Raw genomic sequence first — 57,671 nt, 5'->3', positions numbered from 1 at the left:
CCCGCAAACGTCGCAGCGGGCTGCTCCTGCTCTGTGCGGCGATCGTGCTCCTCGTCGTTCTCGGTTACCTGACGCTGCGCGGAGGACTCATCCAAGCGGCCGCCCGCCTGCTGACCAATAACGGTCTGATCCTGCTGCTGGTCATCGTCATCGTCGGTGGTCTGCTGTGGCTGGTGAGCATCATCCTCACGGCCCGCGAGACGTCCGGTCGGGGCTGGCCGCTGCAGACTCGCTGGCTGCACCGCGGGTTCGCTGCCCTGATGTGCCTGTGCGTCGCGGTCCCCGCCGCGAACGCCGCGCACTACGTGCTCATTACCAAGGATACGTTCAGCAAGGTCTTCCAAAGCCGGTATGCCGGTCGCGGCGACGCGGTGCGTGCCCCGGGTAGCGGGTCCAATCCGTGGGCGAACATACCCCGCCTCAACATCCTGCTGCTCGGCTCTGACGCCGGCGCGGACCGCACCGGAGTGCGCACCGACTCGATGATGGTCGTCAGCGTCGACACGAAAACCGGTGATGCAACCCTGGTCAGCATCCCGCGGAACCTGCAGCACGTCCCGTTCCCGGCAAACAACCCCCTGCACAAGGTCTATCCGAGCGGGTTCTACTGCCCCCAGCAGGGCGCCGCCAACGCCTGCATGATGGACGCCGTGTGGACCGAGGCCGGCGTCAACCACCGCAACCTCTTCCCGAAGAACGAGGCCAACCCGGGCCTCGACACCACCCGTGAGGTCATCTCGCAGGTCACCGGCCTGCCGATCGACTACACCACGGTCATCGACCTCAGCGGGTTCGAGCAGCTGGTCGATGCGATGGGCGGCGTCTACATCAACATCCCCAAGCCGCCACCCGGGTCCCAGTTCGACGGCATACCCATCGGCGGCGCCATCGAGAACGGTGTCATCAAGCCCGGGAGCGTGACCGGCATCCTCAAGCCCGGCTACCGGAAGCTCGACGGATACGATGCCCTGTGGTACTCACGCAGCCGCGTCGGCGCAGCCAACGGTGACGACGACCGGATGCGACGGCAGCGATGCATGGTCGACGCGCTCATCTCGCAGGCCAACCCCGTCGAGATGATCACGAAGTTCACTGACGTGATGAATGTCGCCAAGCACAACATTTCGATAGACATCCCGCAGGACAAGCTGCCCGCCTTCGCGACGCTGGTCGAGCGGATGAAGCACGGCAACCTGCGCACCGTCAACATCTCGACCGCGGTCAACCACGTTGATCCGGACTTTGCCAAGATCCGGGCGCTGATCAAGCAGGCCACCGCGAAGCCGCATGACGCCAAGGCACCGACACCTGCCAAGACGTCATCTACGGCGACGCCGACGCCGACGGCGACCGACAACCCGATCTCCGAGACCGCCAGCTCCTGCTGAGGTCTCGCGGGCACATCCGACCAGCTCAACTACTCAGTGGGGATGACAGATGAGTCGACGCAGCGTGCTTGCCGGGACCACGGCGGGCATCGTCATTGCGGCCGGTGTCGGCGGCGGAGTGCTGTGGAAGGGGCATCTGGACGACCAGAAGGCGACGAACGCCGCGACGGCCGCGGCGACGACCTTCGCCAAGGCCTGGAGCAGCGGGCATCTCGACCGGGCGAAGTATGCGGGGACCACCCCCGCGGCGGCGGCCGCCAACTTCAAGACCACGACGGCGGCCCTCGGTGCGGGTCCGGTCACGGCGAAGGCCACCGATGTGGTACGCCGTGGGAGCATGGCCACCGCGGACATCAAGGTCGCCTGGACGATGAGCGGTGGCCAGAAGTTCTCCTGGACCGACCCGATCAACCTGGTCAAGCACACCTCCGGGTGGAGCATCCAGGTGCCCGACCGCTCACTGTGGCATCCCAAGCTCGCCAAGAACGACGCCTTCGTCGTCACCACCGACAGCGGCAACCGAGGTGCGATCACCGGTAGCGGCGGCGCAGACATCATGGCCAATCAGACCGTCTACGACGTCGTGATCAACCCGGTCACCGCAACAACGGCGTCGGTCCAACAGCTGCAGCAGATCACCAGCGTGACCGGGCTCGTCGGCGAGCTCACGGCGGCCCAGCGGTCCCACTCGCAGGCGACCATCCCGGTGATCACCTACCGAGCCGCCGACTACGACGCGCGCAAGTCGGCCCTCGACGCCCTGGCGGGTGTGCTCACCCAAAAGAGGCAGCAGCCACTGGCACAGACACGGACCTTCGGGCAGCCGATCCTCGGCAGCGTCGGGCCGGTGACCGCGCAGATGATCAAGCAGGACCCGAAGTACTACCACGCGGGCATGTACGTCGGCATCTCCGGACTGCAGGCACAGTACGAGAAGACGCTGGCGCCCAAGCCCGGCTTCACCATCGCCGGCAAGTCCCACCCGTCCGACCCGCTCTTCACGAAGGCGGCGCAGAACGGCACGACCGTGCAGACCACCCTCGACCCCACTATCCAGGCGGCCGCCGAGAAGGCCGTAGGCACGCTCAAGGGGCAGGCGTCGGCCCTGGTCGCCATCAACATCAAGACCGGCGGCGTGCTCGCTGTGGCGAACGGGCCGAGCTACGGGATGGAACGCGCCATCACCGGCCAGTTCGCCCCGGGGTCGACGCTCAAGATGGCCACGGCCTACACCTGGCTGTCCAAGGGGCACAGCCCCAGCGAGAAGGTGAACTGTCCGGTGGAGGTCAGCGGTGGTGGGCAGCTGATCCGCAACTTCGAGGGTGAGAGCTTCCCGAACCCGCCGTTCAGCAAGGACTTCGCCGTCTCGTGCAACACGGCCTTCGTCAATGCCTCGAAGGACCTGGACGACTCGGACCTCACCAATGGGGCGAAAGCACTTGGTATCGGTGCGAACTGGGCCAAGCAGCTGGGATACACGGGCGCCTACGACGGCAGCATTCCGGTCGCCAAGGACGCGACTGAGAAGGCCGTGAGCGCCTTCGGGCAGGGCAGGACGCAGGTGTCCCCGCTCGCGCTGGCCGTGGCGGCCAGCTCGCTCGCTCGCGGGTCCTACATTCCTCCGGCTCTCGTGACCTCCCCCAAGCAGCCTGGCAGCCGCACCCCGAAACCGTTGAATGCCGAGGTCGACGCGCAGATGAAGCAGCTCATGCGCCTGCCGGTCACCGACCCCAACGGCACCGCCACCATCATGCAGAACACCCCGGGCGGCCCGATCTTCGCCAAGACCGGCACGGCCGAGTTCATCGACAACGGTCAGGATGCCTCGCACGCCTGGCTCGCCGGCTGGCAGGGCAACATCGCCTTCTGTGCGCTGGTCGTCAAGGTGCCGTCCGGCCAGGGCGGCGGCACCGTCGCGGCACCGGTCGTGAAGGACTTCTTCACGACGCTCGCCAACGAGTCGTAGCCCGCGGGTAGCAGCCCGGGCAGCACGGTCTCGGCAGACAAGAAGCCCCGGCGCCTCTCGGCGTCGGGGCCCGATGCCGGTCATCGCTCAGGCGATCACCATCAAGGGTTGATCAGACCGGCATGACGTTCGTCGCCTGCGGGCCCTTGTCTCCCTGGGTGATCTCGAACTCGACGCGCTGCGCCTCGTCCAGGCTGCGGTAGCCCTGCGACTGGATGGCGGAGTAGTGGACGAACACGTCCGGGCCGCCGCCGTCCTGCGCAATGAAGCCGAAGCCCTTCTCGCCGTTGAACCACTTCACGGTTCCCTGTGCCATGGGGGTAACTCTCAATCTCTTTGCGGCGTTGAGCCTCACGTCTTGCGAGGCCAAGGCTGCGGAGGCCTCCCCCAAACAGGTGAACCAGGTTCATACCCGAAGCGCCCGCACCTGTGCGGGCAACTTCGCCATCCAGCGAGGAACTGCAACTGCAACCAGGGCCGACGGTAGCACGGACACCACCGACGGTGGCCTGCTCAGATCACCATGCCGACCGAGGTGACCGCGACGCCGACGGCGTAGCCCACAACGCCCCCAACGATGACCTGGAGCGCCGTGTGATCGCGCAGCGTGACCCGGGACCACCCGACGAGCACAACCAGCGGATTCAGGAAGATCGACCACGCGCTCACCAGCACAGTAAGGGCCGCAACCACGCCGCCGGCGCAGGCCGTGTGGATCGAGATCTTCCACCAGAGCGTCACCCCGAGGCAGACCGCGACTGCGACGCAGATTCCCGCTACCAACGCGAAGAGGCTCCGTGGAGCACCGAGAGCCAGCAATACCAGCAGCCCCAACAGGTTCGAGGCCAGTCCGATCGCCAGCACGGCCGGTCGCTGATCCCGTCGGGACATGTGCCGGTCGCTCCAGATTCCTCGGCGTATCCCGATCTGTAGGAGCCCGTACGGCAGCACGGCGGCGCACAGTGTCATCACGAACCCCATCAGCAGGCCCCGCTGTATCCCTGCGGCGTGGATTGCAACCACGAAAGTCACGACGCTGATCAGCACAACCGGCGCCATCGATTCCGTGACGAACCGAGCCCACCGCCCTCTGAGGTTGCCTACCCGCACGGACCCAGTCATACCTCACGAGCGGATAGACCGCGGCAGGGCGGTCGGTCGGGTGGCAGCTCTGCCGCAAGGGTCCGACCGGAGGCGATCTCCGCCTGTGCCGTCAGCCGGTCTGCAGGCTACGGACCTCAAGGCCGTCCGGTTCGATCGAGATCGCGAGGTCGATGCCGTCGACGATGACGTCCAGCTGGTAGCGGCCGGGCATCCGGGCGGTGATCCTCGCTTGCTGCAGTGTCTTGCCGGCGAGCGCGGCCAGCACCCGGTTGACGTCGGCAGCCTCGGTGGTGAGCGCTTGTCCCCCTGGAGTGCGACGGTAGACGGCGTTCACCAGACGCTCCGTCTCGGCCTTGCCGAGCTGCCGGGCCCGCCCGGTCTCGAGGGCGAGCGCGCAGACCCGCTCCAGCTCGGGCAGCAGTGCGGGATCGACGCCACCATCGGCCGCCGCGCTGACCAGCTCGTCATACGGCCCCCGACGCTCGGCGGGCAGCACGGCGGCAAAGGCGGTCGCCACCTCGGCGATGGCGACCGCCTCGTCCTCGGACAGCCGGAAGGGCTCCGCGGTCATCAGTGGCCGGACTTGCGCTCGGCCTCGGCAAAGATCGCCTCGGCCTCGTGCTCGAAGCTCCCGGTCTCGATCGGGCAGTGAATGCCGCACTCCTTGGGCGCACCGGTCTCCCACCACCAGCGGCCGGCGCGCTCGTTCTCCCCGGGCTCTATCGCGCGCGTGCAGGGGGCGCAGCCGAAGCTGGTGTAGCCCTTCGCGTAGAGCGGGTGGACGGGGACCCCGTTCTCCTCGATGTAGGCCTTGACCTCGTCACCCTCCCAGTCCGCAAGGGCGTTGACCTTCACGATGCCCTCGTGGTCGTGGTCCAGCTCCACCTTCTTGATGGCGGCACGGGATGCCCACTGGTCGCGGCGCAGGCCGGTGAACCAGCCGTCGAGGCCCTGAAGTGACTTGACGAGCGGACGCACCTTGCGGATCTGGCAGCAGAGCATCCGCTCCTCGACCGAGTTCTGGAAGAGGTTCACGCCGCGGCGGGCAACCATCGACTCCACCTCCGCCGCCTCGGGGAACAGCACGTCCCACTGGGTCTTCGGGTAGTGGGCGCGCACCTCCTCGATGAACTGGTAGGTCTCCTGCGGGAGCCGGCCGGTGTCGACCGTGATGACGCGGACGTCGGGCTTGATCCGGACCGCCATGTCGAGCACGGCCATCCCGTCCTCCTGCAGGGCCGTCACGATGGCAATGCGGTCGCCGAACGTCTCGAGCGCCCACTCGATGACGTCCTCGGGCTCCTGGTCGTCCAGGTCCACGGCGATCTCGCCGATCTCGAGATCATCGAAGACGACTCGGCCGTCCGCCGTCTGCGGGGCGAGGTCCAACTGTGTCATGTGCACTCCTCTAGGTCTTTTCGGAAGGTCAGGCTGAAGTTTTGCCTCGGGGTACCCGCGAAGTATCGGAGCGAGCTTGGGGGTATCTCCCCCTGGCACGCTGGCTTCAGCCAGCGGGTGACGAGCGGAGAACTTCGTGGGGTGGTCATCCTCCGGACAGGGCTGCGATGATGAGGATGTCCGTGCCGGGCTGGACGGGGGTCGCCATGCCCTCGAGTCCTCGGACGTCCTCGTCGCCGATGGCGACCAGGAACGCGCGATCGACTGTGCCGCCCGGCAGCACGGTGGCGCGGAACTCGGGGAACCGGTCGGCAACCGCCTCCACCGCCTCGCCGACGGTGGCCGCCTGCACCTCTACCCGGTCCTCGCCGCCGACGAGCGACAACAACGGGCCGGGAACTCGCACTGCCACACTGGTGTCGGGCCGAGCTGCCGTGACCTCGGCGTTGTTCGCAATGGCGATCAGGTGCTCGTCGGTGCGCGCATTGCAGAAGTCTCCGAGGGTGAAGTCGATGTCGCCGCGCCGGTTTCGCTCGTCCAGCCAGGAACCGACCAACCGGTCCATCACGCCGTTGATCTCGGTGGTCGGCACGCGCCGCAGCAGCCGCCTGCCGATCGCGCTCCGGGTGCCGAGGCCTCCTCCTACGGTCAGGTCGTAGGCCTCGACCCGCTCGTCGGAGCCCTCGACGCGGGTCGTCGTGCCCTGCAGCCCGATCTCGCCGACCCAGTGCTGGGCACACGCGTGCGGGCATCCGTCGACGTGGACGGCCAGGTCCCCGATCTCCTCGGCCCCGTAGTGTGCCGTCAGCTCATCGAGCATCTCCTCGAGCTTGCCCTTGGTCTCCGCCACCGAGTAGTTGCAAAAGCGGTGGCTCGTGCAGGCCAGCGAGCGTCCGAACGCGCGACCACGGTCCAGGTCGAAACCGATGTCCCGCAGCACCGCCTTGACTTCGTCGACCCTCGAGGCCGGTACGTTTCCGAGGATGAAGTTCTGCTGGCGGGTAAGGCGCACATCGCCGCCGTAGCTCTCCGCCAGATCGGCGAGCACTTCCAACTTTGTCCCGGTGACGCGTCCGGAGGGAACGGGGACACCGACATACACCAGACCCGGCTGTCCTTGCTCGTGCACACCGAGATGGTCGGCATCGACCTTGGGCTCGGGAGCCGCACCGTCCTCGAGCGGCCTGCCCAGCGTCTCCTCGATCTTGGCCCGCATCCCTTCTGGCCCGTAGTCGTCCATCATGAACTTGATCCGCGCCTTGGCCCGTGAGATGCGGTAGCGCAGGTCCCGCTGCCAGGCGTTGGTCACTGCCTCGAGGACCTCGATGACGTCGGCGCGCGGGATGAACACTCCGATGTCCCGCGAGATGCGCGGCGTATTGGTCATCCCACCGCCGATCCGCAGCGTGAAGCCCTCCCGGCCGCCCTGCTCGACCGCGATCAGCGCGACGTCGGAGATCTCCGGCGCATTGCACTGCGCCGTGCAGGCCGAGATCGTGTACTTGTGCTTGCGCGGCAGGTTGGAGAACTCCGCGTTGCCGTAGAAGTGCTCGGCGACCTCACGGATCACCGGCGTCACGTCGAACGCCTCGTCGTGGGTCAGACCTGTCACCGGGCAACCGGTGATGTTGCGGACGGTATCGCCCTCGCCACCGTTGGTGGTCAGCCCGGCCGCCTCGATGTCGGCCATCACCGCGGGCAGCTGCGCGAGCTCCACCCAGTGCAGCTGAATGCCCTGGCGGGTGGTGAGCTCCGCCTCGTCCCGGCCATACGTCCGAGCGATCCTGGCCAGCGCCCGGACCTGGTCGGCGGTCACCAACCCACCGGCGACCTTGACCCGCACCATGAAGGTGCCCATTTTGGGCTTGTCATGGGCGAGGGCCCACCAGTAGAGGCGGACGATGTCCTCCTCGGGGATGTCCTCGTAGCCACGCGCGATCAGCTCGGGCAGCTCATCCCGCACGTCCAGCGGCGGCCGGTCCCGCTTCATCCGCTCGATGTAGTTGCGCTTGTAGACCAGCTCCCAGTCCGGCGCCGGCCGATCGGCGCGCGAGCGCCGGGTCCGAGTGGTCGTTGCGGTCATGGTTCCTCCGTGCGGTGGGTTCGCGGATGCGGGTGGCGAGGGCGCCTCGAACGGGTCGTCGCCTGACGCGGTCCCGCCATTGCGGGAGGCACGCCGAGTGCCGTGGCCGAGCACGGACTCGTTTCGCGGTCTAGGCGAGCGTCCGACAGTCACACAGCATCGGGATCATCGCCGCTACCCGGCCGACACTGCGCGAACAAATCATGATCGATAACATAGCAGGGCGTTATGGATGACGACAGACCGTCTCACCTGCAGAGAGCGGCCCCGGGTTCATGGGCGGCCAGGCGCCACCCTCGAGTGGAGTACTCACGGCTCGAGTGGAGCACAAACGTGCCCTCCACTCGGCGGTTATCTGCTCCACCCGGCGGGCGCCCGGGCGCGGCCCGGCGGGCGCGGGGCGACGGATGTGGCGAATCGTGGCGGAGGGCGTGGGATTCGAACCCACGAAGCCGGGGTTACCGACTTAGCGGTTTTCAAGACCGCCGCACTAGGCCACTATGCGAGCCCTCCTCGCACGCCGGGACCTGGCCCAGCCGTGCAGCGCCATCCTACGGCCGAAGCCTTCTGGGCGCACAAAGGGCACCGTGCCCCACCGCCCACACCCCGGGCAGGCAGGTAGGGTCGGCACAACGCAACACAGAGGAGATCCTCCATGGGCAAGTTGTCATTTCTCATCGGGTTCGGCGCCGGATACGTCGTCGGCGCCCGCGCCGGCAAAGAGCGGTACGAGCAGATCAAGCTGCAGGCCGGCAAGGTCTGGCAGCACCCTGCGGTGCAGCAGCACGTCGCGAACGCGACCGAACAGGTCAAGCAGCGGGGCCCCGAAGTCGCCGCCGCCGCCGGCCAGGCCGCGCTCCGCGGAGCGGGTGAGGCCGCAAAGAACGCCGCAGTTGCAGGCTTTTCCGCGGCCACGGGCAAGAACCGCGGCCCGGTTGTCCAGAGCTCCATCAGCGACCCGGCTGATGCCGACGGGCAGCGGCCCGACGGGGTCAATCCCGACCTCGGCACCGGAGGCGCCGGGGCCTGATCGCATCGCTCCAAGACGCGCCGAGCAGCCCCGTCTTGGACCTCTGGGCCTGCTGCGTCTACCGTAAGGTCGAGCAGAACGCCGCGGGATCCCGCCAAAATGCGGGTGAATGTGGTCAACTTGGCTCAGTTGGGCCACGCCCAGCATCAACTCAAAACCGGTGACCGAGGCAGCACTCGGCCACACCGATGAACACGAGACAGGACATTCATGAACCGCACTGACCTCGCCAGCACGATCGCACAGCGCACCGGCGTCAGCGCCAAGGACGCGACCTCCGTCATCACCGGCCTCAACGACGTCATCCTTGAGGCCATTGGTCGTGGTGAGAAGGTCCAGCTTCCGGGCCTGCTGACCATCGAGCGCGTCGAGCGCGCAGCCCGCACCGGCCGCAACCCACAGACCGGTGAGGAACTGCAGATCCCGGCCGCCCACGCAGCCAAGGTCACCGCCGGCAGCAAACTGAAGGCCGCCGCCAAGGGCAAGTGATCCAAGCACCGCACAAAACAAAAGGGGCGTTCACCATGACGGTGAACGCCCCTTTACCGTACGTCGGAGGTATGCCGTGTGCCTGGTCGGGGACCCCGCAAAGTATCGAAGCGACGAAGGAGCGGAGAACTTTGTGGGGTGACTAGATCCACAGCGCCGGGTCGGCGAAGAAGTCCCCTTGCGAGCGCGGTTCGTGCGGGAACCGGATCGTCGCGGGGACCCCGGTGGCAACGGCCTGTGCGGGCACATCCTTGACGACCACGGCGTTCGCCCCGATCTGCGCCTGGTCACCAACTTCCACCGGGCCGAGCACACGTGCACCGGCACCAATGGTGACGCCGTTGCCCACGGTCGGATGCCGCTTGACGCGCTGTAGCGCTCGGCCTCCGAGGGTCACGCCGTGATAGAGCATCACGTCGTCGCCGACCTCGGCCGTCTCACCGATCACGACGCCCATGCCGTGGTCGATGAAGAATCGCCGGCCGATCGTGGCGCCGGGATGGATCTCGACCCCCGTCACGGACCTCGCCGACTGGGACAGCAGCCGAGCCGGCAGCCGCCAGCGACCGCCGCGCCGCCACATCCGGTGCGCCACCCGGTAGGCCCAGATCGCCTGGAGACCGGGCGAGGCGAGCATCATCTCCAGGCGAGAGTCGACGGCCGGATCCCGTGCGATCGCGGCGTCCAGGTCGTCACGCACCGCGGCCACGACGCGCCGCACCGGCTGGCGCACCCGCTTGTCAGGCACCCCGCCGATCAGCGAGAGATGCTGGTGGCTCATGTCTCAGTCCTTAGATTGTCCCGGGATCCCGCGAAGTATCGAAGCGAGCCTGCGAGCGCAGAACTCCCGGGGTCCCCGCGAAGTATCGGAGCGAGCCTGCGAGCGCAGAACTTCGTGGGGTGGCTTGGTGGGGTTGCTTGGTGGGGTGGCTCTGGTGGGGTGGCTTGGTTCGGTCTAGTCGACCAGGCCCTCGAAGAGCGGCGTGGAAAGGTAGCGCTCCCCGAACGACGGGATGATGACGACGATGGTCTTGCCGGCGTTCTCCGGGCGGCCCGCGACGTCGTTGGCGGCAGCGAGCGCGGCACCGGACGAGATGCCTACGAGCAGTCCCTCCTGGGTGGCGGCCTTGCGGGCCCACTCGAACGCCTGCTCGGCGTAGATGTCGATGACCTCGTCATAGACGTCGGTGTCCAGGATCTCCGGCACGAAGTTGGCGCCGAGCCCCTGGATCTTGTGCGGGCCGGCCTTGCCACCGTTCAGCAGCGGCGCCTCGGCCGGCTCCACGGCATACACCTTGACGTCCGGGTTGCGCTTCTTGAGCACCTGGCCGACACCGGTGATGGTGCCGCCGGTGCCGATGCCGGCGACCAGGATGTCCACCTTGCCGTCGGTGTCACGCCAGATCTCCTCGGCAGTGGTCTTGCGATGGATCTCGACATTGGCCTCGTTGGCGAACTGGCGCGCGAGGACCCCGCCGCGCTCCTTGGCGATCTTCTCGGCCATCGCGACCGCGCCCTTCATACCGTCGGCTGCCTTGGTCAACACCAGCTCGGCACCGAAGGCGCGCAGCAGGGCGCGGCGCTCCTTGCTGGCGCTCTCCGGCATGGCCAGGACGACTTTGTAGCTCTTGGCGGCACCGACCATCGCGAGTGCGATGCCGGTGTTGCCGGAGGTGGCCTCGATGATCGTGCCGCCGGGCTTCAACTCGCCCGCGTCCTCCGCGGCCTGGATGATCGCGGCGCCGATGCGGTCCTTCACCGATGCCCCGGGGTTTCCGTACTCCAGCTTGGCGGCGACGATCGTGCCACTGTCGCCGGTGTCGATGATCCGATTGATGCGGACCAGCGGTGTGTTGCCGATCGCCTCGGTCACGTCATTGAGTATGGGCACGGATACCACCTTGCACGTCGGAGCCGGTCGGCTCATAGAGGTCGGTTGTCGATCGCGACAACCACTTGCCTGTTATACCTATTCCAACACTTCGTTATTTTCTTCCGGTCGGCGCCCCACCCGGTGGCGAGATCGTCGGCCCACGCGGTCGGTCCAAAAGTTACCGAACAGTAGTAGATAGGTAGACTCGCCCCCATGTCTGCACTCCAGATCGTCGCCGCAGTGATCACGGTCGGCATCACCATCGTCGGCGTCGTGCTGTTCGCCCGGGCGGTCGCCCACTTGGTCGGCATCTTCCGCGTGGGAGCCCCCGATCACCGCACCGACCACAAGGGCGCGCGCACCACGACGCTGCTGCGCGAGTTCCTCGGTCACACCCGAATGTCACGGCTGCCCGTGGTTGCCGCCGCGCACTGGGTGACGATGATCTCCTTCGGGCTGCTGTTCTTCACCCTCCTGGCGGCCTACGGGCAGATCTGGGACCCGTACTTCTCGCTGCCCGTCCTCGGCCACTTCATCCCCCTGGAGTGGCTGACCGACCTGTTCTCCTGGGCCGGCTTCATCGGCATCAGCCTGCTGATCCTCAACCGCCGCGGCCGGCACCCGGCGCGTTCCGAGGGCGTCGACGGTCGCCGGTCGCGCTTCTTCGGTTCTACGTTCTGGCAGGCCTACTTCGTCGAGCTGGTCATCCTCGGCGTCACCATCTGCGTGCTGTCCCTGCGCGGCCTGGAGTACGCCCTGGGCAGTGCCACCCACGACCACCATGCCAGCGCGCTGCACTACCCGCTGACCTTCTTCCTCGGCGACGCGTTCGGTGGGATGTCGATCGGCTCGATGAAGCAGCTGATCGTGGTCATCGCGACGCTGAAGATCCTCATCTCCATCGTCTGGATGATCACCATTGCCGTGAATATCACGATGGGCGTCGCCTGGCACCGGTTCCTCGCGTTCTTCAACATCTTCTTCAAGCGACACGCCACGGGCCGCACCTCGCTCGGTGCGCTGGCGCCGATGAAGGTCGGCGGCGAGCCAGTGACGATGGAGACGCTGGAGGACCTGGACGAGGATGCGACCCTCGGGGTCGGTTCGGTCGAGGACTTCACCTGGAAGGGCCTGCTGGACTTCTCCACGTGCACCGAGTGCGGACGCTGTCAGAGTCAGTGCCCGGCCTGGAACACCGAGAAGCCGCTGTCGCCCAAGCTGCTGATGATGACGCTGCGCGACCACGCGAACGCCAAGTCGCCGTTCCTGACCGCTGCGCAGGACGCCCGGGAGGGACTGACCGATGAGCAGCGGGCCGTGGCGCAGGTGCCGCTGATCGGTGACACCGGCTACGACATCACCTCGCCCCTCACCGCATACAACCCCCACGGCCCGGACGCCGTGATCGATCAGGACGTGCTGTGGTCGTGCACGACCTGCGGCGCCTGCGTCGAGCAGTGCCCGGTCGACATCGAGCACGTGGACCACATCGTCGACATGCGCCGCTACCAGACCCTGATCGAGTCGGCCTTCCCGAGCGAGCTCGGCGGGCTCTTCAAGAACCTGGAGAACAAGTCCAACCCCTGGGGTATGTCGGCGCGAGCCCGCCTGGACTGGGCCAAGGACCTGCCCTTCGACGTTCCGGTGTTCGGCACGGACGTCGAGAACCTGTCCGATGTCGACTACCTCTTCTGGGTCGGCTGCGCCGGCGCCTACGAGGATCGCGCCAAGAAGACCACTCGGGCGGTGGCCGAGCTGCTGAACACGGCCGGCGTGAGCTTCGCGGTGCTCGGCGATGGCGAGTCCTGCACCGGCGACCCGGCCAGGCGCGCGGGCAACGAGATGCTCTTCCAGGCGCTGGCGTCGCAGAACGTCGAGACCCTCAACGAGGCCGGTGCGACCAAGATCGTGGCGACCTGCGCGCACTGCTTCAACACCTTGAAGAATGAATACCCGCAGCTCGGCGGCAACTACGAGGTCGTGCACCACACCCAGCTGCTGAACAAGCTGGTACGCGACAAGCGGCTCACCCCGGTCAGTCGCCCGGACGAGGCCGACACCAGCGGCGCCGCGTCGACCGGCGGCTCGGTGACATTCCACGACCCCTGTTACCTGGGCCGGCACAACGGGGTTTACGCACCGCCGCGTGAGCTGCTCGGCGCGCTGCCCGGTGTGGAGTACAAGGAGATGGAGCGGTCCGGCGAGAAGTCCTTCTGCTGCGGCGCCGGCGGCGCCCGCATGTGGATGGAGGAGAAGCTCGGCAACCGCATCAACATCAACCGCACCCAGGAGGCCGTGGCGACCGGCGCCGACCGCATCGCGGTCGGCTGCCCCTTCTGCCGGGTCATGCTCACCGACGGGCTGACCGCGGAGCAGTCCGAGGGGAAGGCGCGCGAGGAGGTCGAGGTCGTGGACGTCGCCAACATGCTGCTGGCTGCCGTCCGACGCGGCCAGGACCCGAAGGACGAACCGGCTCCGGTAGCAGCGGAGTAGCCCCGCTTCCACAACCCTCGCCGGACCGCGCCAGTTGCCCCACCCCAGTGACAGCGGCCCCCGAGAGGCGTTGCGCTGGAGTGGACTAGGGGTCATGACCGACGATCCCGAGGAGATCCGAGCCGCGGCACGCAAGGTGTCCGCCCTGGCAATCCGCGCTCGCCAGGAGGCCCAGCACGTCACGACGCAGAGCGCCGTGCACTGGTCGAGCGTGGCAGCCGATCGCTACCGAGATCGGCTTGCCGATCGGGCCGCCGACTTCATGAGCCGCGCGGCGGATCTGGATGCGCTCGCGCACGCGCTGCTCGCGCACGCCAGGCACGTCGAGGACCACGAGCAGGCCATCGCGCGCGCCGCCAAGATCCTCGGTGGCGATGTCACAGCGATCATCCACGACGCCGAAGGCCTGGTCTCCGACGCCGTGAGGCTGGCGTCATGACGTCGGTAGAACATGGCATCGTGACTGACCCCCATGAGGTCACGGCGGTCCTGTGCGCAATGACGCTCGAGCGCAATCGGCTGCTGCTCGGCGCAACGCGGCACGCGCGCGCGCTCGGCGCGGTCGTGGTCGTCAAGCGGGATCGCTTCGTGCTCACCAGCACGCTGCTCGAGCCCACACCCCCCGCGCCGGTGCTCGCCACCGCACGTGGTGACGTTGCCGATCTCGGCCTCGAGGCGTGCACCATCGTCGACGACATCGCGGACTACCTCGCCGTTCCGCCGCAGCCACTGGCACCAGGCCGCGCGGAGTCCCTTACTGCGGAAGATGCCCTGATGCTCGCCGAGCAGCTCAGGCGTGGAGACCCCACGCACATCGACGAGGCACTGGGCCTCATCGGTCTGTCCCACCCGCCGACCTGGCTCGTGCACCTCGCGCCCGGCTGCCAGGCCCGGCTGTCGGCGACCCTCCTCGACCGGGTGGGATTCGAAGTGTTCGCCGATATCACGGTCACTCCGGACGGTTGGGGTGAGTTGGTGAGCAGCGAGGACGAGACGCTCACGTTCGACCCGATGACGCTCGAGGACGTCCAAGCCCGCATCTGCCAGGCCTGCGATGTGCTGGCCACGCGGTCCGGGGCATCCCGGCGGGTGGCCTGATGGGAGGCGGCTGCACCTCCAGCGGCGGACCGCTGTCCACCGATGCCAATCTCATCGACATGCGCTACACGGCTGGCGCCCTGGACGGTTCGGGCGACGAAGCCACCATGCTGTGCGGTGAGGTGCTGAGGATCGCCGCGCACCTGCCGGTCAAGAGCGCGCTGCTCTCGCCCGGCTCGGCGGCGCAGGTGGCCGAGCACGTCGCCGGCCTCAGCATCGGTCCGGCCAGCTTCGGCGCTCTCGCCGTCCGTATGGAGGTCGTGTCCCGCGGCATGCGTGCCGGCGCCACGGCCTACGAGACCGCCGACCTGGTGAACCGCAATGCGCTGGCGGCGATCGCGATCATCGCGGCGCCGACCCGGTTGACGATCAGAACGCTCAACGTTGCGACACTGGCCACGGTCCAGACGGCCGGTTCAAGTCCGGGACTGTTCACCAATCCCGCCACCTACGGCTCCGGGCTGCTCTTGGCGGCGCGGCGGTGGGGGTCGTTCTTCGTCAGCGATCTGGGCGCCGCCGCGACGAGGGACCCGAGCATCGTCGACGACGGTCTCGCCGTCTTTCGCGAGATGTTCTGGATGATCCGACCCGGCGATCCCCGATTCGAGAGCCAGGTCGGCCAGCTCCTGGCCATCGGCCGGCATGCGGGCGTCTTCACCGACGGCACCCCACTGACCGTTACGCCGGTCGCCGATCACCCGGTCCCGCATACTCCGGTCGACGGGCCGAGGGATCTCGGCGACCTGGCCGCGCAGGAGGCCATGGTCGAAAGTGGCGCGCTCGGCGGCGACGCGCAGGCCCGCGTGCGAGTGCACCATGTGACCCATTCGGACGGCAGCGCCGCCTGGATCGTCAACATCCCCGGCACCCAGAACTGGCAGGTGAACGGCCCACACAACCCGACCGACGCAACGGCCAATGTCGCATCGATGGCCGGTGCACCCCTCGCCCTCTATCCGGCCATCACCACCGCCATGCGCATGGCCATGAAGCAGGCGGGAGTCCCCCCGGGCAGTCAACCGGTGATGCTGGTCGGGCACAGCCAAGCCGGCATCGTCGCCACCCGGATGGTGCAGAACCCGAGATTTCAGAAGGAGTTCAACGTGACCCAGGTGGTCACGATGGCGGCGCCGGTGACACGCATGAAGGTGCCAGACGGCGTGCACGCGCTGGAGATCGAGCACGTCGGCGACCTCGTGCCGAGCCTGGACGAGGCGCGCCTTCCGACGCAGGCGAACGCCGGTCAGCTGACCTGCGACACGGACCTCCCCACCGACAATCCGCTGGATCTGCATTCCGCCGATCTCTACGCCGAGACCGCGCGCGAGCACCTGGGTCGCGACTCTCCGGATCCGCTGGCGCGCCGGTTCTATGACCGCAGTGAGCCGTTCCTCGGCGGGACGGACACGGTCTACGACTACTACGTGCGCCGACCCTGACCTCGGCCCTCCTGTTGCACCTGCCGGCCGGCATGCGAGTGCCACTGGTGCCGAAATGCATCGCGTCACGCTATCCGGTGATGGTCAGGACGGCGATCCCTACGTAGGCCGCGCTGCTTATCCGCGCCAGTCGTCGCGACAGCGCCGGGGGACCATCCCGATGCCGGGCACGGAGCGTTCTGGTTGCCGCGGTGAGCAGGACCCACAACGAGTCGCACACGCAGGCGATGACGACAGTGCAGGTCCCAAGGAACAGGAATTGGGCGATCGGGTTCCCGTGGCCGGCGCGCACGAACTGCGGCAGGAAGGCCAGGAAGAACAGGACGGTCTTTGGATTGAGGACGTCGACGACGAATGCCGCGCGCAACAACTCCCACCGAGTGTGGCTTCTGGGCGGGCTGTGACTTTCGGGTGCCACAGCCGCCGCATCCCGCAGACCGCGCACGGCGAGCAGCACCAGATACCCGGCACCGGCGAAGCGAATGAGCTGCAGGACAACGGGCGACGAGCTGACGAGCGCGGACAGCCCGAACGCCGCGCCGAGGACGTGGATGCACAGGCCCACCTCGAGACCAATCACCGTCAGCAACCCGGCGCCGAGCCCCCACTTGAGCGTCCGCGTGACCGCGAACAGCACCGACGGCCCAGGGGCCGCGAGGACCAGGAATGCTCCCCCCAGAAATGGACCAAGCTCCGCACCGCGCATTCGCCGGTCACCCCCACAGGTCGACCAGGGCGATCAAGCCCGACACCAGGGTCACGAAAATGACGCGGACACGACGAACGGTACTCACCCTGACGGCTCTTTCTGATCACATCGCATGGAGAGCGGTGCCCTGATTGAAAGTCCATCGTCGATCGTTAGAACTGGTGGAACATCCCCCGGATGGGTGAGATGGCGGCCGGCGGCCGGCAACCTCGACGCGTGGATCAGACCCGCGTCATGGTGTTCGGGTCATCGTCGTCCTCATCGACGATCGCACCCTCGAACTGCGACATGTAGAGCCGGAAGTAGGCGCCCCTCGCCTCGAGCAGGTCGAGGTGGTTGCCCTGCTCGACGATGCGACCGTCCTCCATCACCAGGATGGTGTCGGCATCACGAATCGTCGAAAGTCGGTGCGCAATCACAAAGCTCGTGCGATCCGAGCGCAGCGCCGCCATTGCGTGCTGCAGCATCACCTCGGTGCGCGTGTCGACCGACGAGGTGGCCTCGTCGAGGATCAGCATCGCCGGGTCCGCCAGGAAGGCGCGAGCGATCGTGATCAGCTGACGCTCACCCGTGGAGACGTTGGACGCCTCTTCGTCGATCACCGTGTCATAGCCATCCGGAAGCGAGTGCACGAACCGATCGACGAAGGTCGCCTCCGCGGCTTGTTGGATCTGCTCTTCGGTGGCGCCGATCCGCCCGTAGGCGATGTTGTCGCGGATCGTTCCGTGGAAGAGCCAGGCGTCCTGCAACACCATCCCCACGCGCGAGCGCAGATCGGCGCGTGGAATCTGGGTGATGTCCGTCCCGTCCAGCAGGATGCGGCCCGAGGTGAGCTCGTAGAAGCGCATGATCAGATTGACCAGCGTCGTCTTGCCGGCGCCGGTCGGCCCGACGACGGCCACTGTCTGGCCCGGGTTCACGGACAGCGCGAGGTGCTCGATCAGCGGCTTGTCCGGCGTATAGCTGAAGCACACGTCCTGGAAGTCCACTCGACCGCGGGTATGCGGCAAGGTGCCGTGCGCCTCCTCGCTCTGCTCCGGTGCGTCCAACACCTCGAAGACACGCTCGGCACTGGCAACACCGGACTGCAGCAGGTTCACCATCGACGCCATCTGGGTCAGCGGCTGGGTGAACTGCCGGGAGTACTGCACGAATGCGGTGATCTCACCGATGGACATGCCACCGGAGGCCACCCGCAACCCGCCGATCACACAGACCGCGACGTACTGCAGGTTGCCGACGAACATCATCACCGGCATCACCAGTCCACTGATGAACTGGGCGCGCCAGCTGACCGTCATCAGCTCGTCGTTCTTCTCGCTGAAGGTCGCGTCCACCTCACGCCGGCGGCCGAACACCTTGACCAGCTCGTGAGCACTGAAGGTCTCCTCGATCTGTCCGTTCAGCTCGCCGGTGTGCTTCCACTGGGCGGCGAACAGCTTCTGCGAACGCTTCATGACCTGCCCGGTCACGAGCATCACGATGGGGATCGCCACCAGCGCCAGCAGGGTGAGCAGGAGCGAGACCGTCAGCATCATCACGATGACACCGATCACCGTGAGGCCGGAGAAGAGCAGCTGGCTCATGGTCTGCTGCAACGACTGACCGATGTTGTCGATGTCGTTGGTGACGCGGGAGAGCAGCTCGCCGCGCGGCTGACCGTCCAGATAGCTCAGCGGCAGCCGGTGCACCTTCGCCTCGACGTCCTCGCGCAGCCCGCGCATCGTCGTCTGCACCGCATAATTGAGCATGCGGGCCTGGATGAGCTGGCAGATCGAGGCAACGAGATAGAGCACGAGCACGATCGACAGGATCTTGCCCACTGCGCCGAAGTCGACGCCTACCCCGGGCACGAAGTCCATCCGCGAGAGCATGTCTGCGCGGGTGCCCTCGCCCCTTGCCCGAAGGGCGGCCACCACCGCGCTCTTCGTCGTGCCCGCCGGCACGTGCATCGCGCCACCGACCGCACCGCTGAAGATCTTGTCGACCGCGGCGCCAAGGATCCGTGGGCTGATGACGTTCATCACCACGGCCGAGACCGTCAGCACGCTGATGATGATCACCCGCGTCTTCTGCGGTGCGAGCAGACCGATGAGCCGCTTGGCCGACCCCTTGAAGTTCATCGGCTTGTCGGCGGCGCCGATGCCCATCATCGGTCCGCGCTGCCGCACCGGCCGGCGGGTCGTACTGATGCTCATGCGATCCCCCTCTCAGCGCCCATCCGAGTGATTATCGGGGTCCCCGCGAAGTACCGAGCGACGAAGGAGCGAGTACTGCCGGGGTCCCCGCGAAGTACCGAGCGGAGCTGGGGGCACCTCCCGCTTGCGGGGGAGGACTTCGTGGGGTGGCTCTGTGGGGAAATCATGCTGCGTCCTCTCCGCCGAGCTGGGAGGCGACGATCTCTTGATACGCCTCGCAGTTCAGCAGCAGCTCGTCGTGGGTGCCGATACCCATGACTGCGCCGTCGTCGAGGACGACGATCTGGTCGGCGGTGATGATCGTCGAGATGCGCTGAGCGACCACGAAGACCGTCGCCTGGGTGACATGCGGCGCAAGTGCCGCGCGCAGTCGACGATCGGTTGCGAGGTCCAACGCCGAGAACGAGTCGTCGAAGAGATAGATGGTCGGCCTGGCCACCAGGGCGCGCGCGATGCAGAGCCGCTGCCGCTGGCCACCGGACACGTTGGTGCCTCCCTGCGAGATGTCGGCGTCCAGGCCGCCGTCCATGTGCTCCACGAAGTCGCGAGCCTGCGCAACGTCGAGAGCGGCCCACAGCTGGTCATCCGTGGCGTTGGGATTGCCGTAGCGCAGGTTGCTGGCAACGGTGCCGGAGAAGAGGTAGGCCTTCTGCGGCACGATCCCGATGTGCCCCCAGAGCTGGTCCGGATCGAGGTCGTGAATGTCGATGCCATCGACCTTGAGCGTGCCTGCGGTGGTGTCGAACAGCCGCGCGATCAACGAGATCAGCGTCGTCTTGCCGGAACCGGTGGAGCCGACAATCGCCACGGTCTGCCCTGGCTCGGCACGCAGCGACACGCCTTTGAGCACCGGTGCGTCCGCGCCGGGGTACTCCATCGACACATCCTGCAGCTCGACGACACCACGCAGCCGGCTGGGCCGCAGCGGAGTCTTCGGTGGCGCGACCGACGGCTCGGTGTCGAGGACCTCGGTGATGCGCTCGGAGGCGACGGCCGCACGCGGGATCATCATGAACATGAAGGTCGCCATCATCACCGACATCAGGATCTGGATCAGATAGGTCATGTAGGCGGTGAGCGAACCGATCTGCACGCTGCCCTGGTCGATCTGGTGCGAACCGAACCACCAGATGGCGACCGTTGACGCGTTCATCACCAGGAAGACCGACGGGAACATCGTCATCATCAGCGCGCCCACCCGGATCGCAACGTCCGTCAGGCTGTTGTTGACCCGGGTGAAACGCTCCCGCTCATACGGCTCGCGGACGAATGCCCGGATCACCCGGACGCCCGAAAGGTGCTCTCGCATCACCCGGTTGACCAGGTCGATCCGCTTCTGCATCAACCGGAATCCCGGCACCATCTTGCGCACGATCAAGGAGATGACGGTGCCGAGGACGACCACGGCCAGCACCATCAGCCAGGACAGGCCGACGTCCTCCTTGAGCGCCATGACGACCCCGCCGCACATCATGATCGGTGCGGAGATCATCAGGGTGCAGCCCATCAGCACCACCATCTGCACCTGCTGGACGTCATTGGTGCTGCGGGTGATCAGCGATGGGGCACCGAAGTGGTTGACCTCACGGGCGGAGAAGCTGCCGACCTTCGCAAAGATCGCGCCGCGCAGATCCCGCCCGACGCCCATCGCGATCCGCGCGCCCATGTATGCCGCACCGACGGCCGCGCAGATCTGGAATGCGGTGATCAGCAACATCCAGCCACCGGTATGCCAGATGTAACCGGTGTTGCCGGTGATGACACCGACATCGAGGATGTCTGCGTTGAGGTTGGGCAGGTAGAGCTGGGCGATCACACTCACCAGCTGAAACGCGGTGAGCGCCAGCACGTATGGCAGGTACGGCCGGAGGCGCTGTTTGACGAGGCGGGCTAGCACGGGGTCTCCTCGGTCTTCATGGTGGATCTCATTTCGGCAGCCTCATGACGTTACGCTCTTGCGACAGGTCGCCGTCAACGTGGTTTTCGTCGGCCCACGGTGCACGCCGCACACCGGTGAGCACGACATCGACGATCTCCTCCGGCGTCATGACCTGCCCGGCGCACACACCCTCGTGGCTGCCGGAGAAGGTGAGCAGTCGCAGGTAGCGCAGCAGCTCTCGTGCGCTGACCCGCAACTGGTCGTGGTCGCCTCCGACGATGCGGTCCATGGCGTCCAGGACCGGCTGCGTCCGGTCGCCCTCGGCGTCCGGGTGGTCCTTCACCACCGGCGGTGCGGTCAGCCCCAGGGCCTGCATCAGCCCGAAGACGTTCTGCAACCGGATCTGCACGATCCGCACGAAGTCCACCAGCCGGTCGCGCAACGGCTGGTCCAGGCGGATGCCGTCCATCTCCAGGTCGGATGTCCGCGTGGAGAAGGCTTTGGCGATCACGGCATCGATCAGCTCGTCCTTGCTGGCAAAAATCCGAAAGATCGTGCCTTCGGCAACCCCCGCGGCCTGGGCAATCTCGCGGGTGCTGAGCGGTCTTCGTTCCTGGCGCAGCGCATGCATCGTGGCGTCGATCAACGCCTCGCGGCGCTCCTGCACCGGCAGGGGCCGGGCCCGACGCGGCGCGGCTCTGGACGTTGGCACCGACCCAGCATACCCGACTGAGTGAGTGCTCACTCAGTCGTGCATGCCGGGTCGGTCGGGGTCAGGACAGGCCCTGGTCCTTCAGGAACTGGTTCGCGACCGCCTGGGGGTCCTTGTGGTCGACCTGCACCTGCTTGTCCATGGCGCCGAGGTTGGCGGTGGTCAGCTTGGCCTGCACCGCGTTGAGGATCTTGGTGACCTGCGGCGTCGCCTTCGCCTTGTTCATCAGCGGCACGACGTTGTCCGACCCGAAGATGTGCTTCGGGTCCTGCAGCAGGACGAAGTGGTCCGTGATAATCGACGGGTCGGTGGTGAAGATGTTGGCGGCCTGCGCCTGCCCGTTCTTCAGCGCCTGCACGACCGCGTTGCCCTGCAGCGGGATGAACTTCGGCGTGAAGTGATAGTCGGACTGCAGACCCAGCAGTCCCTGCTGCCGGCCCTTGAACTCGGGCGGCGCTGCAAGAGTCACCTGACTGGAGTGCTTGGCGAGATCGGCGATCGTCTTGAGATGCCACTTGTCGGCGGTCGCCTTGGTGACCGCTATCGAGTTGGCGTCCTGTGCCTGCGACTTGTTCAGCAGGACCTGGGTGGCCGGGATCTTGGTCTTCAGGGCGTTGTAGATCGCCTGCGGGTCCTTCTGGTTCGCCGTCTTGTCATAGAAGGTCAGCAGGGAATACATGTACTCCGGCACCAGGTCGATCGACCCGTCCTTCAGAGCCTTGAGATAGACCTCCCGCGCCCCGATGGGGTCACCCGTGGTCGCCTTCACGCCCTTTGCGTTGAGCGCGCCCGCATAGAGGTCGGCCAGCACCTGCGACTCCGGGAAGTTGGCCGCGCCGACGGAGATCGTGGTCGACGGCGCCTTGCTTGCCGGGGCGGCACCGGTGGAACTGTTACTGGAGCTGTTGCTCAGTGGACTGCTGCCGCCGCCGCAGGCAGTCAGGGTCAGGGCAGTCGCTGCTGCGGCCGCCGCGATGCCGATCGTGCGCTTCATGTTGAATCCTGTCGTTGTCACGTCTTACTCACTGTCAGTCGGTCGTCGAACATTGCAGAACCCAGCTGGTGGACACCACCACGAGGCGGAAGGAGCCCGTAACCCGCGGACTCGGTCGGTAATGACTAGCCCTTGGCCACAACACCGACCACCCCCGGTTCATTCTCCGACGCGGTCGGTTGGCCCCGATCCGTCCTCGTTCGCCGACCACGAAAACGAGAGGTACCGCCACTCAGCCCGGGCGACACCACTGCCGCCTGCAGCGCGGCCAGCACTGTGTCGACCCCGAGAGCAAGGAGCGCGACGACGATCGCACCGCCTGCCATCACGTTGTACTCCCCGAGCGCGAGCCCGTCGATCAGGAACCGGCCGAGGCCGCCCAGGCTCACGGCGGAGGCGATGGTGGCAGTCGCGATCACCTGCAGGGTCGCGCTGCGCACCCCGGAGAGCATCAGCGGCAGCGCGCACGGCACCTCGACCTGCAGCAGCACCTGACCCTCGGTCATCCCCATGCCGTGCGCGGCATCACGAGCGGCCGGATCCACGCCCGCCACACCGGCATAGGCCCCGGCCAGCAGCGGCGGGATCGCCAGCACGACCAGCACAACGATGCTCGGCACGACGTAGGCCGAGTTGCCGTGCAGCTTGGGCCCCAGCCACAGGGCCACGGCGAAGAGCAGGCCCAGGCTGGGCACGGCGCGCAGCGAGTTCGCTGCCGTCACCATCCACCGGCCGCGTCCCGTGTGGCCGATCCAGAGCCCAAGCGGGATGGCGAGCGCCGAGGCGATCAGCACGGTGATGGCGCTGTACTCGAGGTGCTGCAGCAGCCGATGGCCGATGCCGGCGCTGCCCTCCCAGCTGGATGCGCTGGTCAGCCACTGCCAGACCTGGGTGATCATGCGGCGTTCACCCGCTGCCAGGGCGTCAGCACTCGCGCGAGCAGGACGATCGTCAGGTCGAAGATCAGCGCGAGCACGACGCACGCGACGATCCCGACGCCGATCTCCGTGCCATAGGTGCGTTCATATCCGTCGGTCAGGTAGAAACCCAGCTGCGAAATCCCGACCAGCGACGCCACGCTGACGATGCTGACGTTGCTGACCGCGGCCACCCGTAAGCCGGCCGCCAGGACGGGCACCGCGAGTGGCAGGTCGACCGCCAGGAACCGCCGCGCCGGGGTGTACCCCATGGCCGTTGCGGCCTGGCGCACGTCCGCCGGCACCGCGGCGAGCGCATCGGACACGGATCGCACCAGCAGGGCGATGGTGTAGATGGTCATCGCGATGATCACGTTGAGCGGGTCGAGGATCTTGGTGCCGATGATCAGCGGCATCAGGATGAACAGTGCCAGCGACGGGATGGTGTAGAGCAGCCCGGAGCCGACCACCAGGAACGGCCGCAGCACCCGCGACCGCTGCGCAAGCCAGCCGACCGGCAGCGAGATCAGCAGGCCGAGGAACAGCGGCAGGCCCGCCAGCCAGGCGTGCAGCAGTGCGCGGTGCACGATGTCGCCCCAGTTGGCGCTGACGAAGCTCACGGGGACTCTGCCGGCGCGATGTCCGCCGGGTCGATCGCGGGTCGTTCGGCGGCATCGATGGCGCGCAGCACCTCGTCGGCCCGCACGGTGCCGAGCAGCCGCCCGTCGTCGTCGACGACCACGCCTCGGCGGCTCGGCGCAGACAGCGCAGCATCCAGGGCGGCCCGCAGCGGACCGTGATTGCGGGCGACCGTGCCGCCGCGATGCAGCATCGCCGACTCGATGGGCACCGTGATCCGCTGCGGCTCGATCCAGCCCTGCGGACGACCGTCGGTCACGACCAGCAGCCAGCCGTCGCTGGTGGCAAGGCGGGCCTGCGCCGGCGTCGTGCCGAGCTCGACGGTCGGCTCGGGCCGCAGCGGGAAGTCCGGTGCATCCTGAAATGCCAGCGCCCGATATCCCCGGTCGCGGCCGATGAAGTCGGAGACGAAGTCGTTGATCGGATGTGCCAGCAGGTAGGCCGGCTCGGCCAGCTGAGCGAGCCGGCCGCCCACCTCCAGCACCGCGACCTTGTCACCGAGCTTGATGGCCTCGTCGATGTCGTGCGTCACGAACACGATGGTCTTGCCGAGCTCGCGCTGCAGGCGGAGGAACTCATCCTGCAGCTGCTCACGCACGATCGGGTCGACCGCGCTGAACGGCTCGTCCATCAGCATGACCGACGGATCGGCCGCGAGAGCCCGAGCCACGCCCACTCGCTGCTGCTGCCCGCCGGACAGCTGGGAAGGGTACCGGACCGCGTAGTCACCCGGAAGCCCAACCAGCTCCAGCACCTCGTGAGCGCGGGTGCGCGCCTTCGCCTTGCTCCACCCGGCCAGCCGGGGCACGGTGGCGACGTTGTCCAGCACCGTGCGATGCGGGAAGAGCCCCGCGTGCTGGATGACGTAGCCGATGCCACGACGCAGCTGGGCGGGCGCGATCTGGCCGACCGGTTGCTCATCCAGCAGGATCTGCCCGGATGTCGGGTCGATCATCCGGTTGATCATGCGCAGCGACGTCGTCTTGCCGCAGCCGGACGGCCCGACCAGCACGGTGATCTCACCACGCTGGGCCTCGAAGGACAGGTTGTCCACCGCCACGGAGCCACCGTCGAACTTCTTGACCACCCGATCGAAGCGGATCATGCGCTCGAACCTAACGCAGCCCGCCGACAGTCCCAACACTTAGGGCGGATGAATCTCGCATACTTCGCGTGTTGACCCCGAGCGTGTCTCCGGAAACCACCGCGGTGCGTGGATACCTGGCGCTAATCCCCCGTGAGCAACGTGTCCATGAGGAACAGTGACGCCGTCCGATGCCAGGTGCGCGCCCGCAGCATCATTGCGTGCTTGTCCGGCAGCGAGAGGTAGGTCGCCCGCCCGCCGGCCGTGCGCACACGCCGCACCAGGTCGGCGGAGGCGCGCGGGTCGGTGACGGTGTCATAGCGGCCGTGCACCACCAGCAGCGGGGTTTCGGCGAACACGTCTTCCCCGTAGCTGTCGGCGCGCCAGGGCGCGAGGGCGACCACGCCGGCTACGTCGTCCCGGCCCGCGAGCTCGAGACAGACCCGGCCGCCCATCGAGTGGCCGACGATCCCGAGGGGTTTGCCGGGGAAGCGCCCGCGCAGCCGCTCCAGGGCCCAGACGGCGTCACGGACGGGAGACTTGTGCGGATCGTTCCAGCCGCGCACGGCATACCGCAGCACCGCCGCACCGACCCGGCCCTTGCTGCGGCGCTCGATGTCTCGGGCGATCGGCAGCATCCGGATCAGCGGCAGGTCCCGGCGCGAGGTGCGCTCCATGCTGTCGGGATGGCCACCGTGCAGCACCAGGGCAATGGCGTCGGGAGTCTGCGCACGAGGGCCGACAAGGAACGGCCGGGCACCGTCGACTACCGGGCCGGCCTCCCACCCGGGCACGACGTCAGACCGTCCCGCGTCTGAAGTTCTGGAACGAGCGGCTCGCCGTCGGGCCGCGCTGACCCTGGTAGTGCGACCCGTAGCGTGCGCTGCCGTAGGGGTTCTCGGCGGGGCTGGACAGCTGAAAGAAGCACAGCTGGCCGATCTTCATCCCCGGCCACAGCTTGATCGGCAGGGTCGCCACATTGGACAGCTCCAGGGTTACGTGACCGCTGAAACCGGGGTCGACGAACCCGGCCGTCGCGTGGGTCAGCAGGCCCAGCCGGCCGAGGCTGGACTTGCCTTCCACCCGTGCCGCCACGTCGTCGGGCAGCGTCACCGCCTCATAGGTGGACCCGAGCACGAACTCCCCCGGGTGCAGCACGAACGGTTCGTCGTCGGCGACCTCGACCAGCCGAGTGAGCTCGTCCTGCTCCTCCGCGGGGTCGATGAAGGGGTACTTGTGGTTGTCGAAGAGCCGGAAGTAGCGATCCATCCGGAAGTCGATGCTGGAGGGCTGGATCATGGCCGGGTCGTAGGGGTCGAGGGAGACCCGCCCGGCGTCGATCTGGGCGCGAATGTCGCGGTCGGAGAGCAGCACGCCCCAAAACTACCTGGCCGACGCTTCGGCGTGTGCGCGTCTGGCGACCAGATGCACCAGCCCGGCCATCTGACGGTAGGGGTCGGTGCGTCCCAGCAGCTCCTCCAGGGCGAAGACTGCCGCCAGTTCGTCACCGTCGTCGGGGACCGAAGCGGCCGGTGACACGCCGTCGGTCGCGACCCGCACGCCGTACCAGGCCTCGACCGACAACCCAGCTGCCTCGCACGTCGACATCAGGTGGTCCAGTCGATCCGCACGAGCCGCCGCACCGATCTCATTGGTATACCGCGCGTCTCGACCCGCTGCCGCAGCCGCCTCGGCCTCGTTCATCGCTGTGAGCGCCTCGGACCACTGCTTGCGGATCGCCGGGCGCCAGGCCATGGCGCTCGCATTGCGCGTCAGCAGCGACAGGATCCCGCCCGGCGCGACCCGTGCGGCCAGCTCGGCCACCGCTTCGGCGCTGTCCGGCAGATACATCAGCACCCCATGGCAGAGGACCACGTCGTATGCGGTGTCGGCCACCGCGTCGGGCAGCGCACCGAGGCGCCCGGCCACGACCCGGACCCGGCCGGCGGAGCGGAAGGGGCCGGAGTCGACCGCAGCAGCCAAGCGGTCCCGCATGACCGGGTCCGGTTCGAGCGCCGTCACCTCATGTCCGAGCCGCGCGAGGTGCAGGGCCTGGGTGCCCTGACCCGCACCGATGTCGAGGACACGGGCGTGGGGCGTCGGCAGGTGGTGCGCCAGTTGACGCGAGACCATTTCCTGACGGACGACATTGCGCAGGTTGCCCAGTCGTCCGAGCCACTGGTCCCGTCCCACTGTGAACGGGTCGGGCTGCGTCATGACTGTCTCCGTCGGGCCCGGCGCATCCTGGTGAGCACCACTTATCGACCATCGTAGGAAAGTACCGAGGGCGCCGTTCGGCTTCCACGCGCTAACGCGTTAGAATCCTGCGGCACGTGCCGGTCGGCTTCTCGGAGTCGCCGGACGCGCGTTGCGGGCGTAGTTCAATGGTAGAACATCAGCTTCCCAAGCTGAATACGCGAGTTCGATTCTCGTCGCCCGCTCTCCACGCCAATGCGCCGGCCGGTGAAGGCCTGGCCCAACCCGCATATCGGCACCAGCGAGCGCCATGTGCGCCTCTCAGCCGCCGGACCGCCCGCATATCGGCACCAGCGAGCGTCATAGTGGGATCGCCCGACCGCCTCGTCGTCCCGTGGCACCTTCACCCACATTGCATGATCATGCAACATCATGCATACTTATGCACATGTCTAAGGTGCTCACTTCCCTGCCCGTCGGCGAACGCGTCGGCATCGCCTTCTCCGGTGGCCTCGACACCTCGGTCGCCGTCGCGTGGATGCGTGACAAGGGCGCCGTCCCGTGCACGTACACCGCCCACCTCGGGCAGTACGACGAGCCCGAGATCGAGACCGTCCCCGAGCGGGCAAAGTCCTACGGCGCCGAGATCTCCCGCGTCGTCGACTGCCGCGCCGCGCTCGTCGAGGAGGGCCTTGCTGCGCTGACCTGCGGTGCGTTCCACATCCGCAGCGGCGGTCGCAGCTACTTCAACACCACTCCGCTCGGCCGCGCCGTCACCGGCACCCTGCTCGTGCGCGCGATGCTCGAGGACGACGTGCAGATCTGGGGCGACGGCTCCACCTTCAAGGGCAACGACATCGAGCGGTTCTACCGCTACGGCCTGCTGGCCAACCCCGCGCTGCGGATCTACAAGCCGTGGCTGGACGCCGGTTTCGTCACCGAGCTCGGTGGCCGCAAGGAGATGTCCGAGTGGCTGGTCGCACACGACCTGCCCTACCGGGACAGCACCGAGAAGGCCTACTCGACCGACGCGAACATCTGGGGCGCGACGCACGAGGCGAAGTCCCTCGAGCACCTCGACACCAGCCTCGAGATCGTCGACCCGATCATGGGCGTCCAGTTCTGGGACCCAGCGGTCGAGATCGCCACCGAGGATGTCACGATCGGCTTCAAGCAGGGCCGCCCGGTGACGATCAACGGCAAGGAGTTCGACTCCGCAGTCGACCTGGTGCTGGAGGCCAACGCCGTCGGCGGCCGGCACGGCCTGGGCATGTCCGACCAGATCGAGAACCGCATCATCGAGGCCAAGAGCCGCGGCATCTACGAGGCGCCGGGCATGGCCCTGCTGCACGCGGCCTACGACCGACTGGTCAACGCGATCCACAACGAGGACACCATCGCCGCCTACCACAATGAGGGTCGGCGCCTGGGTCGGCTGATGTATGAGGGTCGCTGGCTGGACCCGCAGGCGCTCATGGTGCGCGAGTCGCTGCAGCGGTGGGTCGGCATGGCGGTCACCGGCGAGGTGACGCTGCGGCTGCGCCGCGGCGAGGACTACTCGATCGTGGGCACCGCGGGCCCGGCGTTCAGCTATCACCCGGACAAGCTGTCGATGGAGCGCACGCTCGACTCCGCGTTCGGCCCGGTGGACCGGATCGGCCAGCTGACCATGCGCAACCTGGACATCGCCGACTCGCGCGCCAAGCTCGAGCAGTATGCGGGGATGGGCATGGTCGGCAACACCGGCCCCGCCTCGATCGGCGCCGCGCAGGCGGCCTCGACCGGTCTGATCAGCTCGGTGTCCGATTCGCAGGACTCGACGGATGCCATCGCCTCACGCGGCACCTCGTCGGGAGACGACGAGTGGCTGGACCGTGCGGCGATGGAGTTCGGCACCGACTGACCGAGCGCACCCACCCTACCTACATGCAGCACCCCGCCGAAGCCTGCTGACGATGGCCGCGAGACGTTCCTGCTCGTGAGTGTCCAGGTCCACGCCGACGTCGCACACGGCAGTGACCACCTCATCGACCGACAGCTCGGTATGCACGGCCTCCAAGCCGCGCGCCCGCACCGTCCGGGCGCGCTCGGTGATCGTGACGTGCGCCTCGGGCAGATGGCGCATGACGGTCAGACGCTGCAGGAACGTCGAGCCCGGCTCGCGCGACGTGATGAAGTGCCCGGTGCGCACATCGCCCGGATGCACGGTCAGCTCGTCGATGTAGTGCTGGACCTGACCATCGCGGAGCAGCACCCACAGTGTGCTGCCGTGGTCATCGACCCGCTGCATGCTGAACTTGCGTCCATGGTCGGTGCGGGTCGCCCCCTCCCGCAATGCGATTGGCCCTGTCACGCTGAAGCCAAAGCCCGGGTCGCACAGCCACTGCGAGCCGTCCAGCGCGGCGATGACGGTCGTGTGGGTGCGCGTGTTCGTCACGGCATGCACCCGACCCATCGCGCGACGCACCGCGAAGCCGAGCCACTCGAGGGCCGCAGCAAACAGTTGCGCATGCTCGAAGCAGTAGCCGCCGCGCCGCCGCCGGACCAGCTGCTCCTGCACGACGCCCGGCGTGACACCGGGGTGGGTGCCGAACAGCACGTCGACGTTGCCGAAGCACAAGGTGTGCACGTGCGCGTAGTGCAGCGCCTCGAGCAGATCGAGCGTCGGCTCGGCAGGGCGCACTCCGAGCGCCTCGAGGTATGCCGGGATGTCGAACAGGTCCGTGCGCCAAGACTCCCCGGTCAGCGGCGCATCCGTCATCTCTGGGCCCCTTTGCGTAGGCAGGCACCCAGCATAATGACGGCACCGCAACGCGCTGAGTGACAGGGACCCATGCCCTGCCACTCAGCGTGCTTTCGTCGTATGCCGGGTGCCTACTTCTTCGGCACGACCAGCCCGGCCGTTGCGGTGCGCGCATTGGCGAAGCGCGCCTGCACGTCCGCCCAGTTGACGACGTTCCACCACGCCTTGACGTAGTCCGCCTTGACGTTCTTGTACTGCAGGTAGAACGCGTGCTCCCACATGTCGAGCATGAGCAGCGGGGCGATCCCCACCGGCAGGTTGCCCTGGTGGTCGTAGAGCTGGCAGATGAGCAGCTTGCTGCCCACGCTGTCCCACGCGAGGATCGACCAGCCGGAACCCTGGATGCCCAGCGCGCTGGCCGCAAAGTGCGCGCGGAACGCGTCGAACGAGCCGAACTGGTCATCGATGGCCGAGCCCAGGTCGCCGTCCGGCTTGTCGCCGCCGTCCGGAGACATGTTCGGCCAGAAGACCGAGTGGTTCACGTGGCCGGCCAGGTTGAACGCAAGGTTCTTCTCCAGCATATTGACGCTGCCGAAGTCGTTCTTGTCGCGCGCGTCGGCCATCTTCTCCAGAGCAGTATTCGCACCACCGACGTACGCCTGGTGATGCTTGCTGTGGTGCAGTTCCATGATCTCGCCCGAGATATGTGGTGCAAGTGCGCCGTAGTCATACGGCAGCTCGGGCAGTGTGTAGTCCGCCACTGGTTGAACTCCTCACGGTTCGATTCGGTGTTCACGCGTGCGAATGACTCGCACGCTCTCAGGTTATCCCGCGCCGACGCTGCGAAAACAGGGGATCCGGGCAACACACCATGTAGGGGCTTGGCAATCGGCTTCCTACTAGATAGTGTGCTCTCAGCAGCTGGTTCGGAAAGATCGTCCGCGATCTTCCCGAGGCAAGAGGGAACCCGGTGCAAGTCCGGGACTGCCCCGCAGCGGTGAGTGAGGACGAACGCCGTCATCAGCACTGGGCTCATGATTCGAGCCTGGGAAGCGACGGCCAGTAGGTGAGCCGAGCGCTCAGATTCACAAGTCCGAAGACCTGCCAGCGCACCGCCCGGGCCCCGGGCGGTGGTCCGCGGCCCCGAGGGAGGGCCCCACGACGACTCATGCCATGGCGTATGCCGTGTGCGTGCCTCTTCGCCTCCCCCGTTCGTGGACCTGCACCGCGAGGGAGGAAGACCACCGCATGACCATTCATGTCACCAAGCGGGACGGCACGCGTGAGCCGTACGACGCCGACCGGATCAACCGCGCCATCGAACGTGCCGCGGAGGGCCTGCCCGACGCCATCGCCATGACGATGCAGATCGCGTCCGAGCTGGAGATCACCCTCTTCGACGGCATCACCACCGAGCAGATGGACCAGGCGGCGATCCAGGTAGCCGTGCAGAACGTGAAGGACGACCCGGCCTTCGACACCGTCGCCTCCCGCCTGCTGCTCAAGACGATCTACAAGCAGGTGCTCGGGGACTTCGAGACCCAGACCGAGCTGGCCCTGCTGCACCAGGCCCGCTTCCCCGGATACATTCGGGAGGCCGTCGAGGACGGCCTCTTCGAGCCGCGCCTGGCCAGTGCCTACAACCTCGAGCGACTGGCCGCGGCGCTCGACCACCACAAGGATGAGGCCCTGCGCTACATCGGCATCGTGACGCTGCGCAACCGCTACATCGCCACCGACGCGCACAAGAACGCGATCGAGGTGCCGGCCTACTTCTGGATGCGCGTCGCGATGGGCCTGTCGGTGAATGAAAAGGACCCCACACAGGCCGCGATCGGCTTCTACCGCAAGATGGCCGACCTGGACTACCTCGCCGCGGGCTCCACGCTGGTCAACGCGGGCACGATCACCCCACAGCTGTCCAACTGCTTCGTGATGCAGATGGACGACGACATCGAGCACATCGCCAAGTCGATGCGCGATGTCATGTGGCTCACGAAGGGCACTGGTGGCATTGGGCTCTCGGTCACAAAGATGCGCGCGGAGGGCAGCCCGATCCGCAGCAACAACACCACCTCGACCGGCCCGATCCCCTTCATGCACACCATCGACTCAATCCTCCGCGCGGTCTCGCGCGGAGGCAAGAAGTTCGGTGCACTGTGCTTCTACATGGAGAACTGGCACCTGGACTTCCCGCAGTTCCTCGACCTGCGACAGAACGCCGGCGACCCCTACCGGCGCACTCGCACCGCCAACATCGCGGTCTGGATCAGCGACGAGTTCATGAAGCGCGTCGCAGCCGATCAGCCCTGGTTTCTCTTCGACCCGCAGGAGACCCCTGACCTGGTCGAGCTCACCGGTGACGACTTTTCCCGACGGTATGCCGAGTACGTCGCCCTGGCCGAGGCAGGAAAGATGCGCGACTACAAGAAGATTCGCGCGCGCGAGCAGTACAAGGCGATCCTGGTCTCCCTGCAGACGATGTCGCACCCGTGGTTGACCTGGAAGGACACGATCAACCTGCGTGCGCTGAACGACAACACCGGCACCATTCACCTGTCGAACCTCTGCACCGAGATCACCCTCCCGCAGGACCGCGACAACGTCTCGGTCTGCAACCTCGCATCCATCAACCTCTCGCGGCATCTAGTCGACGGCCACTGGGACTGGGACCGCCTCGCCGAGAGCGCCCGGCTCGCAGTCCGCCAGCTCGACGCGCTGATCGACATCACCCGGTCCTCGGTCCCGGAGTCTGAGCACTCCAATGACCAGAACCGCGCAATCGGCCTGGGGGTCATGGGATTCACCGATGTCGTCGAGCGGCTCGGGCTGTCCTACGAGTCCGAGGAGGCCTACGACCTGATCGACCAGCTGGTCGAGTTCATCAGCTGGCATGCCATCGATGCGTCTGCCGATCTGGCCCAGGAGCGGGGCTCATATCCGAACTTCGCCGGATCCGGCTGGTCGAAGGGCATGGTGCCGATCGACACCCTGGATGTCTTGGAGCAGCGGCGCGGCACGCCGGTCGAGGTCGACCGGACGACACGTCTGGACTGGGATGCACTGCGCACCAAGGTTTCCGGCGGCATGCGGAACGCCACCCTGATGGCGATTGCCCCGACCGCGTCGATCGGCCTGGTTGCCGGGACCACACCGGGTCTGGACCCACAGTTCTCCCAGCTGTTCAGCCGCACCACCTCCTCCGGCAAGTTCCTGGAGGTCAACCGCAACCTGGTCGCGGCCCTGCAGGAGCACGGCCTGTGGGAGGACGTGCGGGAGGACCTACTGCGCTCCCAGGGCGACCTGACCAACGTTGCGGATGTTCCCGATGAGCTGCGCGAGATCTACCAGACGTCGTTCCAGCTGTCCCCGTACGCCTACCTCCATGTTGCCGCTCGCGCGCAGAAGTGGATCGACCAGGCGATCAGCCGAAACGTCTATCTGGAGACCCGCGACCTGGGCGAGATGGCCGACATCTACTCGGCGGCCTGGCGGATGGGCGTCAAGACCACCTACTACCTGCACGTCAAGCCTCGCCACCAGGCGGAGCAGTCGACCGTCAAGGTCAACAAGGCCAAGGCCAGCGGACGCACCGCAGGCGGCTTCGGCTTTGCCAGGCGCGCGACTCTTGCTCCCGCGCCCCAGCCCGAGCCCGAGCCCGTAACAGTCACCACGACGATCCCCGATCTCGACGTCGCGGACGCACCCTTGGTCTGCCCGACCGATCCGCAGGCCCTTCTCGAATGTGAGGCATGCCAGTGAGCAAAGCAACGAACCAGAGCCATCAAATGCTTGGCACCGGAATCCAGGAAGGGCTGCTGCTCAAGCCGATTCGCTACCAGTGGGCATACGACCTGTACAACCAGGCCGTGGCCAACACCTGGTTCCCGCACGAAATTCAGCTTGGCGAGGATCTCGGCGACTTCAATCGGATGACCGACGAGGAGCGCCACGCGGTCACCTTCTTGATGAGCTACTTCAACCCCAACGAGCTGCTCGTCAACAAGGCCCTCGCGTTGGGCGTGTACCCCTACCTCAACTCGCCCGAGGCGCACCTCTACCTCGCGAAACAGATGTGGGAGGAGGCGAACCACTGTGTCGCCTTCGAGTACGTCTTGGAGACCTTCCCGATCGACCGCGACGAGGCGTATGCCGCGCACCGCGACGTACCGTCGATGGCCGCCAAGGAGGAGTTCGAGGTCAAGTACATCAGTCGGATGACCGAGCAGTCGCTCGACATCACGACCACCGAGGGGAAGCGCGAGTTCGTGCGAAACCTCGTTGCCTACAACGTGATCCTCGAGGGCATCTGGTTCTACAGCGGGTTCATGGTCGCGCTGAGCTTCCGGCAGCGGAACCTGCTGCGCAACTTCGGGTCGCTGATCGACTGGATTGTGCGCGACGAGAGTCTGCACCTGAAGTTCGGAATCAACCTGATCCTGACCGTGCTGGAGGAGAACCCCGATCTGCAGACCGCGGAGTTTGCCGAGGAGATCCGCCAGATGATCCTCGACGGTGTGGAGATGGAGGAGCGTTACAACCACGACCTGCTCCCCAGCGGGATCCTCGGTCTGAACGCGTCCTACATCAACAGCTACGTGCGCTACCTGGCCGATCGGCGCCTGGAAGAGCTCGGCTTCGAGTCGCACTGGGGCGTCAGCAACCCCGCCAAGTGGATGGCCACCGCCAACGACACACTCGAGCTGGTGAACTTCTTCGAGTCGGTCAACACGTCCTACGAGGTCGACGCGAAGGCATCGTCCTGAGCACGGCGGAGCTGAACGGCGACCCGGGAGGCGCTTTCGTCGCCCGGGTCACCGTCGTGTCCTGGAGCAGGATCAGGCCAGCGGGATGACGTGGTCCGGCGTGAGTTCGGCCAGAGCAGCGACGCCGAGGAGCTTCATCGTGCGGACAATCTGCTCGGCCAGGATTTCGATCGCCCGGTCCACACCCTCGCGACCGCCGGCCATCAGCCCGTAGAGGTAGGCACGTCCGACGAGCGTGAAGCTGGCGCCGAGAGCGATGGCCGCGACGATGTCGGCGCCCGAGGTTATCCCGGTGTCAATGGCAACCTCGGTGTCCGCACCGAGCTCACGGACGACTTCCGGCAAGAGCCGGAACGGCACCGGCGCTCGATCAAGCTGGCGCCCACCGTGATTGGACAGCACCAGGCCGTCGACGCCCAGGTCGACGAGAGTTCTGGCATCCGCCAGGGTCTGCACACCCTTGACCACGAGCTTGCCGGGGAAGAGCTCGCGCACCACCTTCAGGTCCTCGAAGCTGATCGTCGGATCCATCGCCGCGTCGACCAGGTCACCGACCGTGCCTCCGGTGGAGGTGAGCGACCCGAACTCCAGCGGGGGTGTCGTCAGGAAGTCCCACCACCACCACGGTCGTGGAGCCGCATTGAGCACCGTCCGCGCGGTGATCTGCGGAGGTATGGAGAATCCGTTGCGTTTGTCTCGCAGCCGTGCTCCGGCGACCGGGGTGTCCACGGTGAATAGCAGGGTGTCGAAACCGGCCGCCGCCGCACGTCGGGTCAGGTCATAGGAGATCTCCCGGTCGCGCATGACATACAGCTGAAACCAGTGTCGCCCTGCCGGACCTGCCGCCCGCACGTCCTCGATGGAGGTAGTGCCCAAGGTGGACAGGGAGAAGGGGATGCCGGCCGCAGCGGCCGCAGCGGCACCGGCGACCTCGCCTTCGGTCTGCATCAGGCGGGTGAATCCGGTCGGCGCAATGCCGAAGGGCAGCGCCGACGGTCCGCCGAAGATCTGACAGGACGTGTCGACCCGATCTGTACCTCGCAGGATGCCGGGCCGGAACTCGATGTCCCTAAACGCCTGGCGTGCCCGTGCAATGGACACCTCCGCCTCCGCTGCGCCATCGGTGTAGTCGAATGCCGCCCTCGGCGTGCGCCGCTTGGCGATGCGCCGCAGATCTTCAATGGTCTGAGCGTCTTGCAGTCGCCGAGTCTTCCTGTGCACGGTCGGCTTTTTGAAGCTCACCAGCTCGAAGATCTCGGACCTCTTCGGCATCTGCCTGACCACCATGGCAACCTCACATCTCATCCAGCGGCACGAGCACGCAGCCGACACCCGAGCAGCCCCGACGATGACTTCAGGGGGCGCACCCTTCACGTTAGCGGCGCATCAAGGTCCGACACTCGACGGGACCGGAATCACGCCCCGACAGCCGAGGTCCTCACGCCCCGACAGCGGAGGGAAACGCGTCCCGATAGCTGCGCAGCGGATAGGGATGCGCGGCGGTCGTGGTGGCATCCAGCACGGCGTGCCCGATCGCCCGAGTCACACAGTCTCCGGCCGCGTCGAGCAGCTGATGAAACCCCAGCGCGTCCAAGGAACCTCGCTCGCAGGTCGCCAGCGTGAAGACGGTGTCGCCGTCAAACATGGTGTGAACGGGGCGGATCGCGCGAGCCATCCCGTCGTGACCAATACCGGCAACCTTCTGACACTGCGCCTTGGTCAGGCTCACGTTGGTCCCGACCACTGCAAGGGTCGTGGCCATGCCGTAGGCGATGCCGGTCAGCTTGGCACGCTCGGCCGCCAACCGTCGTGCCTCCTCGAGGTCCCGACGATCGGGGTCCCGCAGGCCGGCGAACTCGTCCGAGAGCCCGCATCCCACGGCATACGGCAGCCCCGTCCGCGGATCCACGGTCGAGCCCAGCGAGTTGACGACCACCAGTGCACCGACCACCGTGCCGTCCGGTAGCACCGCACTCGCCGTGCCGACGCCGCCCTTCAGCCCACCGGCCAACGCCCCGGTGCCGGCTCCGACGCACCCCGTCGCCGGCCGGCCACCGACCCCAGACCGGCGCGCCGCGGCATACGCCTGCTGCCCGAAGGAGGCATCCGGGCGGTTCGCGAAGGCGCCGCCACGACCGAGGTCGAAGATCACTGCGGCCGGCACCAACGGCACCACCTCGCCGGGACCGCCCATCGGCAGCCCGATGCCGTCCTCCCCCAGGGCGTCGGCGACCCCGGAGGCTGCCGCCAGTCCGTAGGCGCTGCCACCGGTCAACGTGATTGCGTGCACGCGTTCGACCATGTTGCGCGGATCGAGCAGGTCGGTCTCGCGGGTCCCGGGGCCGCCCCCGCGGACGTCCACACCGCCTACCGCCCCGCCGTCGGGGGTGAGCACACAGGTCGTGCCGGTCAGCCAGCCGTCGTCCGCGCGCTCGTAGTGGCCCACCCGCAGCCCGGCGACATCCGTCAGCGAGTTGGTCGGTCCGATCAAGGTCGTCACAAGACCACCTTCTCACTGATGTGGCCGGCGCGGTGAGTAGCGTGCACGGGTGAGCTCATCTTCCACGCACCGCCGGCCGGCCGTTGGACGACCGGACGACGCCGCACCCGTCGAGAAGGGCCGCCTCTTCGGTCTGACCTGGGCGCATCTGCTCAACGACGGTGCCTCGAACTACCTGCCGGGTGTGCTTCCCGCCGTCCTGACATCGCTGGATCAGCCCGTGCGGATGGCCGGCGCCTTCGTTGCCGCAATGACCATCGGGCAGGCGCTGCAACCGGTGACCGGATGGCTGGCCGACCGCCTCGGCGGGCGCAGCCTCGTGGTGCTCGGACTGCTGCTCAGCTCGGTCGCCGGTGGTCTGCTCGGCGTTGCGCAGTCGACCTGGATGCTGGTGATCCTGCTGCTGCTGATCGGCATCGGCAGCGGGTTCTTCCACCCGCAGGCGCTCGCCGGCGTGCGAAGTCTGTTGCGAGGCAGGCAGGGTCTGCTGACGTCGGTGTTTCTGGTAGGCGGTGAGGCCGGCCGCGGGATCTGGCCCACGGCGGCCAGTCTGGTGGTCAGCCACTTCGGCCTGCACGCGCTCTGGGTTGTCGGAGTCCCAGGAGTACTGACCGCGCCGTTCCTGTTGCGGGCAGCACCACGTCTTCCGGCGATCTCCAGACAGACCAGTCGAATTCTGTGGCGCAAGCATGCTCGACCGCTGACGGTGCTGGTGAGCTATCGCTCCATTCAGGCGCTCGCCACCTACGCCCTGGTGACGTTCATTCCGATCACGTGGCACCTGCGCGGCGGGCACCTGGACAGTGGCGCGTCGATCATCACGACCATGCTGCTGGTCGGCATTCTCGGCAACGTCGGCGGCGGCCACCTGGCCGATCGCTTGGGTCGCACCCCGGTGCTGCTCGGTTCGGCCCTGGCGACGGCCGCGCTGATCATCCTGATCGCGTATGCCTCGGGAGCCTGGCTCTGGGTCGTGGCGGGCCTGGCCGGCATCGCCATCTTCGGGTCGGCATCCACCTGCGTCCTGATCGGGCAGGACATCTTCCCGGAGAACCGTTCGATGGGCTCGGGGATAGCGCTCGGCCTGGGCAACGGCATCGGTGCCCTGCTGGTGCTGGTCATCGGCCTGCTGGTCAGCGACACCGACATCGTGCGCGTCTACTGGGTGCTCGGCGCGCTCAGCGCTGCCTCCGCGGTGCTGGTCCTCGCCTTGCCCGGCGACCTGATGCATCGCCCCGCTCTTCAGTGAGGGCAGGGGCCGGGTCAGTCGTAGATCACGGCCATCCCTCGTCGTTTGAGGCCGGCCAGGCCATCCTTCATGACCCGCAGCTGCTCGGGGGAGTGGCCTGCCCAGCCCACGAGCTCACCGACGACACGGACGGGCTCGAGCGTGCGACAGGAGCGAGTGGGATTGCCGGGAAACTTCTTGTCGGTCACATTGGCGTCGTCCTCAAACGCGCCGGTAGGCTCCACAACATCGATGCGCCCGGACCTCTTGCCGATCGCAAGCTCAGCCCCCATGCCTCAGCGTCAAGCGTTTCGGTCACGTAGACGTGGTTCATGACTCGCCAGGCCTCGAAGTTCGAGATGTGGCCGGGTACAGCAAGTCACCGACCGCCAGGTCCGCTTGGGTCCCGTGCAGCAAGCTGCCCGACTCATGCACCTCAGACCGCGTGGGTCCGTTCATGCTGCTTCATCCTCTCGCCAGGAACACCTCTGCCATTCTCGCCGCAGGGTCCTTCGAACAAAAGTTACCTCCCAGTTGCGTAGAACTACCCCCTAGTAGGACAATGGTGTTACTGGTGAGTAACAAGCGGGTGGAGGAACCTATGAGTCACTACAAGAGCAACGTCCGCGACATCGAGTTCAACCTCTTCGAGGTGTTCGGCCGGCAGGACGTGCTGGGCCACGGTGCATACGACGAGGTCGATGCAGACACTGCACGCGAGATGCTGAAGCAGGTCAGCGTGCTGGCGGAGAACGATCTGGCTGCGTCCTTCGAAGAGGGCGACCTCAACCCCCCGGTCTACGACCCCGCTACCACCTCGGTGCAGATCCCCGAAGCCTTCAAGAAGTCCTACGCCGCCTACCAGGAGTCCGGCTTCTGGGCCGTCGACGTCCCCGGCGAGCTGGACGGCACTGTTGTGCCGCCATCGCTGAAGTGGGCACTCAACGAGATGGTGCTGGGCGCGAATCCGGCCATCGCGATGTATGCCGCGAGCTACTCCTTTGCCAAGCTGCTCTACCTGCTGGGCAACGACGACCAGAAGAAGCTCGCCCGCTGGATCACCGAGAAGGGCTGGCACTGCACAATGGTGCTCACTGAGCCGGATGCCGGCTCGGACGTCGGGGCCGGCCGCACCAATGCCACTCAGAATGACGACGGCACCTGGAACGTCAAGGGCGTCAAGCGCTTCATCACCTCTGCCGAGTCCGACATGGTCGACAACATCGTTCACTTCGTGCTCGCCCGGCCCGAGGGCGGCGGCCCAGGCACCAAGGGGCTGTCTCTCTTCGTTGTGCCGAAGTACCAGGTGGACCTGGAGACCGGTGAACTCGGCGCGCGCAACGGCGCCTACGTCACCAATGTCGAGCACAAGATGGGCCTGAAGGTCTCCACGACCTGCGAGCTGACGTTCGGCGACAAGGAGCCCGCGGTCGGCACCCTCATGGGCGACGTGCACAACGGCATCGCGCAGATGTTCCGGGTCATCGAGCACGCTCGGATGTTGGTGGGCACCAAGGCGATTGCCACTCTGTCCACCGGCTATCTCAACGCGTTGGACTACGCCAAGCAGCGGGTCCAGGGCTCCGACATGACCCAGACCGCCAAGGATGCTCCGCGAGTCACCATCACCCACCATCCCGACGTGCGCCGCTCGCTGATGCTGCAGAAGGCCTACGCCGAGGGTCTGCGCGCACTCGTGCTCTTCACGGCAACCCAGCAGGACATCGTCGACCAGGAGTTCCTGGCGACCGGCAACGAGAAGGCTGCGGAGGGCAGCGCTGCGATCATGGCCAGCAAGCTGAACGACCTGCTGCTGCCCATCGTCAAGGGTGTGGGTTCCGAGCGCGCGTGGGTGCTGCTGGGCACCGAGTCGCTGCAGACGTTCGGCGGTTCGGGCTTCCTGCAGGACTACCCGATCGAGCAGTACGTCCGCGATGCCAAGATCGACACGCTCTACGAGGGCACGACAGCGATCCAGGCGCAGGACTTCTTCTTCCGCAAGATCGTCAAGGACCAGTTCGCGGCGATCGGTGCACTCGCCGAGCAGATGCTGCAGACCGTCAAGGGCGGCGCGGGCGACGACAAGCTGCAGGCCGAGCGGGCACTGCTCGGCCAGGGCGTCGAGGACGTTCAGGGCATGCTCGAGAAGCTCGGCATGACGGCCATGGCCGCCTTCCAGGGTGAGCCCGAGGCGATCTACCAGGTCGGGCTGGGCGCCACGCGCTTCCTGCTCGCCGCCGGTGACCTGGTCATCGGCTGGCTGCTGGTCCGCCAGGCCGAGGTCGCCCAGGCGCGCCTCGACGCCGGTGACACCGGCAAGGACGAGGCGTTCTACCAGGGCAAGGTCGCCGCGGCGAAGTTCTTCACCTCCACCGTGCTGCCGCGCCTGACGGCCGATCGCGCGATCATCGAGAACACCGACGGCTCACTGATGGACCTGCCCGAAGAAGCCTTCTGACCCATTCCGCCGAGTGGAGCACTTATCGCTCGAGTGGAGCACTTGTATGTGCTCCACTGGGCGTGTTATGTCGCAGGACATCGGTGACAGTTCTGTATCGGGACATCGGTGACACTTCGGGGTGGTTTGGTGGTGACACTTCTCCGGGTGAGATTGGCCGGTGAAGAAAAATGAGCCTGTCGATCCTGCCGTCCGTCTCGCGATCTCGTCATGGCCTGACGATGCCCCACGTGGTGCGGTGACCACGTTCTGTCTCGAGCATGGCATCTCGCGGAAGACGTTGTACTCGCTGCTCGCTCGGGCGCGGGAGGAGGGTCCGGCTGCGGTGCTCGAACCTCGGTCCCGCCGCCCGAATACCAGCCCGACCCGGATCCCCGAGGAGGTCAAGGCGCAGGCGATCGGGGTGCGTGCCGCGCTGGAGTCCTCCGGGCTGGACCAGGGCCCGATCAGCGTGTTCGAGAAGATGAAGGCGATGGGGTTGCAGCCGCCGTCGGTTCCGTCGTTGGCGCGGATCTTCCGGGAGGCCGGCGTCGCCCGCCTCGAGCCGCGTAAGAGGCCTCGTGCGGCGTGGCGCCGGTTCGTGTACCCGGCGCCGAACGCGTGCTGGCAGCTGGACGCGACCGAGTACGTACTGACCAGGGGCCGCAAGTGCGTGATCTTCCAGCTGCAAGACGATCACTCCCGGTACGCGGTCGCCTCGCACGTCGCCGACGGTGAGACGTCCGAGGGCGCGCTGGCGGTGGTCACCCAGGGCATCGCCGCGCACGGCGTTCCGCAACGCCTGTTGACCGACAACGGGCTCGCGCTGAACCCGACCCGTCGCGGGTTTACCGGGCAGCTGGTCACCTACGTGACCAGCCTGGGTGTCGAGGCGATCACCGGCAAGCCGTACAAGCCGACCACGCAGGGCAAGAACGAGCGGTTCCACCAGACCCTGTTCCGGTGGCTGGACAAGCAGCCGCTCGCCGCGTCGATCACCGAATTGCAAGAACTGGTCGACCAGTTCGACGTCATCTACAACACCCAGCGTCCCCACCAAGGACTCCCCGGCCGGATCACCCCGCGGCAGTCGTGGGACGCCACACCCAAGGCCGAGCCCCCACGGCCTCCGCTGCCCGTCGACGAGTCCGCTCTACCGGCCCGCCGCTCCCGGCGCACACCCACCGGTGAGGCGACCCGCACCGTGTACCGCAACGGTCAGGTCCAGATCGAGGGTGTCCGCTACCAGCTCGGCCAGCAGTACGTCGACCAACCCGCGCACATCATCTGGGACGACCACAGGATCTGGTTCTTCGACCAGCACGGCACCGAGATCATCACCCACGAACGGCCCGGACTCCGGACTGGATTCGTCGGCAACGGCAAACCCCGAGGCTTCCTCGCCGACCAGGACACCACCCCCGAGAGCACCACCGGAGAAGCGTCACCCATGTCCTGAGACATCAAGTGTTACCGAAGTCCCGATACAGAACTGTCACCCATCTCCTGAGACAAGACACTCGAGTGAAGCACTTGTATGTGCTCCACTGGGCGGCTACCTACTCCACTCGGCGGGTTGGGTCTGGGTCAGAGGCCGCGCAGGTCGAGAGTGAGCTCGGCCGGCGCGCCGTCCGCGAGGACGACCGGGATCCCCCAGTCCTGCTGGTATAGGTGGCAGGCCGCGTGCTCCGGCACCTCACCGCTGACCGGATCACCGTCACAGGCTGCGGCTCGCACGGACACGTGCAGGATGCCCGATCCCACAGCGGGGTCCAGCTGCAGCTGCCGTTGCAGGCCGGTCGCAGTGCCACCGCCATCCCGCAAGAACGCGTCCGGCGTGGACGAGACCATCAGCTGAGTCGGGTCGCCATACCGCAGATCCAGCTTCTGGCCGGTCGGAGGCTCGAACGCCACACTCAACGTGACCTGCCCGGCCGCGAGCTCCGTCGGGCGCCGGTGCGTCTGGTGAGCAGGGCCATCCACCTTCTGCGCGTCGGCCGGTATGCCGACACGAGTGACACGGTGCGCCGCGGACTCGACGACGACCAGGCGCGCCTCTTCGCCGTCATGCTCGACGCACGCACCACTGGGTTCCGCGAGGTCGGTCACCAGGGTGCTGACCTCATCCTTGGCTGGGTCATAGCGTCGGATCGCGCCGTTATAGGTGTCGGTCAGGGCGACGGAGCCATCCGGCAGCGGGACCACGCCGAGGGGATGCTGCATCAACGCCTCGGGCCCGCTGCCATCCCGGTGCCCGAACTCGAAGAGTCCTTGCCCGATGTGCGTCTTCACCTCGAAACCGCTGTTTGTCAACATGATCGACCGCAGTGCGCTTGCTTCCGAGTCGGCGACCCAGAGCCGCACACCATCCGGGGACACGGCGAGGCCGGAGGGCTGGGCGAACCAGGCCTCGTGGGCGACGCCATCACGGATCCCCTCGCTCGAGGTGCCGGCCAGGACCGCGACGGTGTTCTCCGCCGGATCCAGCCCAAGGTGCAGGGCCCAGATCTGATGGGTTCCGGCCATGGCGATCACTACCCGGTCGATCCACCAGGCCACATCCCAGGGCGTCGACAGGTCCTGAGCGAGTGCCGCACCACTGCCGGACCGTTCGCGCAGCTGCTGGCCGGTGCCCGCAAGCGTGCGAATGCTCCCGTCGCCCAGCCGGATTCCCTTGACCTGGTGGTGCACGCTGTCCGCCACCACCACGTCATACCCGACCCGTTGCGCCACCGGATCCGGCAGCACCAGCACACCCTGCGGTTCGTTGAACTCACCCGCACCACCGAAGCGCTCGCGCTCGGTGGTCAGGTCGGCCTCCAAGCGCACCACCTGGTGATGGGCGGTGTCCGAGACGATGAACGAGCCGTCCGACAGAGCAGCGACCTTGCCGGGGAAGCGCAGCGCGGTCTCCGCCGGCTGCGGCGGCACATAGGGGGCGTCACCCGTGCGCAGTGTCCCCTTCGTCCGGTGCTCCTCGAGCATCTCACGCACCAGCACGGTGAGGCCGTGCGCATGACCCTCGCCGGCCAGCTGGGCGACGATGTAGCCTTCCGGGTCGATCACGACCAGCGTCGGCCAGGCCCGTGCGGTGTAGGCCTGCCACGTCACCAGTTCGGGGTCGTCGAGGACGGCGTGGTGCACGGCATACCGCTCCACCGCGGCCTCGAGGGCCACCGGGTCGGCCTCGTGCTCGAACTTGGGCGAGTGCACCCCGACCAGGACCAGGCTGTCGGTGAACTCGGCCTCCAGCTCACGCAGCTCGTCGAGCACATGTAGACAGTTCACGCAGCAGAAGGTCCAGAAGTCGAGGACGACGACCTTGCCGCGCAGGTCCTTCAGCGCGATGTCCTGGCCACCGGTGTTTAGCCAGCCACGGCCGGAGAGTTCAGGAGCACGCACACGAGGGCGTCTGTCACTAGCCATAACCCCAGATTAGGAGTCCTCACCATGACCGACACCACAGCCACCCTCACCACCGCAGACGCCGCGCTCATTGCGACCGCACGCTCGCATGCACGGCGGGCCGCCGATATCGTCGCGGCCGTCGTCGACCAGGTCGAGGAGCCCGCACGCTCAGCGCTCGTCGAGGCCGTCGAGCACATCGCCGTCGTGCTCTGCCTGCCGAGGGAGCCGCAGACAGCCGCACACGGGTGTGAGTCATGGTCGTGTCGTTGACGAGGTTTGTGCAGGTCAACCCATAGTCTGATTGTGGTATACATAATCAGAGTGTGGGAGGACGCGATGGGCAGGGACTATTCGGCAATGACCGTCCGCGAGCTGGAGGCCGCGCGGTCGCTGGCGCTGGACCGGATCGGCGCGGTACCGGCGTTTCGGCGCGGGTCGTTGCAGGTCGGCTATCGCAAGTGCGGGAAGGCGAGCTGCCGGTGCGCCCGGCCGGGCGAGCAAGGGCACGGCCCGCGCGGGTTGTGGACGCGCACGGTCAAGGGACCGGGTGGCTCACGGGGGCAGTACATCCCGGTCGAGCAGCTCGACCAGGTCCGGGCCGAGCTGGACAACTACGCCCAGTTCGAGGACCTGGTCGCCGATTACGTGGAGATCAACGAGGCGTTGTGCAAGGCGAAGACCGGGCCGCCGGCAGGCCGCCGCAAACGCGCTGCTCCCGCTGAGCCGAGCGGGAATAAAGGGGGTCCTGCGACGATCGGGAGGCACTGACCGTCCTGGCCGACCGGGTCGCGCAGCTGGCCGCGGCCGAGGCCCGCGCCCTGGTGCATACCGCGGCAGGGCTGCTGCAGCGCGACGCCGAAAGCGGTGAAGCGGGCGTGCTGGAGGCGATCGAGCGGGCGGCGCAAACCTGCGCGGCCCGAATCGGGTTGGCCGCGGTGGCCGGGGTCATCGACTTCGCCGGCTCGGATACTCCGGCCCGCGCCGACTGCCCCGACGCCGGTCATGCCGGGCGGCTGGTGGCCCGGCGCACCAAGACGGTCCGCACCCTGCTCGGCAGCGTGGACGTGACGCGCGGCTACTACCACTGCGGCACGTGTCGGGCCGGGTTCGCGCCGCTGGATACCCGCCTCGGCATCACCGGCACGAGCTTGTCGCCGGGCCTGGCGCGGGCGGCCGCCCTCGCCGGGGCAGAGATGCCGTACGCCAAGAGCGTCGAATTCATCGGCACCGTCACCGGCCTTCACCTGGCCTCGACCTCCACCCTCGCCCGGACGACCCGAGCCCAGGGCGCCCGGGCCCGCGCGCTGATCAACGCCGAACAGGCCGCGGCCACGGCTACGTCGCGCCCGGTCCCCGCCGCCGACGACTCCGGCGGGATGGGCTTGTGCTACCTGGTGATGGACGGCACGGGCGCCCCGATGCTGCCCCGCGAATGTGCGGGCAGGGCCGGCAAAGACGGTGGACGGCCCGGAACCCGCGAGGTCAAGATCGGCTGCCTGTTCACCCAGTCCGGTCGTGACCCGGCCACCGGCGACCCCGTGCAAGACCCCGGATCGGTGTCCTACATCTCCACGTTCGCGCCCGCACCCGAGTTCGCCGGTCAGGTCAGGGCCGAGTACCTACGCCGCGGGTTCGACCAGATCCGCCAACCGGTCGTCCTGGGCGATGGAGCGCACTGGATATGGAACATCGCTAACCAGCAGTTCCCGCACGCCACTCAGGTCGTGGACTACTTCCACGCCCGTGAGCACCTCGCCGACCTGACCAAGCTGCTGACCCCGGTGTTGCGCGACCCGGCCAGCTTCGAGCAACACCTGGTCGACGCCCTCGACCTCGGCCACACCGAGCAGTTCGCCACTGCCGTCGACCGGCTCGACCTGCCCGCCCGGGCGCCCGATCTGGCCCGGCCCGCGACCAGAGAGGTGCGGTACTTCACCGGCAATCACCACCGGATGCAGTACGCCGACTTCACGGCCAACGGCTACTACATCGGCTCCGGGCCCGTGGAATCGGCCTGCAACACCATCGTCAAGCAACGCGCCAAACGCGCCGGCACGCACTGGACCATGACCGGCCTCGACCCCGTCCTCGCGCTACGCACCCTGCACCAATCTCATCGAGAGGACATTCTCTGGCACACACCACACACCTGACGCACACCCGCCGCACACCACAGTCGCAGCCGGGCCCGTCGGTAGGCGACCCTACAATCAGCATCGGTCAATCGGGAGGGACGAACTAATGGGATACGCCGTGTCATGGCTAATTCTCGGCAGCATCTTGGCGCTCGGCTTCGTTTGGGCCGTTCGCGACCAGGCGAAGAAGGCCCGACAGCAGCCGCAGCAGCGACCGAGGTCGCCGTGGGCGCCTGCATCGCCGGTGGCATGCGGCGACCGGGCGTTATACCTCATGCAATCGGGCTCGGCGGGCCCCGTGAAGGTCGGCATCGCCGCCGATGTCGAGCAGCGCCGTAGGCAACTACAGACGGGCTCGGCAGAGCGCATACATGTACGCCGCGTGATCCCTTCCGCCTCGGACTATGAGCGCCCCCTTCACGCGCAATTCGCGCGGCATCGGATGAGTGGCGAGTGGTTCGCCGTCGAGGCGCTGCCGACGATCCTCGGCGCGTTCGATCGCGTCGAGCGCGAACTCGGCCGGAACCCGCGCTAACAGCCCCGCCGGGCGCGGGCGGCGAGGATATGCTCGGCGACTTGTATGCGTTGCTCAGGGTCCATGCCGCCATGATGCCGGAGCGCGGGCGAGGTATGCCGTCGGCAGCCCGCACGCAGAGAGGCGCCCCGGTCGATCGCGGCAGGGGCGCCTCCGTGTCAGGGTGCCCTACCTGCCGTCGGGCTTTGCCCCGGCGAGAATCAATCCACCGATGCCGAGCGACAACTGCACATCATGGCTAATCGACCAGCAGAGAAGCGTGGTCACTAGGGCAGCCGCCACGAGGGCGACATGCGGGGCCTTCTTACTGCCTGGTTCCTGCGCCTTCTCCCGCTGATGATCTAGGCTCATATTTGTACCTCCGGTCGTTGCACGCGATCTATTAGGTGCTACATCTGGCCTTGCCCGTGGCGCGGGCAGGGCCAGATTCCTGCCTCTGCATAGTCAAGTAGACAGTCGACTTGCCCTTTAGTCGCCCCGACGCGCCGAGTGAGTGCAATTGCGTGGGTATAGCGGCACGGTGCGTGTAGCGTCCGGCTAGAAGGCCTTGGACTTCCGAAGCGCCCTGCCTCCTCAATGGGGGGCCCGGCGCTTCTGCGTTTACGCCATACATAGGTGCGCTAGCACCTCGGGACGCTCTAGCGTCGCCCACGGATCGAAGCCGAGAGCGTGCCGTCGACAGCCAACGCAAGTCCTAACGGCGCGAGGTCGGCGCCTGAGCGGCGTGTCGCGCGCAGTGGTCGGTGAGGTCCGCGAGGATCGAACTATGCACGCGATGTGGGACGGCCTCTCAGCGGAGCCTCTCGTTTCTATCGTGCACGCGTGCTCGGGGTAGTCGTCGGCCTTCTCGGCGCGCTTGTCACAGCGCCGGGCGCGGCGCGGGAAGTAGTGCGGACGGTTCGCCGGTTCGTGAAGGCGCTATGCCGCTTGGTGTTCGCGATGATGCGCGGCTCACGCGCGGGCGATGAGGCGAAGTGGGAGACACGGCAGCGCCGAAATGGGCTCAACGGTGTCTGTGGCCGCGGAGGGTTCGATCTGGTCTGACGATGTCGCAGAACAGATCAAGATTCTGCGGAAGCGAGGCGAGTGCCTAGCCGAGTCCGTCGAGGCACTACGGGCCGAGCATGGGCAGCGCCTAGATGGGCTGGAAGCCGCGCTCGTGGGAGATAGAGCGGCGAATGAGGAGGCGCTCGCGGACATGCGGGAGCAGCAGGCCGAGCGAGACCGCCAGAGCCGCGCGATTGACGCTCGCGGCCTCCCCTTGATCGGCGTGTCCTTTCTGCTCGCGGGGTTGCCCGACCCGATCGTCGCCGAGCGGTGGCTAGGCGGCCTGCTCATCGCCTTCGCGGTTGTTGTGTCGGTGGCCGTCGGAGTGCCGTGGGGTCGACAGCGTCGGCGGGGCGGAGTGAGTTCTCCGTCGTGAGCAGCCGTGGGGCGGCAGGGCAGTGATGGGCTGGTCTAAGCCGCGTCTGATGGGTCGATCTCGACTTGCGTGATCTCTGGGAGTTGCGGGATTGCATCGACTGCGCGCTCGCGGACGTCCGGCAGCACAGAGGCAACGAGAGCTGCTGCTGACTGTTCAGATCCCTCTGTGATCGGGCTGACAAGCCGGAGCAGGAGTTGTGCAGTCGCCATCTCTTGCACTGAGTCGGTGTAGTCGACTGGGCGTTGATGTTCGCGCTTGACGAGGTCTTCGAGCAGATTATTCGTCAATTTCGCGCGGCGCACATCCTGGCCGCTCTTCTGCCACTCGCGAATCGCCTGCATGATCTTTGTCAACGGCCAGACCGCGGCACCGAGGAAAGCCAGATGCAAGGGATTGCTGTACTCGATGGCGGTGACGTGGATGTTGTCTCGCGGCGATGGTGCGTCGCGCAATTGCTGGAGAATGAGTGCTGGAAGATCTTCTCGAGCTTGTTGTAGACGTTCGGGGCCTGCCGGGTTGTTGGCAGCAATTGCATCATCGAGGATCGAGAGAAATGCGAGATACTGATCTCCGACGGAGTGTATGAACGTTTCGGTCCAGTCCCCCTGATGCGTGTCCAGAAAGCCTGTCGGCCGCCGGTGGTCGTGCTGGACTGCGATCTTCCTCTGCGCGTGCGTAATGTGAGCGGCAAAGTTCGCGATCTCCGCGACGGCGTCGGTGTAGTTCCGGAGGGCGTCGACGGATCGACCGGGGCCGACCTCAAACGCGACGTGAAGTGTCCTGCCCTGCGTGTTGACGCCAATGGTCGTAGTCATGATGTCAGTCCTACCGGAGGCAAGTCCTGTGTGCAGAGACTTGACGGAATCCTCACGAGAGGAGGGTGCCGCCTAGTACAGGGCGGAGGGCTCCGAGATCAGCGCGCGGCGCGTTGATCGTCCAATTTGTACCCACGAGATAGGTCGACGGCGCGAGTGACTGTTTCGCACCTTCAGAGTTCAGGGCCTTAGCTGTGTTCACTGCCTCCTCTAGTTGGCCTGCGGTCGCGTAGGTTGCGAATACGTCGGCGTCGGAGCAGTGTCCGGATTCGGCCGCGAACTTAACGACGTCGTCTTCCACCCACGACGGACAGGTATATCCCGCCGTCACGGCCGCGTCTCGTAGGTCCGTCACAGCGCCGTACGAGACAGGACTCGCGCTCGTCGCGGTGGTCGCGGTCGAGGAGGTGGTTGTGCTAGTGGCGCCGGGAGTTGACGGCGACGCAGTCCCGCAGCCCGCGACTAGGACAGCGACGGACGTGACGAGCGCCCACTTGAGTATTGGATGCATTGCCGAACGTTATAAAGCGTGTGCAGGTTGGCCACAGGTTGGAATCGCGAGTTACTGCTGAGGGGGTACGGGCGGGAGACCTGCCCGGGTTCGGCCGCGGTGGTCCAGCGCGTCGCGCCGAGTGTCCGCGTCGCAACACGCGGACGCCGGACGGTGCTGAGAGAGCGCCAGGGAGGGCGAGGGTGTAGTTGTGTATCTTCGCGGGCTACTTCTGGTTGTTTCTTGTGTTGTCTGGTTTTGGGACTTATACAAAAGACTGAGAGAGAAATTAGGAACTGCATCCCAGACGGCTCAGATCCACGTTTCCGCAGGTCAGAGGCTTGTGAGGCGATGTAGATGCACCAGTGAAACTACATCCGGCGGCCTCTTCGGCTACCGAAACACGGAAAGTGCCGCCGTCTTGGCGGCGTGTGAGCGGCTCGGAATGCAAAAGGCGCCCGCCGCCGACCTCAGGAGAAGCCGACGACGGGCATCGGGCGCTCAGCGGGCGCGATATGCGGCGCGCTGGCACGACCCGCTGCAGTAGCGACGATCCCGCCGCGCGCGCCTAGGTAGGGGTACCGCAGCACTTGCAGCGGCGCCGGGGCGAGACTTCTTCTAGGCGCTGACGATAGAGCGCCTTCCGGCATCCTTCGCTGCAGGTCTCCGCGCGCGGCCGAGACTTCAAGATCGGGAGTCGGCACAAGGCACAGAGGCGGGGCCGCTGCAGCGATTTGCCCAGGCCGCGCCGGACTACGGCGAAGAGGTGCTTGTCGGCGATCGCACCCTCAGGCTCGACAGTCATGCCACGCGTCCTGTCTCGGGCCCTGCCAGTTCGGTGGCCCGGCGCTCATGGCCAGCGATGAGCGCCGATAGGTGATCGGTGAGGATCAGATGCTGGGGCGACACGCACGCCGGATCTCCACACGCCCGCTGCCGCACTATTCGGCGCGGGCCTGGGCGCCGCCCGATTTCGTGCAAGTACGCGAGGCTGACATCGTGTCGCGCGACATACACGACCGGCCACGGCCATGCAGCTCAGGGGCACGGACACGTGGACGGTGGGTGGTGGGTGGTGCGTCGCTCATATTCCTATGCAACAGCGCGATGCCCGCAGGTATGCCGTGGGGGTCGCCAGGTAGACCGCTAAAGTCCGAGCCGGCGATCGTCGAGCACGGGGAAGGCCGATCGGTAGGCCGGAACCTCGGCGGGATCGATCTCGACCGAGAGCACCTGCTCGCCGTCTCCCGCTTCCGCAAGCACCTCGCCGGTGGGCGCGATCACGGCGCTGTGACCGCCCATGGGGGTCCGTGCATGGGTGCCGGCGGTGTTGCAGGCGACCACGAAGCACTGGTCCTCGATGGCTCGCGCCCGCAGCAGCAACGACCAGTGCTCGACGCGTGCCATCGGCCAGGCCGCCGGGATCACGAACATCGTTGCGCCCTGGTCGACCTGCGCACGATAGAGCTCCGGGAAGCGCAGGTCGTAGCAGGTGGACAGTCCCGCATGCACCGACCCACCGGCTCCGTCGGGGATGTCGGCGAAGGCCAGGCTCTCGCCGGCTTCCATCAGCTTGGGCTCGCCACCGGCAAACCCGAAGCGGTGGATCTTGCGATACGTGGCCACCTGGGCACCACCGGCATCCAGGACGATCGAGGTGTTCCACAGCGACTTGCCCTCCGGCCCCTTCTCTCCCGAGGCCGGCCGCTCCACGATCGAGCCGCCGTGCAGGAATACACCGGCCGCACGCGCGGCGTCGGCCAGAGCACGAGCGACGGCACCGGTTGTGTCCTGGGCGCGTTGCTCCCAGTCTCGGTAGGAGAACCCGCCGGGCGCCCACAGCTCGGGCAGCACGACCAGGTCGTGTCCGCGCTGGGCGCCCACCAGCTCGGCGATCCGTTCGGTCCGCGCCTCCAGGGACTCCTCGTCGCCGTAGGCGAGCTGGATCAGTGCGATACGCATCAGCTACTCCTTCGTCGGGCCCGTGCGGCCTTGGGACCGCTGAGCGAGATACTGGTTGTAGGCCTTCAGCTCGGCGTCCTCGTCGCGCTGCGCCTGTCGTTCGTAACGGCCCGCGTCCACCTCGTCCTTGCGCATCCACTCGACGGCGATCAGCAGCGCCAGGAGCAGGGTCGGCAGCTCACCGGAGCCCCATGCGACCGTTCCGCCGCGCTGCTGGTCGGTGATCGCGCTGTCGACGAAGTGCAAGGTGGTGAAGAAGTCGGCGCCGAGCAGGGTCGTTCCCGTCATCAGGGCAACACCGAAGAATGCATGGAAGGTGATGGTGATCAGCAGGATCCCGAGGCGCAGTGGAGCGGGCCAACGCTTCGGCCCGGGGTCGATGCCGACCAGCGACCACGCGTAGATGTAGCCCATCAGCATGAAGTGCGCCATCATCAGCAGGTGCCCGGTATGGGTGCGCAACGCCAGCTCGAAGAACGGCGAGTAGTAGAACAGGATCAGCGTGCCCAGCATGAGGGCGGCCGCGACCGCGGGGTTCGCCATCACGTTCATCGCGCGCGAGTGCGTCACTGCCAGGATCAGCTCACGGGGGCCGAGCGTCTCGTCCTTGCGGCGCGGCAGCGCCCGCAGCGCGAGCGTGACCACACCTCCTCGCACCAGCAGGATCGGCACGAGCATCGACACGGCCATGTGCTCGAGCATGTGCACCGAGAACTGCACCCGCCCGTAGATCGCGGGAGCACCGTTCGTCAGGTAAAGGAACACCACCCAGCCGGCACACCACGAGGCCAGACGCATCCACGGCCAGCGATCCCCCCGGCGACGCAGCCGCAGGACCCACGCGCAGTAGACACCGATGCCGACCAGGGCAACGGCGGTGAAGAGCCAGTCGGTACGCCACGCGGTGTACCAGTCGGAACCGACCAGGCGGGCGGGAGCCGGATAGCCGGTCAGCGAGGTCGCGATGTCCACCGCCCGGGTCGGCGCGTCCGGAACAGGCGGCGCGGATCGGGCGAGTGCGGCCGCGATGCCGATCGTCGCGCCCATCACGAGGCCCTCCACGCCGGCGAGGCGGACGAAGAGCCGCTTGGACCCGGCAGCCTTCGGGTCGGTGCGCAGCCGGGCCACGACCCGTTCACGCTGCAGATAGCCGAACACACCGAGTAGGCCGAGGCAGGCCCCCTTGGCCAGCACCAGCACGCCATACCTGGTCTGCAGGCCGTCCCAGCCACCGAGCCGGACCGCCGCGTTCAGCACCCCGGAGACCCCGACCGCGACGTAGCACCAGGTGGCGATGCGGGAGAAGCGCGCGACGGTGCTCGCGGCGCCCTTGCCGAGGCCGCGCCACAGCACGAGCAGCCCCAGCAGCCCGCCGACCCAGATCGTCACCCCGAGCAGGTGCACCAGCAGCGAGTTCACCGCCGTGTCGTGGTCGGCGCTGCCCGCGGAGTGGCCCACGAGGGCCAGCGGGACCAGCGCCAGCAGGCCGAGGAAGAACAGCCCCGCCTGCCCGTTGCGCCCCGGCTGCGCGAAGCAGAACAGCGCGATCACCAGGGCGATCAGCACGGTGATGGCCGCAGCGCGCAGCGTCTCCAGCTGCCAGGTCAGATGCCAGCAGGCGGTCCAGAACCCCGCCGACCCGATCTGTCGGCCCGAGACGTCGGCATACCCGAAGACCACCCCCAGCGTGCCGGCGGCGGCCCACGTCAGGGCCGACCACCCGGCATACCGGGCGGCACGGGCACGGCGACGGGTCTTGGCCGCCTCCGGCATCAGCAGGCCACCGAGCATCAGGGCGCCGACCGTCAGGGCCAACGCCACGTCGTTGACCACCCGGACCAGTGGCAGCCCCCACCGGACCAGGCCACCGGGGTCCAGCAGCTCGAGCTTGGTGGCGGCGCCGCCGAAGGTGACGGCCAGGAGACACAGCAGTAGACCGGCCACGACGGCAGCGGCTGGCCCGCGCGGATCCGTCAGCGAGGCACGCGGCCGGGTGCGCTCGGGGCGCGCGACGTCGGTCATGCAGACAACCATAAGTAGGTTAGGCACATGCACCCACAACCGCCTGAGGACCTGACCGGACTCGTCGACGGCTTCGCCAGCACCTTGCAGGCCGTGCTGGAGATCGGCATGACCTGTCACGACGACGATTTCGGCAGGGCCACCCAGTGCCCCGGCTGGACCGTCAAGGACCAGATCTCGCACGTCGTCGGCCTCGAGCTAGCGATGCAGGGCGAACGCGCCCCCCAGGTGCCGGTCCCCGACTACGACTGGCTCCGAAGCGAGGTGGGGCACGCCGTCGAACCCGCGGTGGAGCTGCGCCGTTCCCGCAGCGGGTCGCACGTGGTGGCCGAGCTGGCGGCGCTGCTGCCCGCTCGACTGGAGGCCCTACGCGGCCCCGAGCTGCGTCTGGACACCCAGGTGGACGGTCCGTTCGGCCGGACCGACCTGGGCAGCCTGCTACGGATGCGCACGATCGACGTGTGGTGCCACGAGCAGGACCTGCGGCAGGCGTTGGACCGCCCCGGCAACCTGGACACGGCAGGCGCTGCGTTCTTCTGCGAGCGCATCCTGATGGCGTTCCCGGGGCGCGCCGCCAGACGTGCAGGGCTCGAGGTCGGGACCGTCGTGATCATCGAGAGCACCGGGCCGGTGCTCGCCCGCGAGGGCGTGCGCATCATCGAGGGTGCCGACGGCAAGCCGTATGCCGAGTCGCTCTTCTCGGGCGTCTCCCATGAGGCGCCCGCGACGAGCGCGGTCGCCCCCGAGATCGTCGAGTCAGCGACCAGCATCCGGCTGAGCACCGATGCCCTCACCCGCCGCGGCGCCGGCCGAGTGCCGACCCAGGAGCTGCACTACACCGTCGACGGCGACGAGGACGTGGCCCGCAAGGTCCTCGACGCCCTCGTCATCACTCCTTGACCGCCGTCAACTGGCGGTTTTGACCGTTCCGCCGACCTTGGCCTGCACCTGGGCTGCGTCCTTCTTGCTGGGCAGCGTCTTGGTGTCGGCGCCACCGCCGATCGCCATCCAGCCGGGTGCGGACGCGTAGGACATCGTGCTGCTCGTGGTGCTCGCGGCGCCCGCTTTGACAAATGCCTTGGCGATCTGGTCCTGCTGACTCGGGGTCGCCGAGGCCAAGAAGTACACAATGGATCCTGCCTTGCACTGGAGCACGTGGCGCACCCCCATCTTGTATGCCGGCGAGTCGGATTTCGGAGTCGGCGCCGTGGGCGAGCTGCAGCCCAGCTTCTTCGCCACCGCGATCAGCTCCGGGGCGGTCGAGGCTGGAGCGCTGCTCGCCGGTGCTGAGGCGGTGTCGCTGGACGTCGGGTCGCTGGACGCGCTGGGGGACGAGGCCGCGGACGAGGTCGGCGCCGAGCTGCTTGCGGTGTCAGTGGTTCCGGATGACGAGCACCCGGCGAGGGCGACCGTAGAGGCCACCCCAATCAGGACTGCCGCGCGACTGATCGAGCTCTTCATCATTTCCCTTCCCTTGGTCAGATGGACGGTGACAGGTTCTAGGTGTCGCACCGTCCTGTCAATCTGGCGCCGCGCGTTGGACGGCACCGTTCGCGGGTGTGACGGTCAATTTGGTGCTTTGGTTCCCGATGCTTATAGTTGTCTGCTGCAAGCAACTGATCGGCTCTCGCCGGATCTCCCGCACCCGAAGGACTCTCCTCCATGGCCATCGAACTCGACGTCGCAACCCGGCTGTCGACGAACCTCGTGCACGTTTACAAGCTGTTCGGGTCCGTGCGGCACCACGCACCGCGCTTCCACGAGGCGATCGAGCCCACGGCATACCCGCTGCTGTTCGCCCTCGGGGTGCGACCGATGCGCGTCTCGGAGATCGCGGACGCCATCCACTCGGACCTGTCCGTGGTGAGCCGACAGGTCTCGCATCTGGCGGACCTCGGCATCGTCGAGAAACGCCCCGACGAGTCGGACGGGCGGGCCTCGGTGATCGCCCTCAGCGACGAGGGGTCCGAGGCCATCCGACGCATGCAGGATTCCCGCGGTCACTGGTTCCAAGAGCTGATGACCGGGTGGGAGCCCGCCGACGCGGAGGCGTTCGACGCGTTCCTCGTCCAGTTCATCGACACGCTCGACGGCCAGATCTGCCAGCTGCGGTCCGGCCCGAAGTCCCCATCCACCTCCACGACCACTCACCCCTGACCTGCTCAGAGAAAGGATGCGACACGTGAGCTCGCATACGGCCACGGCCAAGGCGCAGGCCCCCACCGACGGCCAGTACACCCACAAGCAGGTCCTGACCATTTTGTCCGGCCTGCTGCTCGGCATGTTCCTCGCCGCGCTGGACCAGACGATCGTCGGCACCTCCATCCGCACGATCGCCGACGACCTGCATGGCCTGTCCATCCAGGCCTGGGTCACCACCGCCTACCTCATCACCTCGACGATCACCACACCGATCTACGGCAAGCTCGGCGACATGTATGGCCGCAAGAAGCTCTTCTTGTTCGCCATCACCGTGTTCATCACCGGCTCCGCGGCGTGCTCGTTCGCCACCTCGATGTACATGCTGGCCGGGTTCCGCGCCTTCCAAGGGATCGGCGCCGGCGGGCTGATGACGCTCGTGCTCGCCATCATCGGCGACATCGTCTCGCCCCGCGAGCGGGCGAAATACACCGGGTACTTCATGGCGACCTTTGCCACCTCCAGCGTGCTCGGACCGGTCATCGGCGGCTTCTTTGCCCAGAGCTCGAGCATCTTGGGCATCTCCGGGTGGCGCTGGGTCTTCCTGGTCAACGTGCCGATCGGCATCGCTGCACTCTTCGTCGTCAACCACACCCTGCACCTGCACCACGTCCGGCGTGAGGCACGGATCGACTGGTGGGGCGCCGTATGGCTGGTCGTCGGGCTGGTGCCGCTGCTGATGGTCGCCGAGCAGGGTCAGTCCTGGGGATGGGGCTCCGCGACGGCAGTGGCCTGCTACGTGATCGGCATCATCGGGCTGGTCGCGTTCGTCTGGGCCGAACAGCGGATGGGTGACGACGCACTGATCCCGCTGCGGATCTTCAAGATCCGCGCTGCCGCCGTCACCATCGGCGCCAGCGTCATCGTGGGTCTGGCCATGTTCGGCGGCATCATCGTGCTGCCGCAGTACATGCAAATCGTGCACAACGCCTCGCCGATGTCGTCCGGGTTCATGATGCTTCCCATGGTCGGCGGACTGATGATCGCCGCGATCGTGTCCGGTCTGATCACCTCGAAGACCGGCATCATCCGGATCTTCCCGATCATGGGCACGCTCATCGCCGCGATCGCCCTGGTGCTGCTGTTCACCATCACGGCCGACACCAGTCTGGTGATCGTGATGACCTACATGTTCATCCTGGGCATCGGACTGGGCAACTGTATGCAGCCGCTCACCCTGATCATCCAGAATGCCGTGCCTCCGCGGGAGATCGGCGTCGCGACGAGCGCCGCCACCTTCTTCCGTCAGACCGGTGGAACCCTGGGCGTCGCGGTCTTCCTGTCCATCCTCTTCAGCACCGTCGGGGGGAAGATGG

General features: G+C 67.1%; 49 protein-coding genes, 2 tRNA genes, 1 pseudogene and 1 riboswitch (2 of these 53 cut by a window edge). Of the genes and pseudogenes, 23 read left to right on the top strand and 29 right to left on the bottom strand.

Annotated elements, in window-relative coordinates; translation table 11 throughout:
• Both FGL98_RS04625 and FGL98_RS04620 read left to right on the top strand, forming a co-directional pair.
• Positions 1-1,388 carry the 3' portion of an LCP family protein gene (locus tag FGL98_RS04625; RefSeq protein WP_186525976.1) on the top strand. The gene continues 88 nt to the left of window position 1, outside the view, so 1,388 of the gene's 1,476 nt are visible here — the last part of the coding sequence; its start codon lies beyond the left edge, outside the window; its stop codon occupies positions 1,386-1,388.
• Between the two features lie 49 nt (positions 1,389-1,437).
• Complete coding sequence (locus FGL98_RS04620) at positions 1,438-3,354, top strand: penicillin-binding transpeptidase domain-containing protein (protein ID WP_146315566.1); 1,917 nt, start codon at positions 1,438-1,440, stop codon at positions 3,352-3,354.
• A 112-nt stretch (positions 3,355-3,466) separates the two neighbouring features.
• On the opposite strand, the gene FGL98_RS04615 is transcribed toward FGL98_RS04620, so the two are convergent.
• From FGL98_RS04615 to FGL98_RS04590, 6 genes are all read right to left on the bottom strand, one after another.
• Positions 3,467-3,670: a cold-shock protein gene (locus FGL98_RS04615; RefSeq protein ID WP_146315565.1), complete on the bottom strand. Its 204-nt coding sequence runs from the start codon at positions 3,668-3,670 to the stop codon at positions 3,467-3,469.
• Positions 3,671-3,867: 197 nt separating this feature from the next.
• Entirely contained in the window at positions 3,868-4,401 is a 534-nt protein-coding gene (locus tag FGL98_RS04610; RefSeq protein WP_146315564.1) for a hypothetical protein, read from the bottom strand.
• 166 nt (positions 4,402-4,567) lie between these two features.
• Entirely contained in the window at positions 4,568-5,029 is a 462-nt protein-coding gene (locus FGL98_RS04605; protein ID WP_146315563.1) for a hypothetical protein, read from the bottom strand.
• Positions 5,029-5,856 carry a phosphoadenylyl-sulfate reductase gene (locus FGL98_RS04600; RefSeq protein WP_146315562.1) on the bottom strand — a complete coding sequence of 276 codons (828 nt, stop codon included), beginning with the start codon at positions 5,854-5,856 and terminating at the stop codon, positions 5,029-5,031. The genes FGL98_RS04605 and FGL98_RS04600 overlap by 1 nt, the downstream gene beginning before the upstream one ends.
• Before the next feature lie 145 nt (positions 5,857-6,001).
• Positions 6,002-7,939, bottom strand: a complete 1,938-nt coding sequence (locus FGL98_RS04595; protein WP_146315561.1) for a MoaD/ThiS family protein — start codon at positions 7,937-7,939, stop codon at positions 6,002-6,004.
• A gap of 420 nt (positions 7,940-8,359) precedes the next feature.
• Positions 8,360-8,452: transfer RNA gene (locus FGL98_RS04590), tRNA-Ser, on the bottom strand.
• 142 nt (positions 8,453-8,594) lie between these two features.
• Here FGL98_RS04590 and FGL98_RS04585 point away from each other — a divergent pair.
• Positions 8,595-8,969, top strand: a complete 375-nt coding sequence (locus FGL98_RS04585; protein ID WP_146315560.1) for a protoporphyrinogen oxidase — start codon at positions 8,595-8,597, stop codon at positions 8,967-8,969.
• A gap of 210 nt (positions 8,970-9,179) precedes the next feature.
• Positions 9,180-9,458, top strand: a complete 279-nt coding sequence (locus FGL98_RS04580) for an HU family DNA-binding protein (protein ID WP_146315559.1) — start codon at positions 9,180-9,182, stop codon at positions 9,456-9,458.
• A gap of 142 nt (positions 9,459-9,600) precedes the next feature.
• Here the strand turns inward: FGL98_RS04580 and epsC are convergent, their stop codons facing one another.
• Entirely contained in the window at positions 9,601-10,239 is a 639-nt protein-coding gene (gene epsC, locus FGL98_RS04575) for a serine O-acetyltransferase EpsC (RefSeq protein ID WP_146315558.1), read from the bottom strand.
• A 174-nt stretch (positions 10,240-10,413) separates the two neighbouring features.
• A complete protein-coding gene (cysK, locus tag FGL98_RS04570) occupies positions 10,414-11,349 on the bottom strand; it encodes a cysteine synthase A (RefSeq protein WP_146315557.1) in 936 nt (311 codons plus the stop codon).
• A gap of 195 nt (positions 11,350-11,544) precedes the next feature.
• Between cysK and FGL98_RS04565 the strand changes: the two genes are divergently transcribed.
• From FGL98_RS04565 to FGL98_RS04550, 4 genes are all read left to right on the top strand, one after another.
• Entirely contained in the window at positions 11,545-13,824 is a 2,280-nt protein-coding gene (locus FGL98_RS04565) for a (Fe-S)-binding protein (protein WP_146315556.1), read from the top strand.
• A 94-nt stretch (positions 13,825-13,918) separates the two neighbouring features.
• Positions 13,919-14,263 carry a hypothetical protein gene (locus tag FGL98_RS04560; protein ID WP_146315555.1) on the top strand — a complete coding sequence of 115 codons (345 nt, stop codon included), beginning with the start codon at positions 13,919-13,921 and terminating at the stop codon, positions 14,261-14,263.
• 20 nt (positions 14,264-14,283) lie between these two features.
• Entirely contained in the window at positions 14,284-14,922 is a 639-nt protein-coding gene (locus FGL98_RS04555; protein WP_146315554.1) for a hypothetical protein, read from the top strand.
• Entirely contained in the window at positions 14,922-16,361 is a 1,440-nt protein-coding gene (locus FGL98_RS04550) for a PGAP1-like alpha/beta domain-containing protein (protein ID WP_146315553.1), read from the top strand. The genes FGL98_RS04555 and FGL98_RS04550 overlap by 1 nt, the downstream gene beginning before the upstream one ends.
• Before the next feature lie 70 nt (positions 16,362-16,431).
• Here the strand turns inward: FGL98_RS04550 and FGL98_RS04545 are convergent, their stop codons facing one another.
• From FGL98_RS04545 to FGL98_RS04495, 11 genes are all read right to left on the bottom strand, one after another.
• Positions 16,432-17,067, bottom strand: a complete 636-nt coding sequence (locus FGL98_RS04545) for a LysE family translocator (RefSeq protein WP_146315552.1) — start codon at positions 17,065-17,067, stop codon at positions 16,432-16,434.
• A gap of 224 nt (positions 17,068-17,291) precedes the next feature.
• Entirely contained in the window at positions 17,292-19,268 is a 1,977-nt protein-coding gene (locus tag FGL98_RS04540; RefSeq protein ID WP_146315551.1) for an ABC transporter ATP-binding protein, read from the bottom strand.
• Positions 19,269-19,431: 163 nt separating this feature from the next.
• Positions 19,432-21,165, bottom strand: coding sequence for an ABC transporter ATP-binding protein (locus tag FGL98_RS04535; protein WP_146315550.1), 1,734 nt, complete (start codon positions 21,163-21,165; stop codon positions 19,432-19,434).
• A 28-nt stretch (positions 21,166-21,193) separates the two neighbouring features.
• A complete protein-coding gene (locus FGL98_RS04530) occupies positions 21,194-21,859 on the bottom strand; it encodes a TetR/AcrR family transcriptional regulator (protein WP_146315549.1) in 666 nt (221 codons plus the stop codon).
• Between the two features lie 61 nt (positions 21,860-21,920).
• Complete coding sequence (locus FGL98_RS04525) at positions 21,921-22,853, bottom strand: ABC transporter substrate-binding protein (protein WP_146315548.1); 933 nt, start codon at positions 22,851-22,853, stop codon at positions 21,921-21,923.
• 125 nt (positions 22,854-22,978) lie between these two features.
• Positions 22,979-23,752 (bottom strand): ABC transporter permease, encoded by a 774-nt coding sequence (locus tag FGL98_RS04520; RefSeq protein WP_146315547.1) that lies wholly within the window; start codon positions 23,750-23,752, stop codon positions 22,979-22,981.
• Positions 23,749-24,390 carry an ABC transporter permease gene (locus FGL98_RS04515; RefSeq protein WP_146315546.1) on the bottom strand — a complete coding sequence of 214 codons (642 nt, stop codon included), beginning with the start codon at positions 24,388-24,390 and terminating at the stop codon, positions 23,749-23,751. Before FGL98_RS04515 ends, FGL98_RS04520 begins: the two co-directional genes overlap by 4 nt.
• Positions 24,387-25,514, bottom strand: coding sequence for an ABC transporter ATP-binding protein (locus FGL98_RS04510; RefSeq protein WP_146315545.1), 1,128 nt, complete (start codon positions 25,512-25,514; stop codon positions 24,387-24,389). Before FGL98_RS04510 ends, FGL98_RS04515 begins: the two co-directional genes overlap by 4 nt.
• Positions 25,515-25,636: 122 nt before the next feature.
• Positions 25,637-26,287 carry an alpha/beta hydrolase family protein gene (locus tag FGL98_RS04505; RefSeq protein ID WP_146315544.1) on the bottom strand — a complete coding sequence of 217 codons (651 nt, stop codon included), beginning with the start codon at positions 26,285-26,287 and terminating at the stop codon, positions 25,637-25,639.
• Between the two features lie 4 nt (positions 26,288-26,291).
• Positions 26,292-26,867: a dCTP deaminase gene (gene dcd / locus FGL98_RS04500; RefSeq protein ID WP_146315543.1), complete on the bottom strand. Its 576-nt coding sequence runs from the start codon at positions 26,865-26,867 to the stop codon at positions 26,292-26,294.
• A gap of 9 nt (positions 26,868-26,876) precedes the next feature.
• On the bottom strand, positions 26,877-27,710 hold the full coding sequence (locus tag FGL98_RS04495) for a methyltransferase domain-containing protein (protein ID WP_146315542.1): 834 nt from the start codon (positions 27,708-27,710) through the stop codon (positions 26,877-26,879).
• A 153-nt stretch (positions 27,711-27,863) separates the two neighbouring features.
• On the opposite strand from FGL98_RS04495, the gene FGL98_RS04490 reads away from it, so the two are divergent.
• Positions 27,864-27,934: transfer RNA gene (locus FGL98_RS04490), tRNA-Gly, on the top strand.
• Between the two features lie 203 nt (positions 27,935-28,137).
• Positions 28,138-29,592 carry an argininosuccinate synthase gene (argG, locus tag FGL98_RS04485; RefSeq protein ID WP_146315541.1) on the top strand — a complete coding sequence of 485 codons (1,455 nt, stop codon included), beginning with the start codon at positions 28,138-28,140 and terminating at the stop codon, positions 29,590-29,592.
• A gap of 15 nt (positions 29,593-29,607) precedes the next feature.
• Here the strand turns inward: argG and FGL98_RS04480 are convergent, their stop codons facing one another.
• Both FGL98_RS04480 and FGL98_RS04475 read right to left on the bottom strand, forming a co-directional pair.
• Entirely contained in the window at positions 29,608-30,450 is an 843-nt protein-coding gene (locus tag FGL98_RS04480) for an arylamine N-acetyltransferase family protein (protein ID WP_146315540.1), read from the bottom strand.
• 113 nt (positions 30,451-30,563) lie between these two features.
• The gene (locus FGL98_RS04475) at positions 30,564-31,193 is read right to left on the bottom strand and encodes a superoxide dismutase (protein WP_146315539.1); all 630 of its coding nucleotides are present in this window, start codon (positions 31,191-31,193) and stop codon (positions 30,564-30,566) included.
• Between the two features lie 144 nt (positions 31,194-31,337).
• A riboswitch (cobalamin riboswitch) is annotated at positions 31,338-31,555 on the top strand.
• A 125-nt stretch (positions 31,556-31,680) separates the two neighbouring features.
• Between FGL98_RS04475 and FGL98_RS04470 the strand changes: the two genes are divergently transcribed.
• Positions 31,681-34,194 carry a ribonucleoside-diphosphate reductase subunit alpha gene (locus FGL98_RS04470; protein WP_146315538.1) on the top strand — a complete coding sequence of 838 codons (2,514 nt, stop codon included), beginning with the start codon at positions 31,681-31,683 and terminating at the stop codon, positions 34,192-34,194.
• A 26-nt stretch (positions 34,195-34,220) separates the two neighbouring features.
• A complete protein-coding gene (locus tag FGL98_RS04465; RefSeq protein WP_246136370.1) occupies positions 34,221-35,198 on the top strand; it encodes a ribonucleotide-diphosphate reductase subunit beta in 978 nt (325 codons plus the stop codon).
• Positions 35,199-35,270: 72 nt separating this feature from the next.
• Here the strand turns inward: FGL98_RS04465 and FGL98_RS04460 are convergent, their stop codons facing one another.
• Together FGL98_RS04460 and FGL98_RS04455 are read right to left on the bottom strand one after the other, a co-directional pair.
• On the bottom strand, positions 35,271-36,485 hold the full coding sequence (locus FGL98_RS04460; RefSeq protein WP_146315536.1) for an alpha-hydroxy acid oxidase: 1,215 nt from the start codon (positions 36,483-36,485) through the stop codon (positions 35,271-35,273).
• Positions 36,486-36,636: 151 nt separating this feature from the next.
• The gene (locus tag FGL98_RS04455; RefSeq protein ID WP_146315535.1) at positions 36,637-37,698 is read right to left on the bottom strand and encodes a P1 family peptidase; all 1,062 of its coding nucleotides are present in this window, start codon (positions 37,696-37,698) and stop codon (positions 36,637-36,639) included.
• A 49-nt stretch (positions 37,699-37,747) separates the two neighbouring features.
• Between FGL98_RS04455 and FGL98_RS04450 the strand changes: the two genes are divergently transcribed.
• Entirely contained in the window at positions 37,748-38,947 is a 1,200-nt protein-coding gene (locus FGL98_RS04450) for an MFS transporter (protein WP_146315534.1), read from the top strand.
• Positions 38,948-38,961: 14 nt separating this feature from the next.
• Here the strand turns inward: FGL98_RS04450 and arr are convergent.
• A pseudogene (gene arr, locus FGL98_RS04445) lies at positions 38,962-39,385 on the bottom strand (NAD(+)--rifampin ADP-ribosyltransferase).
• 142 nt (positions 39,386-39,527) lie between these two features.
• Here arr and FGL98_RS04440 point away from each other — a divergent pair.
• Both FGL98_RS04440 and FGL98_RS04435 read left to right on the top strand, forming a co-directional pair.
• Complete coding sequence (locus FGL98_RS04440; protein WP_146315533.1) at positions 39,528-41,384, top strand: acyl-CoA dehydrogenase; 1,857 nt, start codon at positions 39,528-39,530, stop codon at positions 41,382-41,384.
• A gap of 160 nt (positions 41,385-41,544) precedes the next feature.
• A complete protein-coding gene (locus FGL98_RS04435; protein ID WP_425460980.1) occupies positions 41,545-42,822 on the top strand; it encodes an integrase core domain-containing protein in 1,278 nt (425 codons plus the stop codon).
• Positions 42,823-42,950: 128 nt separating this feature from the next.
• Here the strand turns inward: FGL98_RS04435 and FGL98_RS04430 are convergent, their stop codons facing one another.
• Positions 42,951-44,789 carry an NHL domain-containing thioredoxin family protein gene (locus FGL98_RS04430; protein ID WP_146315532.1) on the bottom strand — a complete coding sequence of 613 codons (1,839 nt, stop codon included), beginning with the start codon at positions 44,787-44,789 and terminating at the stop codon, positions 42,951-42,953.
• A 24-nt stretch (positions 44,790-44,813) separates the two neighbouring features.
• Here FGL98_RS04430 and FGL98_RS04425 point away from each other — a divergent pair, with 24 nt between their 5' ends.
• The 5 genes from FGL98_RS04425 (at position 44,814) to FGL98_RS04405 (ending at position 48,864) form a co-directional block, all read left to right on the top strand.
• Positions 44,814-45,041, top strand: coding sequence for a hypothetical protein (locus FGL98_RS04425; protein ID WP_146315531.1), 228 nt, complete (start codon positions 44,814-44,816; stop codon positions 45,039-45,041).
• Positions 45,042-45,107: 66 nt separating this feature from the next.
• Positions 45,108-45,539: a DUF6788 family protein gene (locus tag FGL98_RS04420; RefSeq protein WP_146315530.1), complete on the top strand. Its 432-nt coding sequence runs from the start codon at positions 45,108-45,110 to the stop codon at positions 45,537-45,539.
• Positions 45,540-45,592: 53 nt separating this feature from the next.
• On the top strand, positions 45,593-46,924 hold the full coding sequence (locus tag FGL98_RS04415; RefSeq protein ID WP_186525974.1) for an ISKra4 family transposase: 1,332 nt from the start codon (positions 45,593-45,595) through the stop codon (positions 46,922-46,924).
• Between the two features lie 88 nt (positions 46,925-47,012).
• Positions 47,013-47,441, top strand: coding sequence for a GIY-YIG nuclease family protein (locus tag FGL98_RS04410; protein WP_146315528.1), 429 nt, complete (start codon positions 47,013-47,015; stop codon positions 47,439-47,441).
• A 1,009-nt stretch (positions 47,442-48,450) separates the two neighbouring features.
• Positions 48,451-48,864 carry a hypothetical protein gene (locus FGL98_RS04405; RefSeq protein WP_146315527.1) on the top strand — a complete coding sequence of 138 codons (414 nt, stop codon included), beginning with the start codon at positions 48,451-48,453 and terminating at the stop codon, positions 48,862-48,864.
• Positions 48,865-48,899: 35 nt separating this feature from the next.
• Here the strand turns inward: FGL98_RS04405 and FGL98_RS04400 are convergent, their stop codons facing one another.
• From FGL98_RS04400 to FGL98_RS04390, 3 genes are all read right to left on the bottom strand, one after another.
• Positions 48,900-49,682, bottom strand: a complete 783-nt coding sequence (locus tag FGL98_RS04400) for a hypothetical protein (protein ID WP_146315526.1) — start codon at positions 49,680-49,682, stop codon at positions 48,900-48,902.
• Between the two features lie 1,636 nt (positions 49,683-51,318).
• Positions 51,319-52,134 carry a carbon-nitrogen family hydrolase gene (locus tag FGL98_RS04395; protein WP_146315525.1) on the bottom strand — a complete coding sequence of 272 codons (816 nt, stop codon included), beginning with the start codon at positions 52,132-52,134 and terminating at the stop codon, positions 51,319-51,321.
• Between the two features lie 3 nt (positions 52,135-52,137).
• On the bottom strand, positions 52,138-54,156 hold the full coding sequence (locus FGL98_RS04390) for a bifunctional copper resistance protein CopD/cytochrome c oxidase assembly protein (RefSeq protein WP_146315524.1): 2,019 nt from the start codon (positions 54,154-54,156) through the stop codon (positions 52,138-52,140).
• Positions 54,157-54,183: 27 nt separating this feature from the next.
• Between FGL98_RS04390 and FGL98_RS04385 the strand changes: the two genes are divergently transcribed.
• Positions 54,184-55,056: a maleylpyruvate isomerase family mycothiol-dependent enzyme gene (locus tag FGL98_RS04385; protein WP_146315523.1), complete on the top strand. Its 873-nt coding sequence runs from the start codon at positions 54,184-54,186 to the stop codon at positions 55,054-55,056.
• A 6-nt stretch (positions 55,057-55,062) separates the two neighbouring features.
• On the opposite strand, the gene FGL98_RS04380 is transcribed toward FGL98_RS04385, so the two are convergent.
• Positions 55,063-55,617 carry a hypothetical protein gene (locus tag FGL98_RS04380; RefSeq protein ID WP_146315522.1) on the bottom strand — a complete coding sequence of 185 codons (555 nt, stop codon included), beginning with the start codon at positions 55,615-55,617 and terminating at the stop codon, positions 55,063-55,065.
• Between the two features lie 201 nt (positions 55,618-55,818).
• On the opposite strand from FGL98_RS04380, the gene FGL98_RS04375 reads away from it, so the two are divergent.
• Complete coding sequence (locus FGL98_RS04375; RefSeq protein WP_146315521.1) at positions 55,819-56,313, top strand: MarR family winged helix-turn-helix transcriptional regulator; 495 nt, start codon at positions 55,819-55,821, stop codon at positions 56,311-56,313.
• 25 nt (positions 56,314-56,338) lie between these two features.
• Positions 56,339-57,671 carry the 5' portion of an MDR family MFS transporter gene (locus FGL98_RS04370; RefSeq protein ID WP_425460979.1) on the top strand. The gene runs 587 nt beyond the window's last position, so the window shows 1,333 of its 1,920 coding nt (coding positions 1-1,333); it begins with the start codon at positions 56,339-56,341; the stop codon falls past the right edge of the window.

Origin of the sequence: Leekyejoonella antrihumi (assembly GCF_007845645.1) — a bacterium.
GTDB lineage: Bacteria > Actinomycetota > Actinomycetes > Actinomycetales > Dermatophilaceae > Leekyejoonella > Leekyejoonella antrihumi.
This window is presented reverse-complemented; position numbering and strand designations above follow the sequence as displayed.

Coding starts and splice junctions, on each gene's coding strand:
- FGL98_RS04620 (WP_146315566.1), top strand. CDS start 1,438: ATGAGTCGACGCAGCGTGCTTGCCGGGACCACGGCGGGCATCGTCATT.
- FGL98_RS04615 (WP_146315565.1), bottom strand. CDS start 3,670: ATGGCACAGGGAACCGTGAAGTGGTTCAACGGCGAGAAGGGCTTCGGC.
- FGL98_RS04605 (WP_146315563.1), bottom strand. CDS start 5,029: ATGACCGCGGAGCCCTTCCGGCTGTCCGAGGACGAGGCGGTCGCCATC.
- FGL98_RS04600 (WP_146315562.1), bottom strand. CDS start 5,856: ATGACACAGTTGGACCTCGCCCCGCAGACGGCGGACGGCCGAGTCGTC.
- FGL98_RS04595 (WP_146315561.1), bottom strand. CDS start 7,939: ATGACCGCAACGACCACTCGGACCCGGCGCTCGCGCGCCGATCGGCCG.
- FGL98_RS04585 (WP_146315560.1), top strand. CDS start 8,595: ATGGGCAAGTTGTCATTTCTCATCGGGTTCGGCGCCGGATACGTCGTC.
- FGL98_RS04580 (WP_146315559.1), top strand. CDS start 9,180: ATGAACCGCACTGACCTCGCCAGCACGATCGCACAGCGCACCGGCGTC.
- epsC (WP_146315558.1), bottom strand. CDS start 10,239: ATGAGCCACCAGCATCTCTCGCTGATCGGCGGGGTGCCTGACAAGCGG.
- FGL98_RS04565 (WP_146315556.1), top strand. CDS start 11,545: ATGTCTGCACTCCAGATCGTCGCCGCAGTGATCACGGTCGGCATCACC.
- FGL98_RS04560 (WP_146315555.1), top strand. CDS start 13,919: ATGACCGACGATCCCGAGGAGATCCGAGCCGCGGCACGCAAGGTGTCC.
- FGL98_RS04550 (WP_146315553.1), top strand. CDS start 14,922: ATGGGAGGCGGCTGCACCTCCAGCGGCGGACCGCTGTCCACCGATGCC.
- FGL98_RS04545 (WP_146315552.1), bottom strand. CDS start 17,067: ATGCGCGGTGCGGAGCTTGGTCCATTTCTGGGGGGAGCATTCCTGGTC.
- FGL98_RS04540 (WP_146315551.1), bottom strand. CDS start 19,268: ATGAGCATCAGTACGACCCGCCGGCCGGTGCGGCAGCGCGGACCGATG.
- FGL98_RS04525 (WP_146315548.1), bottom strand. CDS start 22,853: ATGAAGCGCACGATCGGCATCGCGGCGGCCGCAGCAGCGACTGCCCTG.
- FGL98_RS04520 (WP_146315547.1), bottom strand. CDS start 23,752: ATGATCACCCAGGTCTGGCAGTGGCTGACCAGCGCATCCAGCTGGGAG.
- FGL98_RS04510 (WP_146315545.1), bottom strand. CDS start 25,514: ATGATCCGCTTCGATCGGGTGGTCAAGAAGTTCGACGGTGGCTCCGTG.
- FGL98_RS04495 (WP_146315542.1), bottom strand. CDS start 27,710: ATGACGCAGCCCGACCCGTTCACAGTGGGACGGGACCAGTGGCTCGGA.
- argG (WP_146315541.1), top strand. CDS start 28,138: ATGTCTAAGGTGCTCACTTCCCTGCCCGTCGGCGAACGCGTCGGCATC.
- FGL98_RS04480 (WP_146315540.1), bottom strand. CDS start 30,450: ATGACGGATGCGCCGCTGACCGGGGAGTCTTGGCGCACGGACCTGTTC.
- FGL98_RS04470 (WP_146315538.1), top strand. CDS start 31,681: ATGACCATTCATGTCACCAAGCGGGACGGCACGCGTGAGCCGTACGAC.
- FGL98_RS04465 (WP_246136370.1), top strand. CDS start 34,221: ATGCTTGGCACCGGAATCCAGGAAGGGCTGCTGCTCAAGCCGATTCGC.
- FGL98_RS04460 (WP_146315536.1), bottom strand. CDS start 36,485: ATGGTGGTCAGGCAGATGCCGAAGAGGTCCGAGATCTTCGAGCTGGTG.
- FGL98_RS04440 (WP_146315533.1), top strand. CDS start 39,528: ATGAGTCACTACAAGAGCAACGTCCGCGACATCGAGTTCAACCTCTTC.
- FGL98_RS04430 (WP_146315532.1), bottom strand. CDS start 44,789: ATGGCTAGTGACAGACGCCCTCGTGTGCGTGCTCCTGAACTCTCCGGC.
- FGL98_RS04425 (WP_146315531.1), top strand. CDS start 44,814: ATGACCGACACCACAGCCACCCTCACCACCGCAGACGCCGCGCTCATT.
- FGL98_RS04420 (WP_146315530.1), top strand. CDS start 45,108: ATGGGCAGGGACTATTCGGCAATGACCGTCCGCGAGCTGGAGGCCGCG.
- FGL98_RS04410 (WP_146315528.1), top strand. CDS start 47,013: ATGGGATACGCCGTGTCATGGCTAATTCTCGGCAGCATCTTGGCGCTC.
- FGL98_RS04400 (WP_146315526.1), bottom strand. CDS start 49,682: ATGACTACGACCATTGGCGTCAACACGCAGGGCAGGACACTTCACGTC.
- FGL98_RS04395 (WP_146315525.1), bottom strand. CDS start 52,134: ATGCGTATCGCACTGATCCAGCTCGCCTACGGCGACGAGGAGTCCCTG.
- FGL98_RS04390 (WP_146315524.1), bottom strand. CDS start 54,156: ATGACCGACGTCGCGCGCCCCGAGCGCACCCGGCCGCGTGCCTCGCTG.
- FGL98_RS04385 (WP_146315523.1), top strand. CDS start 54,184: ATGCACCCACAACCGCCTGAGGACCTGACCGGACTCGTCGACGGCTTC.
- FGL98_RS04380 (WP_146315522.1), bottom strand. CDS start 55,617: ATGAAGAGCTCGATCAGTCGCGCGGCAGTCCTGATTGGGGTGGCCTCT.
- FGL98_RS04375 (WP_146315521.1), top strand. CDS start 55,819: ATGGCCATCGAACTCGACGTCGCAACCCGGCTGTCGACGAACCTCGTG.